This is a genomic window from Puniceibacterium confluentis (assembly GCF_007923445.1).
Lineage (GTDB): Bacteria > Pseudomonadota > Alphaproteobacteria > Rhodobacterales > Rhodobacteraceae > Puniceibacterium > Puniceibacterium confluentis.
On sequence record NZ_VOJI01000009.1, the window covers coordinates 1 to 55,798 of the forward strand.

59 protein-coding genes and 1 tRNA gene (1 of these 60 cut by a window edge) are annotated in these 55,798 nt (G+C 62.8%); 38 read left to right on the forward strand and 22 right to left on the reverse strand.

Features of this window, described 5'->3' with window-relative positions:
* Positions 1-73: 73 nt before the first annotated feature.
* From FOY53_RS11405 to FOY53_RS11415, 3 genes are all read right to left on the reverse strand, one after another.
* The gene (locus FOY53_RS11405) at positions 74-499 is read right to left on the reverse strand and encodes a VOC family protein (protein ID WP_146588886.1); all 426 of its coding nucleotides are present in this window, start codon (positions 497-499) and stop codon (positions 74-76) included.
* Between the two features lie 461 nt (positions 500-960).
* A tRNA-Asn gene (locus tag FOY53_RS11410) sits at positions 961-1,035 on the reverse strand.
* A 75-nt stretch (positions 1,036-1,110) separates the two neighbouring features.
* Entirely contained in the window at positions 1,111-2,031 is a 921-nt protein-coding gene (locus FOY53_RS11415; protein ID WP_146588888.1) for an MBL fold metallo-hydrolase, read from the reverse strand.
* A 290-nt stretch (positions 2,032-2,321) separates the two neighbouring features.
* On the opposite strand from FOY53_RS11415, the gene FOY53_RS11420 reads away from it, so the two are divergent.
* The gene (locus FOY53_RS11420; protein ID WP_146588890.1) at positions 2,322-3,620 is read left to right on the forward strand and encodes an ATP-binding protein; all 1,299 of its coding nucleotides are present in this window, start codon (positions 2,322-2,324) and stop codon (positions 3,618-3,620) included.
* A 72-nt stretch (positions 3,621-3,692) separates the two neighbouring features.
* On the opposite strand, the gene FOY53_RS11425 is transcribed toward FOY53_RS11420, so the two are convergent.
* The gene (locus FOY53_RS11425; protein ID WP_246107363.1) at positions 3,693-4,271 is read right to left on the reverse strand and encodes a response regulator; all 579 of its coding nucleotides are present in this window, start codon (positions 4,269-4,271) and stop codon (positions 3,693-3,695) included.
* 61 nt (positions 4,272-4,332) lie between these two features.
* On the opposite strand from FOY53_RS11425, the gene FOY53_RS11430 reads away from it, so the two are divergent.
* The gene (locus FOY53_RS11430; RefSeq protein ID WP_146588894.1) at positions 4,333-4,620 is read left to right on the forward strand and encodes a hypothetical protein; all 288 of its coding nucleotides are present in this window, start codon (positions 4,333-4,335) and stop codon (positions 4,618-4,620) included.
* Positions 4,621-4,682: 62 nt separating this feature from the next.
* On the opposite strand, the gene FOY53_RS11435 is transcribed toward FOY53_RS11430, so the two are convergent.
* From FOY53_RS11435 to FOY53_RS11480, 10 genes are all read right to left on the reverse strand, one after another.
* Positions 4,683-6,890: a hybrid sensor histidine kinase/response regulator gene (locus FOY53_RS11435; protein ID WP_146588896.1), complete on the reverse strand. Its 2,208-nt coding sequence runs from the start codon at positions 6,888-6,890 to the stop codon at positions 4,683-4,685.
* A gap of 4 nt (positions 6,891-6,894) precedes the next feature.
* Complete coding sequence (locus FOY53_RS11440) at positions 6,895-8,079, reverse strand: FIST N-terminal domain-containing protein (protein ID WP_246107364.1); 1,185 nt, start codon at positions 8,077-8,079, stop codon at positions 6,895-6,897.
* A 52-nt stretch (positions 8,080-8,131) separates the two neighbouring features.
* The gene (locus tag FOY53_RS11445; RefSeq protein ID WP_146588898.1) at positions 8,132-8,827 is read right to left on the reverse strand and encodes a response regulator; all 696 of its coding nucleotides are present in this window, start codon (positions 8,825-8,827) and stop codon (positions 8,132-8,134) included.
* Positions 8,828-8,942: 115 nt separating this feature from the next.
* Complete coding sequence (locus FOY53_RS11450; protein WP_186766584.1) at positions 8,943-10,244, reverse strand: branched-chain amino acid ABC transporter permease; 1,302 nt, start codon at positions 10,242-10,244, stop codon at positions 8,943-8,945.
* The gene (locus tag FOY53_RS11455; RefSeq protein WP_146588900.1) at positions 10,241-11,251 is read right to left on the reverse strand and encodes a branched-chain amino acid ABC transporter permease; all 1,011 of its coding nucleotides are present in this window, start codon (positions 11,249-11,251) and stop codon (positions 10,241-10,243) included. The genes FOY53_RS11450 and FOY53_RS11455 overlap by 4 nt, the downstream gene beginning before the upstream one ends.
* A 124-nt stretch (positions 11,252-11,375) precedes the next feature.
* The gene (locus tag FOY53_RS11460; protein WP_186766585.1) at positions 11,376-11,735 is read right to left on the reverse strand and encodes a hypothetical protein; all 360 of its coding nucleotides are present in this window, start codon (positions 11,733-11,735) and stop codon (positions 11,376-11,378) included.
* Positions 11,735-12,448 carry an ABC transporter ATP-binding protein gene (locus FOY53_RS11465; RefSeq protein ID WP_146588904.1) on the reverse strand — a complete coding sequence of 238 codons (714 nt, stop codon included), beginning with the start codon at positions 12,446-12,448 and terminating at the stop codon, positions 11,735-11,737. Before FOY53_RS11465 ends, FOY53_RS11460 begins: the two co-directional genes overlap by 1 nt.
* A 138-nt stretch (positions 12,449-12,586) precedes the next feature.
* Positions 12,587-13,366 (reverse strand): ABC transporter ATP-binding protein, encoded by a 780-nt coding sequence (locus tag FOY53_RS11470; RefSeq protein WP_146588906.1) that lies wholly within the window; start codon positions 13,364-13,366, stop codon positions 12,587-12,589.
* Between the two features lie 95 nt (positions 13,367-13,461).
* On the reverse strand, positions 13,462-14,658 hold the full coding sequence (locus FOY53_RS11475; RefSeq protein ID WP_146588908.1) for an ABC transporter substrate-binding protein: 1,197 nt from the start codon (positions 14,656-14,658) through the stop codon (positions 13,462-13,464).
* 111 nt (positions 14,659-14,769) lie between these two features.
* Positions 14,770-15,771 carry a GlxA family transcriptional regulator gene (locus FOY53_RS11480; protein WP_146588910.1) on the reverse strand — a complete coding sequence of 334 codons (1,002 nt, stop codon included), beginning with the start codon at positions 15,769-15,771 and terminating at the stop codon, positions 14,770-14,772.
* Between the two features lie 215 nt (positions 15,772-15,986).
* Between FOY53_RS11480 and FOY53_RS11485 the strand changes: the two genes are divergently transcribed.
* The gene (locus FOY53_RS11485; protein ID WP_146588912.1) at positions 15,987-17,354 is read left to right on the forward strand and encodes a class II 3-deoxy-7-phosphoheptulonate synthase; all 1,368 of its coding nucleotides are present in this window, start codon (positions 15,987-15,989) and stop codon (positions 17,352-17,354) included.
* A gap of 72 nt (positions 17,355-17,426) precedes the next feature.
* Here FOY53_RS11485 and ggpS read toward each other — a convergent pair whose 3' ends face one another.
* From ggpS to FOY53_RS11500, 3 genes are read right to left on the reverse strand one after another with little or no spacing between them, the layout of a single operon-like run.
* Positions 17,427-18,935: a glucosylglycerol-phosphate synthase gene (gene ggpS / locus FOY53_RS11490; RefSeq protein WP_146588914.1), complete on the reverse strand. Its 1,509-nt coding sequence runs from the start codon at positions 18,933-18,935 to the stop codon at positions 17,427-17,429.
* Between the two features lies 1 nt (position 18,936).
* Positions 18,937-19,716 (reverse strand): HAD-IIB family hydrolase, encoded by a 780-nt coding sequence (locus tag FOY53_RS11495; protein ID WP_146588916.1) that lies wholly within the window; start codon positions 19,714-19,716, stop codon positions 18,937-18,939.
* Positions 19,716-20,759: an NAD(P)H-dependent glycerol-3-phosphate dehydrogenase gene (locus FOY53_RS11500; RefSeq protein WP_246107365.1), complete on the reverse strand. Its 1,044-nt coding sequence runs from the start codon at positions 20,757-20,759 to the stop codon at positions 19,716-19,718. The genes FOY53_RS11495 and FOY53_RS11500 overlap by 1 nt, the downstream gene beginning before the upstream one ends.
* A 562-nt stretch (positions 20,760-21,321) precedes the next feature.
* On the opposite strand from FOY53_RS11500, the gene FOY53_RS11505 reads away from it, so the two are divergent.
* Entirely contained in the window at positions 21,322-22,230 is a 909-nt protein-coding gene (locus tag FOY53_RS11505; protein WP_146588921.1) for a UTP--glucose-1-phosphate uridylyltransferase, read from the forward strand.
* A 70-nt stretch (positions 22,231-22,300) separates the two neighbouring features.
* On the opposite strand, the gene FOY53_RS11510 is transcribed toward FOY53_RS11505, so the two are convergent.
* Positions 22,301-22,939 (reverse strand): PAS domain-containing protein, encoded by a 639-nt coding sequence (locus tag FOY53_RS11510; protein WP_246107366.1) that lies wholly within the window; start codon positions 22,937-22,939, stop codon positions 22,301-22,303.
* A gap of 291 nt (positions 22,940-23,230) precedes the next feature.
* Between FOY53_RS11510 and FOY53_RS11515 the strand changes: the two genes are divergently transcribed.
* From FOY53_RS11515 to FOY53_RS11525, 3 genes are read left to right on the forward strand one after another with little or no spacing between them, the layout of a single operon-like run.
* Entirely contained in the window at positions 23,231-24,109 is an 879-nt protein-coding gene (locus FOY53_RS11515) for a YicC/YloC family endoribonuclease (RefSeq protein ID WP_246107367.1), read from the forward strand.
* 3 nt (positions 24,110-24,112) lie between these two features.
* Positions 24,113-24,757: a guanylate kinase gene (gene gmk / locus FOY53_RS11520; protein WP_146588927.1), complete on the forward strand. Its 645-nt coding sequence runs from the start codon at positions 24,113-24,115 to the stop codon at positions 24,755-24,757.
* A complete protein-coding gene (locus tag FOY53_RS11525) occupies positions 24,754-25,275 on the forward strand; it encodes a gamma carbonic anhydrase family protein (RefSeq protein WP_146588929.1) in 522 nt (173 codons plus the stop codon). The genes gmk and FOY53_RS11525 overlap by 4 nt, the downstream gene beginning before the upstream one ends.
* Before the next feature lie 71 nt (positions 25,276-25,346).
* Here the strand turns inward: FOY53_RS11525 and rocF are convergent, their stop codons facing one another.
* The 3 genes from rocF to FOY53_RS11540 form a co-directional block, all read right to left on the reverse strand.
* Positions 25,347-26,270 carry an arginase gene (rocF, locus tag FOY53_RS11530; protein WP_146588931.1) on the reverse strand — a complete coding sequence of 308 codons (924 nt, stop codon included), beginning with the start codon at positions 26,268-26,270 and terminating at the stop codon, positions 25,347-25,349.
* Positions 26,271-26,488: 218 nt separating this feature from the next.
* Positions 26,489-26,956: a CreA family protein gene (locus FOY53_RS11535; protein WP_146588933.1), complete on the reverse strand. Its 468-nt coding sequence runs from the start codon at positions 26,954-26,956 to the stop codon at positions 26,489-26,491.
* Positions 26,957-27,029: 73 nt separating this feature from the next.
* Entirely contained in the window at positions 27,030-27,509 is a 480-nt protein-coding gene (locus FOY53_RS11540) for a pyridoxamine 5'-phosphate oxidase family protein (protein ID WP_146588935.1), read from the reverse strand.
* Between the two features lie 151 nt (positions 27,510-27,660).
* On the opposite strand from FOY53_RS11540, the gene FOY53_RS11545 reads away from it, so the two are divergent.
* The 31 genes from FOY53_RS11545 (at position 27,661) to FOY53_RS11695 (ending at position 54,251) form a co-directional block, all read left to right on the forward strand.
* Positions 27,661-28,824, forward strand: a complete 1,164-nt coding sequence (locus FOY53_RS11545) for an isovaleryl-CoA dehydrogenase (RefSeq protein WP_146588937.1) — start codon at positions 27,661-27,663, stop codon at positions 28,822-28,824.
* A 29-nt stretch (positions 28,825-28,853) separates the two neighbouring features.
* Positions 28,854-29,186 carry a hypothetical protein gene (locus tag FOY53_RS11550; RefSeq protein WP_146588939.1) on the forward strand — a complete coding sequence of 111 codons (333 nt, stop codon included), beginning with the start codon at positions 28,854-28,856 and terminating at the stop codon, positions 29,184-29,186.
* Positions 29,187-29,189: 3 nt separating this feature from the next.
* Positions 29,190-30,740 carry an AMP-binding protein gene (locus FOY53_RS11555; RefSeq protein WP_146588941.1) on the forward strand — a complete coding sequence of 517 codons (1,551 nt, stop codon included), beginning with the start codon at positions 29,190-29,192 and terminating at the stop codon, positions 30,738-30,740.
* Between the two features lie 72 nt (positions 30,741-30,812).
* Positions 30,813-31,475, forward strand: a complete 663-nt coding sequence (locus FOY53_RS11560; RefSeq protein ID WP_146588942.1) for a glutathione S-transferase family protein — start codon at positions 30,813-30,815, stop codon at positions 31,473-31,475.
* 300 nt (positions 31,476-31,775) lie between these two features.
* Positions 31,776-32,141, forward strand: coding sequence for an NADH-quinone oxidoreductase subunit A (locus tag FOY53_RS11565; RefSeq protein ID WP_146588944.1), 366 nt, complete (start codon positions 31,776-31,778; stop codon positions 32,139-32,141).
* A complete protein-coding gene (locus FOY53_RS11570; RefSeq protein ID WP_146588946.1) occupies positions 32,132-32,680 on the forward strand; it encodes a NuoB/complex I 20 kDa subunit family protein in 549 nt (182 codons plus the stop codon). Before FOY53_RS11565 ends, FOY53_RS11570 begins: the two co-directional genes overlap by 10 nt.
* Positions 32,681-32,710: 30 nt before the next feature.
* Entirely contained in the window at positions 32,711-33,319 is a 609-nt protein-coding gene (locus FOY53_RS11575; RefSeq protein ID WP_146588948.1) for an NADH-quinone oxidoreductase subunit C, read from the forward strand.
* Positions 33,316-33,552: a hypothetical protein gene (locus tag FOY53_RS11580; RefSeq protein WP_146588950.1), complete on the forward strand. Its 237-nt coding sequence runs from the start codon at positions 33,316-33,318 to the stop codon at positions 33,550-33,552. The genes FOY53_RS11575 and FOY53_RS11580 overlap by 4 nt, the downstream gene beginning before the upstream one ends.
* On the forward strand, positions 33,552-34,772 hold the full coding sequence (locus tag FOY53_RS11585) for an NADH-quinone oxidoreductase subunit D (protein ID WP_146589258.1): 1,221 nt from the start codon (positions 33,552-33,554) through the stop codon (positions 34,770-34,772). Before FOY53_RS11580 ends, FOY53_RS11585 begins: the two co-directional genes overlap by 1 nt.
* Positions 34,769-35,056, forward strand: coding sequence for a hypothetical protein (locus tag FOY53_RS11590; protein WP_146588952.1), 288 nt, complete (start codon positions 34,769-34,771; stop codon positions 35,054-35,056). The genes FOY53_RS11585 and FOY53_RS11590 overlap by 4 nt, the downstream gene beginning before the upstream one ends.
* The gene (locus tag FOY53_RS11595) at positions 35,046-36,209 is read left to right on the forward strand and encodes an NADH-quinone oxidoreductase subunit E (protein ID WP_146588954.1); all 1,164 of its coding nucleotides are present in this window, start codon (positions 35,046-35,048) and stop codon (positions 36,207-36,209) included. The genes FOY53_RS11590 and FOY53_RS11595 overlap by 11 nt, the downstream gene beginning before the upstream one ends.
* Positions 36,210-36,238: 29 nt before the next feature.
* Positions 36,239-37,015: a helix-hairpin-helix domain-containing protein gene (locus FOY53_RS23080; RefSeq protein WP_186766587.1), complete on the forward strand. Its 777-nt coding sequence runs from the start codon at positions 36,239-36,241 to the stop codon at positions 37,013-37,015.
* Between the two features lie 14 nt (positions 37,016-37,029).
* Positions 37,030-37,248 carry a DUF5337 domain-containing protein gene (locus FOY53_RS11605; protein ID WP_146588956.1) on the forward strand — a complete coding sequence of 73 codons (219 nt, stop codon included), beginning with the start codon at positions 37,030-37,032 and terminating at the stop codon, positions 37,246-37,248.
* Positions 37,249-37,251: 3 nt separating this feature from the next.
* A complete protein-coding gene (nuoF, locus tag FOY53_RS11610) occupies positions 37,252-38,550 on the forward strand; it encodes an NADH-quinone oxidoreductase subunit NuoF (protein WP_146588957.1) in 1,299 nt (432 codons plus the stop codon).
* 4 nt (positions 38,551-38,554) lie between these two features.
* Positions 38,555-38,962 (forward strand): MAPEG family protein, encoded by a 408-nt coding sequence (locus FOY53_RS11615; RefSeq protein WP_146588959.1) that lies wholly within the window; start codon positions 38,555-38,557, stop codon positions 38,960-38,962.
* A complete protein-coding gene (locus FOY53_RS11620; protein WP_146588961.1) occupies positions 38,962-39,459 on the forward strand; it encodes a DUF3291 domain-containing protein in 498 nt (165 codons plus the stop codon). Before FOY53_RS11615 ends, FOY53_RS11620 begins: the two co-directional genes overlap by 1 nt.
* A gap of 4 nt (positions 39,460-39,463) precedes the next feature.
* Positions 39,464-39,805: a hypothetical protein gene (locus tag FOY53_RS11625; protein WP_246107368.1), complete on the forward strand. Its 342-nt coding sequence runs from the start codon at positions 39,464-39,466 to the stop codon at positions 39,803-39,805.
* 124 nt (positions 39,806-39,929) lie between these two features.
* Positions 39,930-40,331, forward strand: a complete 402-nt coding sequence (locus FOY53_RS11630; RefSeq protein WP_146588963.1) for a DUF5333 domain-containing protein — start codon at positions 39,930-39,932, stop codon at positions 40,329-40,331.
* 4 nt (positions 40,332-40,335) lie between these two features.
* Positions 40,336-42,354 carry an NADH-quinone oxidoreductase subunit NuoG gene (gene nuoG / locus FOY53_RS11635; protein WP_146588965.1) on the forward strand — a complete coding sequence of 673 codons (2,019 nt, stop codon included), beginning with the start codon at positions 40,336-40,338 and terminating at the stop codon, positions 42,352-42,354.
* A 4-nt stretch (positions 42,355-42,358) separates the two neighbouring features.
* A complete protein-coding gene (locus FOY53_RS11640; RefSeq protein WP_500690372.1) occupies positions 42,359-42,751 on the forward strand; it encodes a YNQ4 family lipoprotein in 393 nt (130 codons plus the stop codon).
* A gap of 7 nt (positions 42,752-42,758) precedes the next feature.
* Positions 42,759-43,796 (forward strand): NADH-quinone oxidoreductase subunit NuoH, encoded by a 1,038-nt coding sequence (nuoH, locus tag FOY53_RS11645; RefSeq protein ID WP_146588967.1) that lies wholly within the window; start codon positions 42,759-42,761, stop codon positions 43,794-43,796.
* Position 43,797: 1 nt separating this feature from the next.
* A complete protein-coding gene (nuoI, locus tag FOY53_RS11650) occupies positions 43,798-44,292 on the forward strand; it encodes an NADH-quinone oxidoreductase subunit NuoI (RefSeq protein WP_146588969.1) in 495 nt (164 codons plus the stop codon).
* 70 nt (positions 44,293-44,362) lie between these two features.
* Positions 44,363-44,767 (forward strand): carboxymuconolactone decarboxylase family protein, encoded by a 405-nt coding sequence (locus FOY53_RS11655; RefSeq protein WP_146588971.1) that lies wholly within the window; start codon positions 44,363-44,365, stop codon positions 44,765-44,767.
* Positions 44,764-45,366: an NADH-quinone oxidoreductase subunit J gene (locus FOY53_RS11660; protein WP_146588973.1), complete on the forward strand. Its 603-nt coding sequence runs from the start codon at positions 44,764-44,766 to the stop codon at positions 45,364-45,366. Before FOY53_RS11655 ends, FOY53_RS11660 begins: the two co-directional genes overlap by 4 nt.
* A 76-nt stretch (positions 45,367-45,442) precedes the next feature.
* On the forward strand, positions 45,443-45,748 hold the full coding sequence (nuoK, locus tag FOY53_RS11665) for an NADH-quinone oxidoreductase subunit NuoK (RefSeq protein WP_047997009.1): 306 nt from the start codon (positions 45,443-45,445) through the stop codon (positions 45,746-45,748).
* 4 nt (positions 45,749-45,752) lie between these two features.
* Positions 45,753-47,903, forward strand: a complete 2,151-nt coding sequence (nuoL, locus tag FOY53_RS11670) for an NADH-quinone oxidoreductase subunit L (RefSeq protein ID WP_146588975.1) — start codon at positions 45,753-45,755, stop codon at positions 47,901-47,903.
* The gene (locus FOY53_RS11675; protein ID WP_146588977.1) at positions 47,903-49,468 is read left to right on the forward strand and encodes an NADH-quinone oxidoreductase subunit M; all 1,566 of its coding nucleotides are present in this window, start codon (positions 47,903-47,905) and stop codon (positions 49,466-49,468) included. The genes nuoL and FOY53_RS11675 overlap by 1 nt, the downstream gene beginning before the upstream one ends.
* 12 nt (positions 49,469-49,480) lie before the next feature.
* A complete protein-coding gene (gene nuoN, locus FOY53_RS11680; protein ID WP_146588979.1) occupies positions 49,481-50,926 on the forward strand; it encodes an NADH-quinone oxidoreductase subunit NuoN in 1,446 nt (481 codons plus the stop codon).
* 122 nt (positions 50,927-51,048) lie between these two features.
* Positions 51,049-51,795: a biotin--[acetyl-CoA-carboxylase] ligase gene (locus FOY53_RS11685; protein ID WP_146588981.1), complete on the forward strand. Its 747-nt coding sequence runs from the start codon at positions 51,049-51,051 to the stop codon at positions 51,793-51,795.
* A gap of 11 nt (positions 51,796-51,806) precedes the next feature.
* Entirely contained in the window at positions 51,807-52,580 is a 774-nt protein-coding gene (locus FOY53_RS11690) for a type III pantothenate kinase (RefSeq protein WP_146588983.1), read from the forward strand.
* Positions 52,581-52,583: 3 nt separating this feature from the next.
* Complete coding sequence (locus FOY53_RS11695; protein WP_146588985.1) at positions 52,584-54,251, forward strand: ribonuclease J; 1,668 nt, start codon at positions 52,584-52,586, stop codon at positions 54,249-54,251.
* 154 nt (positions 54,252-54,405) lie between these two features.
* On the opposite strand, the gene FOY53_RS11700 is transcribed toward FOY53_RS11695, so the two are convergent.
* Positions 54,406-55,798: the 3' portion of a DEAD/DEAH box helicase gene (locus FOY53_RS11700; RefSeq protein ID WP_146588987.1), read on the reverse strand. 122 nt of this gene lie beyond the right edge of the window; only the last 1,393 of its 1,515 coding nucleotides appear in the window; its start codon lies off the right edge, out of view; the stop codon is at positions 54,406-54,408.

Here is a 55,798-nt window from a genome sequence, read left to right on the forward strand (position 1 = left end):
TGATCGCTTCATCGTCTGTCTCCTTTGCAAAGAACAGACGAACCCCGAATCGCGGACGTTTCAGGGGAGCAGGTCACTTGGGTTCCTCGTCGCATCTGGGTTCACTCGGATCGCTGGAGAACAGCGCAATCTTGTTGCCGTATGGGTCACGAAGATAGCCGACATAGAAATGGGGACCATACGAAGCCCTGAAGCCGGGCAGCCCTTCATTGGTGCCACCTGCGGCCAGCGCAGCACTGTGAAGATCACGGACCTGTTTCTGCGAATGAGCCTGAAACGCGACCATGACCCCATTTCCAGCGGATGCAGATTGCCCGTTGAATGGGGACTTGACGTAGAAATCTGGCTGAATGGAGGCCTGACCTGGCTCGGCAGGTAGGATGTAGCTCAAGTCTCCGTGATATCCTTCGAGCCTATAGCCAAGAAATGGCAGGAACGCCGAGTAGAAGTGCTCTGCCTTCGCTATGTCGTCCGCTCCGACGGTGAAGTAGGCGATCATGTTCGCGGGTTCCTTCAAAACTGTGGGCAATGGCGAAAGCGTATCACAGCTCTGAGCTGCGATTGGAACTTCCATAGGGAAAGCTCACTTTGTCCGCAAAGCATACCCAGCCAAGCGTCTAAACTAAACGTTTCTGGCAGTCTGCTCTGGCCGCATAGGCAAGTCTTCCGGTACCTGAACCCAATGACAATGCAACCATTCCTGCATAACGCCCCACGTGTCGGCGTTGCTTTTGGAGTAACGCTGAGTCGCCAGATCATTCAAGGCTTTGTCCAGATCGTGCGGGATCGTGGTTGGCCACGACGGCGGGCTGGTGGTCATGTGCGGCCTTTCATTTCAACAGATGTGCGACCCTGCGCTTGCCATCGCTAAAGCAGTGACAAATCCGGTGACAACGCCGAAACAAACGACGAAAACCCCCTAAGGGGTTTGCCGTAAGTCTCTGATGTTTTTGAGATTTATGGCTCCGGCGGTAGGGATCGAACCTACGACCAATTGATTAACAGTCAACTGCTCTACCGCTGAGCTACGCCGGATCACTCCGGGGCGTATAGCAATCCGGTTTTGCGGCGTCCAGAGGCTTTTTGCACAAAAATTCCGAATTTCTCGTATTAGTTCTTCAGGTGGGCAAACCGGGCGCTTGCGGCCAGGGGGCCGATGGGGGCGACGGCAGATTTGAACGTCAAATCAACGAGATGCGCCAGCACGTTGCGTGTGGCCGCCGGCATGAGGTGGGCCGGAGTGGTGGTGTATATCCTGTGGGCCAGGGCCTGCGAGCAGGCCGGACCCTCGTTCAGGGCGGCCAGGATAGCGGTCTCGCGCGACAGGCGGTGATCGATCAACCAGTCCAGACGTGCCAGCGGCGCGTCTATCGCGGCGCCGTGGCCGGGGTGGAAGCGCCGCCAGGGCATGGCCCTCAGGCGGCGGCAGGACGCCATGAAGTCACTGAGATCGCCGTCTGGCGGTGAAACCAGGGAAGACGCCCATCCCATGACCAGATCGCCACAAAACAGGGTGTCGTTCCAGCCGAGTGAAATGTGGTTGCCGAAATGGCCCGGGGTGTGGATCACCTCGAGGCGCCATCCATCTCCGACGATCTCCGCGCCGTCCTGCGTGATCACGTCAGGTGCAAAGGCCGCGTCCACGCCTTCGCCTCCGCCCACCAGTCCGGATGCCGCGAGCTGCTGCATGATCGCGCTGCGGCCTGCCAGCGCATCGCCGAACGCCAGAACCGGAGCGCCGGTGATCCGGGCCAGTCGGCGCGACAGAGGCGAATGGTCCAGATGCGCGTGTGTCACGATGATGTGGCTTATGTGCTGGCCCGGCAGCAGGGTCGCGAGTAGTGCGGCGAGATGCGCAGGGTCGTCGGGACCGGGGTCGATCACTGCGATCCCGCGCGTGCCCAGCAGGTAGGTGTTGGTGCCCCGGAATGTCATCGGCGAAGGATTGGGCGCCAGAACACGCCGCAGACCTTGATCAATTTCATCGGCGACACCCACCAAAGGCTTGAAGTCCGGGTCGGGGTCGATCATGCGGCAACCTTTCGTTGCGTGGTTTTTACCCACACAAGTGTCCCGGAAACCCAGACCAGCGCAAGGGCTGTGCCGCTCACAGGTCGGCAGCATCGTGTATCGGGTCCGGGGCGTCGATTCGGCTCTGCCGGTGACAGAATCCGATTGCGGGCCGGGAATCGCCTGGCCAGGCCTGGGGATCGACAGGGGTGTCTGATGACCCGATCTGGCGCAGGTGCGGCCGAATGGTTTGGCAGGCTGCCTGCGGATTATCCGATGGTTCTCGGCCCGGGCTTTGGTTAGCCTGAGACATGATGTTTCACTGGCTCAAACACTATATGCCGCGCGGGATCTATGCCCGTGGCCTGCTCATCCTGGCGCTGCCGGTGGTGACCTTGTTGCTGGTGGTCTCGGTGGTCTTTATCCAGCGTCATTTTGAAGATGTGAGCGCGCAGATGAGCCGCGACATCGCGCGCGGAATCAACGTCGCTCTGTCCGTGCAGGGTGATCCCGCCGCCGAGGGTGTCACCGAAGGTCTGTCACTGCGCCTCGCGCGGGTCGAGGACTCCGACCTGCCGCTCAGCGATCAGCGCCGGTTCTACGATTTCTCGGGCATCGTGGTGATGCGCACGCTGTATCGCTCCATTCCGGGCCTGAAGTCGGTGCAGCTGCCCAATGACAACGATGTGGTGCTGTACGTGCAGCGCGCGGGGCAATTGTTCGCAGTGGCCTTTGACCGGCGGCGCGCGTCACCGTCGAACCCGCATCAATTGCTGGTCAACATGGCGTTCTTCGGCGGGCTGATGACGTTTATTTCCTACGTCTACTTGCGCAATCAACTTCGCCCCATCACCCGGCTTGCCGAAGTGGCCGAGGCGTTCGGCAAGGGGCGGCATGAACCCTACCGCCCGTCCGGCGCGGTCGAGGTGCGCGCAGCGGGCAATGCCTTTCTGGACATGCGGGCACGGATCGAACGGCAGATCGAGCAGCGTACCATGATGCTTTCGGGGGTCAGCCATGACCTGCGCACGCCGCTGACGCGGATGAAACTGAGCCTTGCGATGCTGGATGACGCCGAGCGCGAGCCGATGGAGCGCGATGTCGAGGACATGCAGCGGCTTCTGGATGCCTTTCTGGACTTTGCCCGCGGCAACGCCGAGTCGGGTGCGGCCGAGCCGACGGATGCGCAGGCGCTGGTGGCGCAGATCGTGCAGGATGCGCAGCGGGGGGGGACGGATGTCACTCTGGCACAGTCGCAGGGCGAGGGTGTTGTGACGCTGCGCCCAACGGCGATGCGGCGTGCGGTCGAAAACCTGATCGGCAATGCGGTGCGGTACGGCACGCGATGTGAAATCAGCGTGGTGTTGACCGAGACCTCTCTGCGCATCCGGGTGGAAGATGACGGCCCCGGCATTGACCCCGAACGGCGCGAAGAAGCGATGCGCCCCTTTGTGCGGCTGGATTCGTCGCGCAATCAGGATGCCGGATCGGGTGTCGGTCTGGGGCTGGCGATCGCGGCGGATATCGCCCGGGTCCATGGCGGCGTGCTGCGGTTGGGTCAAAGCGACAGACTGGGTGGACTGAGCGCCGATATTGTGATCGCACGCTAAGCGGTGGCGCCGGCGGTCTTACCGGACCGCGCCCGGTGCGGCAAACGGCGGCCCCGGCTCTGTGACCCGCTATCAGGGCGCCTGTTCGCGCAAGACTCTGGAGACCGCGTCAGGGGTGAAATCCTGCTTGCGCCAGATCGCACATACATCTTGCGCCCGGGCCTTGGCGTACACGAAAGGCGAAGGCCAGTCACTGACGATGATCACAGACAGCCTGTTCCGCCGCCGGTAGCTGGAAAGCTCTGGCAGGAAGTCCGCGCCAAGCCCGTCGGGCAGGGTATTGTCCAGGAACATCAGCGAGAAGTCTTCATTGCCAATCCGGCGGCGGGCTTCGCCCAGGGTGCGCGCCACACGCAGCAGGATCGGCACGGGCTGCTTTTCCAGTACGCGTTCCATCATCATCCGGTCGGTTTCGGAATCCTCGACCATGAGGCAGCGCAGGACGGGCATTTCCACGAGGCATCCGTACAAAAAGTGAACAGAAGTGGCGGTCTTATCGCACAGAGGTGTTTGCGAAACTCTAACCCGGGCCGGCACCTCATGAGCGTCAGTATCGTCGCTGAAGCGTAAAACTGTCAGGAAAGCCCACAATTGCGCCGCATTCTCTTCGCGGTTTCTTACCCAAAGGAGGGGCACAACAGGGCTGTTCACACCGTCAGGTCAACCACTGACATACCGGACGGGAAATGCACCCTTGGTTCAGGAGACTACCATGAAAACCATCGTCATATCGCTTGCTCTCGCACTGACCTCCTCCGCTGCCGTTGCCGATCTGCAGGGATTCACCACCGGCCTGTCCGACGGCGCCGCAGAAGCCCGGGTCTGGACGGTTGCGGGTGGCCCCGGCGCCGGGTTTCAGGGTGATTATTACACGACCGCCGACAACTGCACCTACCGCCGCACGCAGGCGCCGGGCTATCCCGCAGGGTGGATTCTGGTGCTGAACCCGTTCCATGTCGGCAAACCGTCCGCGCACCGCGGCTGCCGTGGCATGTTGTAAGGCAGGCGGCCCGACCGTCCGGGCGGTTCAGAACCGGCGTGCCGCCGGGCCCACGCGCGACGTCAGAAGCCGCGGGCCGTCTGGCGCAGGAACTGGCCCAGCTTGTGCCGGTCCAGCGGCTTCAGCAGCAGATCGAGCCCCAGCGCATCGCAGGCGTCGCGCAAACCCGGGGATCGGTCCGCAGAGATGATCGAGCAGGGCAGGGCGCCCATGCGCTGGCTGATCTCCTCGTAGAGCCCCGTGCCGGACAGGCCCTGACCCAGTTGCTGGTCAAGAAGCAGGGCATCCGGGCGGATTTCAAGATCTTCGAGCAACTGAAGCGCCGAGTCCGCGTCCTCTGCCTCGATCACGTTCACCCCCCAGCTTTCCACCAGAATCGAGATGGCGCGCCGCAGCTGTGGTTCATTCTCGACCAGGAGCATGATCAGGCCGGACTGCGCCAGTCCATGCGGGCGCACGGGCCGTTTGTGGGCGGTCGACAGTGGCTCCGCGCGCCCGGCCACGGGGACGTTGACCATGAAACAGCTGCCGCGCCCGGGTACGGACCACAGCCCCAGCGGGTGCCCCAGCCGGGCGCAGGCGCGTTCGACGATGGCCAGACCCAGACCCAGACCGTCATTGCGGCTGGCCTTGGTGTCCAGTCGCTTGAATTCCTCAAAGATCGTGCCCTGATCCTCTTCGGCGATGCCGGGGCCGGTGTCCCAGACCTCGATCCGGGCGGAACCGCCGCGCCGACGCACCCCCATCAGCACGCGCCCGGTGTCGGTATACCGCACCGCGTTGGCCAGCAGATTCTGCACCACGCGGCGCAGATAGGCCGGATCGGTTTCCACCGTCAGGCCCGACTCGACGATGCGCAGGTCGAGCCCCTTGGCAGCAGCCAGCATTTCCATCTCGTCGTGCAGGGGGCCCAGGATCTCGGACAGCGCCACCGGCCGGATATCGAAACTCAGGCCGTCGGATTCCAGTTTCGAGATGTTGAGCAGCGCATCTATGATCTGCTCGGCGCTGCTCAGAGCAGATTCTGCCTTGCTCAGCACCGCGGCATCGGCGGGCCGGTCAGCGCTGCGGTCAGCCAGGGACGAGATGAACAGTTTGGCCGCGGACAGCGGCTGCAACAGGTCGTGGCTCGCCGCGGCGACAAAGCGGGATTTCGAGGCGTTCGCACGTTCGGCGGCGCTGAGCGCATCCTCGAGCTCGAGGGTGCGCTCCATCACCCGCTGTTCCAGAATCTCGTTCATTTCATGCAGCTTCTGCGCCGCCTCGCGTTCCGCGGTCACGTCGGTACACGAGATGACAAAGCCGCGATCCGGCATGGCGCGGCCAAAAATGTGCAGCGTCATCGCGTCGCCGCTGCGCACCTCGAACGAGATCGGCTGTCGCGGGCTGGTGCTGTGCGCCCAGCGGCGAAATCCATCACGGTCCATACCGCGGGTAAAAACGATGCTGGCGTCCAGTTTGTCCAGCATGCCGGCGAAAGAGGCACCGATGTGCAACCGGCGGGCGGGCAGGGACAACAGGGCCCCAAGTTTCTGATTCCAGCCGACGAGCTGCGCATTCTCGTCAAAGATGCACACTCCCTGGTTGAGATGGTCCAGCGTCGCGCGGATCATCCGGGCCTGTTTGTCCCGCAACCGCCGGTGCTCGAGCCGCTCCAGCCGGATGATGTCGGTGACATCGGTCTGAAGCACCACGGTGCCGCCGTTTCCGGTGCGGTGTTCGCTGACCTGCAACCAGCGGTCGTGCGTCAGCTGGACGTTGAACATCACATGCCGGTCAATGTGCCGCCGGATGCGTTTGGCGGCCCAGCCTTCGGGGTCGTCGCCTTCGGGCAGCACCAGACTGATGCTCTGGCTGATCTGGTGGATGTACTCTTCGAATGGCAGACCGGGACGCAGTGCCTCTGCCATGTCGCGGAAATCGCGGCAGAACCGCGAATTGAACATCACCAGATTGTCCATCGGATCAAACAGGGCAAAGCCCTCGGACACCGTCTCGATTGCATCGGCAAGGTTGCGCCGGGCCGCTTCTGTTTCCTCGTTCGCGCGGCCCAGCTGCGCGTTGGATTCGTGCAACAGATCCAGCGTGCGCTCCAGTTCGAGCGTCCGTTCCCGCACCCGTTTTTCCAGCAAGGCGGCACGTTCAAACTGTGCATAGGCAGCCCCGGATTGTGCGGTGCCGTATTCCACCCGCCGCATCAGGGATTCGGTGATCTTGACCAGTTTTTCGTTCTGCCGCTCGAGACTGTCGGCCGGGTTGATGATCGACACGGGACTACTCCTCGGCTGCGACGGGAGGATAGATCGCGACCCCGGTCAGGGTCTGGTTGACATGCAGCGCCCCGACCTGTTCGCCATAGGTCGAAAAGCCGATCACGTTGCGGGCGCGCAATATCTGCGAGATGTCGCGGGTCTTCTGGCTTTGTCCGGCCTCGATGCGGCGCAGGATGCAATCACAACCAAGGATCTGCGGCGCGGCCCCGTTCGGCCGTGCCATGGCGGACAGTTCGCGTTCCAGATGCTCGGCGATGTCCTCGTGTTTCGCCAGCGTCAGGACCATGCCTTCGTTGATGGCGGAAAAGAACACCAGCTCGCCCGCGTCGTTGACCTGACGGATCGCCCGCACATGATGGGTGTCGCCCAGCCGCACGACAACCGGATGGGCGGCAAAGATGAACGGATCCAGCTGGTTGGGATCCTTGCCCAGCAGCCGGGCGTATTCGGCGGCGGCCGGCTCGGCGTTGATTTCCTGGACCACACGGCGCTCGGGGTCTGCCGCGGTCACCACCATGCGGGTGTCGGTCGGCATCAGGTGATCCAGGCTGAAGACATGCACCGGGCAGCGCGAACGCACCAGCGCCACCAGTGCCGAATTGCGCATCACGACGCCGTTGCGCGACAGCCAGGTCTGACGGAACGCGGTGCCATCGCCGGACGAGCCGCCAAACAACGACATCGGCCCCAGACCCGCAGCCAGCATGGTGGTCAGGTGTTCTTCGCGCAGGCTGAGGCCATCGACCATCAGAAAGGCAAATTCCCAGGTCAGTTCAGAGGCGCGGCGGGTGAGGGCGGTGCGGTGCTGAATCGCGGTGTCGATCACCTGCTGTTCTTCCAGCGTATCCAGCGCTTCGACGGCGTAGGTCCGGGTCGCGAACAGCGCCGAGGGAAAGGCGACCGCGATGATCTGGTCTTCTTCATACCCGTCGCGGCCGATCTCGCCCGCCGTCGTACAGGCCAGCACGTCGGCCCCGCCAAAGCGGCCTTCGGTCTGGCGGGCCAGGGCCTGAAAATCGGCATTCGGCGAGACGAACAGCAGGACCAGTTCCAGCGGCTCGGTCGACAGTTGCGCCGAAATCGCATCCAGCGGCGCCGGATGGTCACCGGGCACCTGCGCAGTTCTCAGCGCTCCGGAATGCTGCGCACCGGATGTCAGTGTGTCCTCCCTCCCTGAGACGGTCACGTCTCCGCTCTGTGCCTGCCCGTGCCGGGTGGCTGGCGCGACGATAGGGGTGTCAATCCCCGCTTGGCAAGACCTTGGCAAAGCGGGCTTCCTGCGCGATCAGCACTGCCTGTGTCCGGCTGTGAACCCCAAGCTTGCGCATGATCGCCGTCACATGCGCCTTGACCGTGGTTTCGGCGATGGTGAGGTCAAAGGCAATCTGCTTGTTCAGTTTGCCTTCGCAGATCAGGTTCAGGATACGGGCCTGCTGGTTGGTCAGGCTGCCCAGCCGGTCCAGAACATCGCCCTGCAGGCCCTGACCGCCGGCACCATGCGGATCGATATAGCCGTCCGGAACAAACTTCTGGCCCTGTCCCACTGCCTCGAAGGCACGCCGGAACACGGAACGCTGCGAATGTTTCGGCACAAAGCCATTGGCCCCGGCTTTCAGGGCGTGACTGATCATCCGGTTGTCCGCCATCGACGAGGCGATCAGGATTGCGGCGCGCGGCGCGGCATTGCGCAACCGCACCAATCCGTCCAGCCCGTTCACGTCCGGCAGGTTCAAATCCAGGATGATGAAGTCGATCAATGAATCCTGCGCCACCACCTCGAGCGCCTTTTCCAGGGTTCCGGCGGTGCGGATCTCTTCGAAGTCGGCGATGGATTGCAGCGTCAGTGTCAGCGCGTCGCAGAACAATGGATGGTCATCGACCACCAGCGCCGATGTTGGCAATGCGGGATCCGGGGCCTGGGCGCGTTCGGTCATATACTGGGTCTTTCCTGCGGCAAGAAGGTCAGGATAGACAAGCCTGCCGTCCGGGTCACTAGCCGAAAAGTATCATATGCCGGCGGCACAGGGGGCCGGCTGCCGCGCGGCGGCTTCAGCGTTCCGGCAGCAGGCCCCGCGGACTGAAGCGCAGCACCAGCAACAGGATCACCCCCATGGTCAGCAGGCGCATGTGCTGAACCGAGTCGCGCAGGTGATCCTTGAGCCAGCTGCCGTCCGCCATGCCTGCGGTCACAAAGGTCATCACGGCCTGGCCGATCGGTTCGACCTGCACCCAGAGAAACCAGATCAGAAACCCGCCCAGCACCGCGCCGAAGTTGTTGCCGGAACCGCCGACAATCACCATCACCCAGATCAGGAAGGTATAGCGCAGCGGCTGGTATGTGCCGGGCGTGAGCTGGCCGTCCAGTGTCGTCATCATCGCCCCGGCAATGCCGCAGATCGCCGATCCGAGCACGAAGATCTGCAAATGCCGACCGGTCACGTCCTTGCCCATGGCCCGCGCCGCGGTTTCGTTGTCGCGGATGGCGCGCATCATCCGCCCCCAGGGCGACTTCAGCGCCAGTTGCGCGAGGACCAGCAGGATCAGCAACACCGCGGCGAACATCAGCCCGTAGCCCAGTTTCACATACAGCGTCGACGCCGTTGTCGCATCGACCCCCAGGTTGGCAGCGGACTGCACAAATCCCGGATCGTTCTGCAGGTCGATCTCGTAGGGCACGGGACGGGGCAGGCCGATCACGTTCTTCACGCCGCGCGCCAGCCAGTCCTCGTTCTTGATCACGGCGATGATGATCTCGGCGATGCCCAGGGTGGCAATCGCCAGATAGTCCGAGCGCAAACCCAGTGCCGTCTTGCCGATCAGCCAGGCCACGCCAGCCGCCAGCACGCCGCCCACCGGCCAGGCCAGAACCACCGGCAGTCCCAGCCCGCCAAGATAGCCGGTCGCGGCCGGGTCCACGGCCTCGATCAAAGCCACCGCCGGGTCAAAAACCTCACGGAAGGCAAAGAAGCCTGCCACCAGAACCAAAGCCACGATCCAGCCGCGCACCCCGCGCCGCAGGCGTTTCCAGACCAGTATCGCCAGTCCCACGCAGGCCGCGCCCAGGGCCAGTGCCAGAAACAGCCGCGCCGCTCCGGCGCTCCAGGCCGCCGATACCGGCGGCATCGACACCAGTACCGTGGCGAGCCCGCCCAGGGCGACAAAGCCCATCACCCCGACGTTGAACAGCCCGGCAAAGCCCCATTGCAGGTTCACCCCCAGTGCCATCACCGCGCTCACCAGTCCCATGTTCAGGATCAGCAGCGCCGAGTTCCAGCTTTGCACGATCCCTGTGCCAAGGATCAGCAGCGCCACGACGCCGAACAGCAGCGCGCCTCGCAGACGATCGCTCATACCGATTTCCCCCTGAATAGCCCGGTGGGGCGGAACAGCAGCACAATCAGCAGGATCACGAAGCTGACCGCGAATTTGTAGTCAGTCGACATCAGCTGCACCAGACTGTCCGGAGCGAGGCTCTCTGGCATCCAGTAGCCCAGCACCTTTTTCCAGGCATAGGTGATCGCGACCTCGGAAAAGGCGATCACGAACCCGCCTGCGATCGCCCCCAGCGGCGAGCCGAGACCGCCAACGATGGCAGCGGCAAAGATTGGCAGGAGCAGCTGAAAATAAGTGAAGGGTTTGAACGACTTGTCCAGGCCGTAAAGCACACCGGCAATGGTTGCCAGCGCCGCCACGATCAGCCAGGTGACCATCACCACCCGTTCGGGGTTGATCCCAGAGAGCAGCGCCAGATCCTCGTTGTCGGAATAGGCGCGCATGCTCTTGCCGGTGCGGGTGCGGTTCAGGAACCAGAACAGTACCGCCACCACGATCACCGCTGTCACCACGGTAAGGCCCTGCGTCGTGCGGATCGCCAGGCCTTCGTCCAGACCGGTCAGCGTGCGGAATTCACGCGCCCCGATGAGAAAGCGTTCGCCATCCGCAAAATTCTGATCCTCGGTGCCGATGATGAACCGCGTCACGCCATTGTAGATGAACATCACCCCCATCGAGACGATGACCATGATCACCGGCTTGACCCGCTGCGCGCGGTAGAACCGATAGACCACCCGGTCGGTGAACAGGATCAGCGCCGCACAGCCCAGGATCCCGAAGGGGATCGCCAGCAGCGCGGTCGGGAGCGGCCCCAGCGAGACCCCCATGCCCTGCAAACCCCAGGTGACCAGAATGGTGCACATGGTGCCAAAGGCCATCGTGTCGCCGTGGGCAAAGTTCGAAAACCGCAGGATGCCATATATCAGCGTCACCCCCAGCGCCCCCAGGGCCAGTTGACTGCCGTAGGCCACACCCGGGATCAGCACAAAATTGGCAAGCGCGACAAAACCGTTCAGAAACTCCACGCTGCTCTCCTTTTGGTAACCCAGCGCAATTCCCCGCCGCAATCCGTCCACCCGGCGGCTGGCCGGGGCGCCACGATTCCGGGGCGCGACAGGGGCGTGCAACCCCGCCACTGGTTTGCTGCGGTCATTGCAGATCCTCGCAATCGCCGGTGAACACCGCCCCGTCTTGCGTGCTCAGGGTGGCGCGGCTGTCCGGTGCGATCATCATCAGCAAGGCCCCGTCCTGTCGGTCCCCGGTCCAGAACCCGCGTCGCCCGTCGTCAAACAGCAACGGTTCGGCGGCAAAGGTCTCGTCCCCCATCGCCACGCGGCTTTCCTGGCGGCGCGGCGGCTCGTCCGGATTCAACGGCGGCGCGAACTGCGTGCGGTCGATGCCAAAGGCGACCAGAAGTTCTGCGCCGCCACCTTCGGGAAACAGCCGACATTCCAGCACATCCGCAGGTGCGGCCATGGGCAGAAGTGACAGTATGAGCGCGGCCCGCATCATCCGCCCAGAAAACTCTTGCGCACATCCGGGTCGGCCAACAGTTCCTTTCCGGTCCCCGTGAAGGCATTTCTGCCCTGCACAAGAACATACCCCTTGTCCGCAATTTCAAGTGCTTGCCGGGCGTTCTGTTCGACCATGAGGATCGAAATTCCGCTGCGTGCAACTTCGATGATCCGGTCGAACAACTCGTCCATCACGATGGGCGACACGCCGGCTGTCGGTTCGTCCAGCATCAGCACCCTTGGCTGGGTCATCAGCGCGCGACCAACCGCCACCTGCTGCCGCTGTCCGCCAGACAGCTCGCCGGCCGCCTGATGCCGCTTGTCCTTCAGGATCGGGAAAAGGTCGTAAACCTGCGCCAGCGTACCGCGAAAATCGTCGCGCCGGATAAAGGCGCCCATCTCAAGGTTCTCCTCGACACTCATCGAGGCGAAAATGTTGTGCGTCTGCGGCACAAAGCCCATGCCTTTGCCGACCCGGTCCTGCGGGCTGAGCGCGGTGATGTCCTCGCCGTCCAGCCGCACCGACCCCGACCGCAGATCCAGCATCCCGAAGACCGCCTTCATCGCTGTCGACTTGCCCGCACCGTTGGGTCCGACAATCACCGCGATCTCGCCGCGCTCGACCGCGATGGTGCAGCCGTGCAGAATGTCCGCGCCGCGGCCATAGCCTCCGGTCATGTCCGCGCCGATCAGATAGGGTTCACCCATGGACCCCTCCCGCCGTGACCCGCGCAGACCAGCCCCGCACCGTGTCACAGGTTGCACCACTGGTGCCGGGGCGGACCCGTCCGGTGCCCGCGTCGCGCGCCGACGCTCGGGCGCAGATCGCGCGGCTTCCAGCCGCCCTCATGTCACCGCTTCCTTGTTCTTGAGGCCGGTGCCAAGATAGGCCTCGATGACCGCTTCATTGGCCTTGATCTCGCTGATCGAGCCTTCGGCCAGAACGTGCCCCTCGGCCATCACGATGACCGGATCACACAGCCGTCCAATGAAATCCATATCATGTTCGATCATGCAGAAAGTGTAGCCTCGTTCTGTGTTAAGCCGTTGAATTGCATCCCCTATCGTGTTCAGAAGCGTCCGGTTCACTCCGGCGCCCACCTCGTCGAGAAACACGATCTTGGCGTCGACCATCATCGTCCGGCCAAGCTCCAGTAGCTTTTTCTGCCCGCCGGACAGATTGCCGGCCTTTTCGTCTTTCAGATGGGAAATCGTCAGAAAATCAAGAACTTCGTCGGCCTTCTTCAGCAGAGCCGACTCTTCCTGCGCGATGCGCGCGCGGTGCATCCAGGCATTCCACAGCGTTTCGCCCGATTGTCCGCCCGGAACCATCATCAGGTTTTCCCGACAGGACATCGACGAAAACTCATGCGCGATCTGAAAGGTGCGCAGCAGTCCCTTGTGAAACAACACATGCGGCGGCAGCCCGGTGATGTCCTCGCCGTCCATGAGCACACGGCCGGAAGTAGGTTCAAGAACGCCAGCTATCACATTGAAAAGAGTTGTCTTTCCCGCACCATTCGGCCCGACGAGACCAGTTATGGAACCGGTGGCAATCTCGAGGCTGGCGCCATCGACGGCACGGAAGCCACCGAAATGACGGTGAAGGTTCTCGACCCGGATCACGTGTTTCCCTCTCTGTCCGAGGCACCTTTGCCGGCACCTTCATCTTGTGCGGACAGCCCGGATTTCTCCGGGCTGTCCCGTTTCATCCGCGGTGTTTAACGGAAATCGACAGTTTCGTAAGCCCCACCCTTGATGGTGTAGTAGCGATAGCTGCCGGCGGCTTCGCCCGGTCCGATCAGTTCGACATTGGTGGCGCCGACATAGTCGACTTCGCCGCCGTCCTTGAGGATCTGCAACGCCTTGCCCAGCTCGCCCGGAAGGATCTCTTCGCCCGGACCGTTGGCCACCGCCAGCAGGTTGTCCTTGACCGCCGCAGAGCTTGCCTCGCCGCCTGCCATCATCGCCAGTGCGATCAGCGCTGCCGCGTCATAGGATTCGCGGGTGAACGAGGATTCGCCGTTGATTCCGGCAGCGTCGGTGATGGTTTTGAAGGCATCCGCGCCGGCGCCTTCACTCCACGGCACAGCGCCGAAGGAATCTTCCATGTCGGCGCCAAGCTCGGCGACAAGGGCGTCGCCATACATGCCGTCGCCCATCATGAATGTGTCGAATGCGCCGGTGTCCAGCGCGGCCTGAATCATGCCCTTGCCGCCGGAATCCGAATAGCCCAGAACCACCAGAAGATCGCCCCCGGCCGACGCCAGCGCACCGATCTCGGCGGAATAGTCGGCCTTGTTGTCCTCGTGCGGTGCGTTCAGGGTGACCGTGCCGCCCGATGCTTCAAAGCTCGAGATGAAGCTGTCCGACAGGCCCTTGCCGTAATCGTTGTTGGTATAGGTCACGGCCACCGAGGTGATACCCTTGTCCGCCAGAATGCCGGACAGAACTTCGCCCTGACGGGCATCCGACGGTGCGGTGCGGAAGAACAGACCGTTATCTTCGGCGGTGCTCAGGCCCGGCGAGGTCGCAGAGGGCGACACCATCGGGATGCCGTTGGGCACTGCCACGTTGGACAGCACGGCACCGGTCACACCCGAACAATCCGCGCCCATGATCGCAACCACACCATCGGTGGTGACCAGACGTTCGGCGGCCGCGGTGGCAGCGGCAGAATCGACGCAGGTCGAGTCGGCGCGGACGGATCCCAGCGTCACGCCGTCCAGGAAATTGCCGGACTCGTTGATCTCTTTCAGCGCCAGTTCGGCGCTGTCGGCCATCATCGGCGTCAGTGATTCAATCGGGCCGGTAAAGCCCAGAATCACGCCGATCTTGGTCTCGGAGGAATGCGCCGCAGCATAGGCGGTGCCTGCTGTCAGCGCGGTGGCCACGGTGGCCAGCAACATTTTTTTCATTGTCATCTCCCAGTTGGAACAGAGTGTCCGACGCAAAGCGTAAGCGGCGGTCGGTAAAAAGAAAAGTCCCATGAAGGCCAAGCGCACGGTTGCCGCAAAGTCACCTATGGGTCAGACCGACAGCCGTGACGCATGGGATCCGCGTTCGCGGTACGGCGTGGTTTCGTAATGTGCGCGGTAACATTTCGAGAAATGCGAGGGGCTGGCAAACCCGCAGGCAAGGGCGACATTGATGACGCTCATGTCGGTCTGCATCAACAGGTTGCGCGCCTTTTGCAGCCGCAGCTCCATGTAATAGCGTTTCGGGCTGCGGTTGAGGTAGCGGCGGAAAAGCCGTTCAAGCTGCCGGGTCGACATTCCGACCTCGGTGGCCAGAATGGCCGGGCTGATCGGCTCTTCGATGTGGCTTTCCATCATGTGGATCACCTGGCTCAACTTGGGATGGCGCACGCCGATGCGGGTCGGCACCGACAGGCGCTGGGTGTCCTGATCGGTGCGGATCGACGAGTAGATCAGCTGATCCGCGACGGCATTGGCAAGCTCTTCGCCGTGGTCGTCGGCAATGACCTTGAGCATGAGGTCGATCGACGAGGTTCCCCCGGCCGTGCTCATGCGGTTGCCGTCCACCACAAAGACCGACTTGGTCAGCGTCACTTCCTCGAACTCTTCGGTAAAGCTGTCCTGGTTTTCCCAGTGGATCGTCGCCTTCTTGCCGTCCAGCAACCCGGCCCGTGCCAGGGAATAGCTTGCCGTGCACAACCCCCCGACCTTGAGACCGCGCCGCGATTCCCGGCGGAGCCAGTTCAGCAGCTTCTTGGTGGTGGCCGACTGCACGTCAATGCCACCGCAGAGCATGACCGTGTCGTCCCGAGCCAGTTCCGGCAGGTCGCATTCAAGTTTGAATTCGGTGCCGGCCGAACAGGTGATGGTTTCGCCGCCTTCACCTGTGACCGTCCAGGTATACAACTGCTGGTCTGCCATCCGGTTGGCGATGCGCAGCGCGTCCAGGGCGGCGGCAAAGCACAGCAGCGTGAACCGCGGCAACAGCACAAAGACAAACCGGCGCGGTTTGCCCCTGGATTCAACCTCGATATGCTGTCGTTGCGCTTCCATGAGGGCTCCCTGTATCGACACTGGTGTCGCTTTACATACTGCTGACAGATGGACAGAAGGCTCTGCAAGCGTCAAGAGATGTCGTTTCTCGCCACTGGCGCGGGTCCGGTCTGCACGCGCCGGGGCGGAATATTTCACGTATGGCCAGCGCCGCGTTGGTTTTGTATAGAACCTCGTGCGAATATGAGCGACCTATTTCTGACCGGAGACAGCTGATGACCGAGTGGCAAAAAACGACCTGGCGCAACAAGCCTCGGGTACAGATGCCCGATTATACCGATGCAGAGGCCCTGCACGCGGTTGAGGCGCAGCTGGCCAAGTATCCGCCCCTGGTGTTTGCGGGCGAGGCGCGCAAGCTGAAAAAATCTCTGGGCGCAGCGTCTCGCGGCGAGGCGTTCCTGCTGCAGGGCGGCGACTGCGCCGAGTCCTTTGAACAGTTCAGCGCCAATGGCATCCGCGACACCTTCAAGGTGATGCTGCAAATGGCGATGGTTCTGACCTTCGGGGCCAAGGTGCCGGTGGTCAAGGTGGGCCGCATGGCCGGGCAGTTCGCCAAACCGCGGTCCGCTCCGACCGAGACCGTGAACGGCGTGGAACTGCCCAGCTACCGTGGCGACATCATCAACGAACTGCCGTTCTCGGCCGAGGCGCGGATTCCCGATCCGAAAAAGATGCTTCAGGGCTATACCCAGGCAGCGGCGACCCTGAACCTGCTGCGCGCGTTTTCCACCGGTGGTTATGCCGACATCCACGAAGTGCATTCCTGGACCCTGGGCTTTACCGAAGGTGAAAAGGCCGCGAAGTACCGCGACATGGCGAACCGGATTTCCGACACGCTCGACTTCATGAAGGCGGCGGGGCTTGAAAGCGAGACGAACCACAACCTCAAGACCGTGGATTTCTACACCAGTCATGAATCCCTGCTGCTGGAGTATGAAGAGGCGCTATGCCGCCTGGATTCGACTTCGGGCAAGTGGATCGCGGGTTCGGGTCACATGATCTGGATCGGGGACCGCACGCGTCAGCCCGACGGCGCACATGTGGAGTTCGCCCGCGGGGTGATCAACCCCGTGGGTCTGAAATGCGGCCCGACCACAACCGCCGAAGATCTCAAGCTGCTGATGAGCAAGCTGAACCCGGAAAACGAGGCCGGCAAGCTGACGCTGATCGCACGCTTTGGTGCAGGCAAGGTGGCCGAGAACCTGCCGCGCCTGCTCAAGGCGGTGCGCGAAGAGGGGGCAAACGTCACCTGGGTCTGCGATCCGATGCACGGCAACACCATCAAGAGCTCGACCGGCTACAAGACACGGCCCTTTGACCTGGTGCTGCGCGAAGTGCGCGACTTCTTTGCAGTGCACAATTCCGAGGGCACGATCCCCGGCGGTGTGCATTTCGAGATGACCGGAGACGATGTGACCGAATGCACCGGCGGCGTGCGCGCGGTGACCGACGAGGATCTGAGCGACCGCTACCACACGGCGTGCGATCCGCGTCTCAACGCATCCCAGTCGCTGGAACTTGCTTTCCTGGTGGCCGAAGAACTGACCGCACGCCGCACCGATGCGGCAGTCGCCAACGGCTGAACCAGCTTTTGTGACCTGAAAAAGCCGACCCCGTATCAGGGTCGGCTTTTTTGCGCCTGAAGTTGGCCCGCGTCAGGCTGCCGTATCGTTGTGACCAAAATCCCTGGGCGAGAGCAGGGCGAGCTGCGCGCGGGCCCAGGCCTTGGTGTCATAGATGTCAACCATGCGCCGCAGTTCCGACATGCGGGTGCGACGCTCTTCCTCGGGCATGCTCAGCGCCAGTTCGATGGCATGGTCCATCGACCGGTTGGAGTAGGGGTTGGTCAGCACCGCCGAACTGAGTTCGATCGCGGCGCCCGCAAATTCCGACAGGATGAGCACCCCGTCACCGTCGGTGCGCGAGGCCGCAAATTCCTTGGCAACAAGGTTCATCCCGTCCGCCAGGGGCGTGATCCATGCAACATCCGCAGCACGGTAATAGGCCACCAGCGTCTCGAAGGGAATCGCCCGCGAGATCAGCGTCACCGGCGTCGAGGTGAAGGTGCCGAACCGCCCGTTGATCCGCCCGGCGATCTGTTCGATCTCTTCCTGAATGTCCCGGTAGGCAACCATGTTGCGGTTGGCGCTGACCGACACGTGCAGCAGGCGCAGATTGCCGATCAGCTCCGGTTTGCGGTCCAGCAGCCGCTCGAACGCCAGCAGCTGATCGGCGCCGCCCTTGGTATAGTCGGTCCGACCCACCGACAGGATGAGCTGGGCGCCCCCCAGTTCGGTCTTGATGCCTCTGGCCCGTTCAGCAGTCTTGTCGTTCCCGGCCACCTCGTTGATGTAACGCGTATTCACGCCGACCGGCGTTGTACCCAGACGCACGACGTGGTTGCTGCCATCGTCCATGTGGATTTCGGTGGGCACGGTCCGGTCACTCAGCGCCGACCCCTCCGAGATGAAATCGGGATCGACCTTGATCCGTGGCACATGACCGACATCGCGCAGCGAGCGGACGACCGACACGAAGTTGGCCGCATAACGCGGGATGTGAAAGCCGACGACGTCACAGGCCAGCAGGCTGTCGATGATCTCTCCGCGCCAGGGCAGGACGTTGAACATGTCCGCCGAGGGGAAGGGCGTGTGGTGAAAGAACGAGATCCGCACATCCGGGCGCAGCTGACGCAGATAGCCCGGCACCAGCCACAGGTTGTAATCGTGCACCCAGACCGACGCGCCCTTGGCGGCTTCGGCGGCAGCGGCTTCGGCAAAGGCCCAGTTCACTTCGCGAAAGGTCGGCCAGTCCACGGGGTCGTAGTTATACTTTTCCTTGAAGCCGTGCAAAATTGGCCAGAATGCCTCTTTCGACGTGACATGGTAAAAGCTCTTGACCTGCGCCTCGGTCAGCGGCAGCCGCGACACTGTATAGCTGCCAAAGCTGTCCTCGATCTCGACGACACGCTCGAACCCCGGGTTGGCGGTGTCCTCGGCGAGTTTCCAGGCCACCCATGCCGCATTGTCCACCGCACCGAAAAAGCTTTTGAGCGTCGGAACGATTCCGTTGGGGCTCTTGTTTTCCCTGAAGACGATTTTGCCGTTTTCCTCCACCTCTTCGTAGGGTTGGCGGTGGTAGACGATCACAAGATCGCTGGCCATGTCAGTCTCCTTTCGGGGTTGGATGCATGTTGCGGAGGGCCACGGCTTCGAGAATGCCGGCCGCCCCGACAGAGGTCGCCTTGTGGACCTCGCTCAGATCCTGAACGCGTGCGATCAGCTCGGGTTCCGATCCGCCCACCGCCACCGCCGGAAGGCCGCATTGCAACATCGACAGATCATTGAGCGTATCACCCGCCGCGAGGACGGTTTCGGGCGCAATTTCCAGATGCGCCACCAGGCGCTTCAGTGACGGGCCCTTGCTGACGCCGCGCGGCAGCACGTCAAAGTAGCGGTTGTCCGACACCAGCGAGTCATGCCCAAGCTGTTGCACGATGTCATGCGCTGACGGGTCAAAGCTGTCGGCATGCAGATCGTAACTGACCCGGTAGCGGAAGTCGGTGGGCTGCAGGGTCAGGCCAGGGTGCCGGTGCAGCGCGGTACGCACCGAATTTCCGGCATCGCCCCAACGGGTTGCGATGTCTTCCTCCAGCGGCACGATCGGCTCGATCACCCGGTTGGCGACCCTGGCGATTGTGGTTCCGACGTCGCCGATCACATACTCCGGCCAGGGCACGCCGCTGTCGCATAACTCTCCGATGAACTTGGGGTCGCGCCCGGTGACGAAGATCAGGCCGATGGTGTCGCGGTTGGCTTCGATCCAGGAATACAGCGTCCTGCGGTCGCGGTCCGATCCGCCAAGAAACGTGCCGTCCAGATCGGTGGCCAGTATGAATTTGCGGGCATTGATCGGCACAGAGGTCGGGCTGGTTTTCTGGGTCATCAGGTCTCTCGCAATGTTGTCGGGTGCGCCAGTTCGATGTCCAGCGCCCGGGGTTCGGATTCGATGGGCCGCGCCCAGAGGTCGGAAAAGGCGGTGGTGAGGTCGGCGCCTTCGTAAAGAATGGCATGGACAGCTTCGCAGATCGGCATGCGCACGCGGATATGATGTGCCAGATCGACAACCGACACGGCGTTCACTTCGCCTTCGACCACCACGTTGCGGCCGTCAAAGCATCTGGCGCGCGGAATGCCCTTGCCCAGCTGCACGCCCAGCGACATGTTGCGCGACGTCATGCTGGAACAGGTGAGCGTCAGGTCGCCTGCGCCCGAGAGGCCGGTGACAGTTTCCCGTCTCCCTCCCAGCGCTTCAGCCAGAAACTTCATCTCGTCGATCCCGCGCGTGATCAGCGCGGCGCGGGTGTTTTCGGCAAAGCCGGCACCCGTCATCATGCCACAGGCGATGGCGATCACGTTCTTGACCGCGCCGCCGATTTCGACGCCGACCGGATCGTCCGACACATAGGGCCGGAACGCCGCCGAGGACACCGACACGGCCAGACGCGCCGCCGGGCTTTCCGCTGGATTCAGCCTGTCGGCGTAGCTGAACGGAAAGGCGATCGTCGCGGCGGTCGGATGACCCAGCGCGGTTTCCTTGGCAAAGGTTGGCCCGGACAGGGCGCCGACGGGATGACCCGGCAGTTCTTCGGACACCACATGTGACAACAGAAAGCCGGTGCCGCGTTCGATGCCCTTGCAGCACAGCGCCAGCGGAACGCCCTTGGCCAGAAACGGCCGGATCGCGGTGCAAAGCGCGCGCAGGGTGCGGGACGGTGTGACGATCAGGACAGCCTCGGCGTCCTCCAGTGCAGCGGACAGGTCACTGGTGACCGAAATCCGGTCGTGCAGCGGGACATCAGGCAGGTATTCCGCGTTGATCCGGGTTGCCTGCACCGCGTCGCTCAACTGCTTGCGCCGTCCCCAAAGCCGTACATCGCGCCCGGCCGTCGCCGCAACCATCGCCAGAGCCGTGCCCCAGCTGCCCATCCCCAGGACCGCGATCCGCCCATAAGGCCTGGCATGCACACGCACGGAAACAGCGTCGGATTTTCGGGACAATGACGTGTCCAAATCGTTCTGATTCATATTTTCCCTTTTTCGGCGCGGGCCGAAGCACCGCCTATCTGATACCACCGACACCCTTGTAGCTAGGGGGCCGCTGCATTCTGACCAGCATGGCATGGAGGTGTTTGCCGCGTCACCCGGCGCCAGACGCCCGATGACTAAATGTTAAGCATATTTCGCTGTTTTTCGCCCTGACAACAGGCGCAACCGCCGCAATCCGGCAGGTTTCATGCAGAAAATCGCCCGGATGAAAGGGGTTTTGGCAATCCGTGACGACGCGGGCCATTTCGTCCGAAAATGGCGAGTTTTCCTTTAAGGCTCTGTAAGTATTCGAAAATTAAATGGGTAAGGAACTCTGAGCTACCGGGCGCGTTCCGGCTGCGGAACGCCCGCTTTGACAGACGCGTTGGTTCACATACATTGACCTTAATGCTGCGCTGCGGCGATGGCGCGGAGTGAAACTCTCGATAGGAGACCTGACCACATGGAACTGAAAGAAGCCGAAACACCTTTGCCTGTGCGTACCGCGATCTTTCCCGTTGCCGGGCTGGGAACACGTTTCCTGCCGGCGACGAAGGCGACCCCGAAAGAGCTTTTGCCGGTCCTCGACCGACCGCTGATCCAATTTGCCATCGACGAGGCCCGCATGGCCGGAATCGAGCGGATGATCTTTGTCAGTCACCCCGCGAAATCGGCAATCGAGCGGTATGTGACGCACGACGCGGACCTGGACGCACAGCTCTGCGCCAAGGGCAAGACCGAGCTGGCCCGTGGTCTGGCTGCCGATGCCCTGGATCCCGGGGAAATTGATGTTCGGTTTGTGATGCAGGATCAGCCGCTTGGGCTGGGTCACGCGGTTCTCTGCGCCGCTGACGATGTGCTTCCGGGCCCGGTGGCGGTGATCCTGCCGGATGATCTGATCCTGGGCGAAACCGGCTGTCTGTCCGAGATGATCGCCGCCTACGGTCGTGGCGGGGCAGGGCACATGGTCGCCACGATGCAGGTCGATGCCGAGGCGGTGAAAAGCTATGGCATTCTCTCGGTGACCGGACGCGACGAAAGGGTTCTCTGGGCGGACGGCATGGTGGAAAAGCCGGAGCCGAGCGATGCACCGTCCCGGCAGGCAGTTGTTGGCCGTTATATTCTGGACGGCTCGATTTTCGAGGATCTGCGCGATCAGAAACCGGGGACCGGCGGGGAAATCCAGCTGACCGATGCCATCTCGCGTGCCACGCCCCGCGTCGGCCTCAGTGGCTTTCGGTTCAGCGGTCAGCGGTACGACTGCGGGTCAAAGGAAGGCATGCTGCGGGCGATCCTGGCCTACGCCAATTCCATGTCGGATTTTCGCGATGTGATCGACGATCACAACCGCAGTCTTCTGGCGGCCGAGTAATCCGGGGCTTGAAACGACAAGGGCCCGCCGCGACGGCGTGCGGCGGCCCTAAACCTGCGGTTGCGGCGTCTCAATCGTCGTTTGACACAACTATCCGCAATTCCGGGCGCGACCTCCTGGGCGGTGCGGCGACAAAGGGCGTTGCCGGTTCATTGAACTGACGGGCGGCGCCAGTGTCCGATGAACGCGGCTCCTGGATGGCATCGCGTTGTTGGCTTACACTTCGCCGGACGAATTTTGCCTTGCCGGCAAACACCGGTTCGATGTTCATGCCATCAAGCAGGAACCGTCGCGGTGCCCGCCCGATGCGCCCGCGCGTGACCAGACATCCCAGCGCGCGGCTGACATCCCCCATGTCCGAGCGCAGCGGCATCAGCAGCAACTGGCCGTCCAGCGACGGCTTGCCGAACCCGTCCTCGCCCAGCAGCCCGGTTCTGAGAATGGCCGGCTCCGCAAACACCCGGGTGAGGGCGTCGGACAGCATGTCCCGCGCAGCCGGGGCAAACAGGCTGCTGAGCGGCATGCCGGAAGTTTCCATGCCCATCACATCGGACAGGTGCGACCCGGCAACCCGGATCTTGGCCATGCCCGGCGCGATCCGCTCGGCCAGAAAGGCAAATTCCAGCGCGCCTTCGATGCCGCGCGGGTCCACCTGACTGCGCGACGGGATGACTCCGTTGCCACAGAGCGCATGCCAGTAGGAGTCCACCTCGCGGAGGGGTAAATTGCGACGATCCTGTTCATGGCCCATCATAGACACCACATTTATCTGATCACGAGTGACGCCAAACATCTGCACGCTCCTGAAACGAGTCAGGCATCGTTGCGGTTAACGGTTGTTAACCAAATGCCTGCACAAACCTTACTGAAGTATTAATACCGGAAGCTGTTTCATATTTCTTCTCAATTTGAACCAACTGGTTAATGGCTCCGGTCCGGTGCTTGCTTTGTGGCGGGGGGTCCAATAGGGGAAAGCCCGGAGGTGATCATGCGGCAATCAATGACAGGATTTGCGGGCTCGGCGGGCGGGCTGGACGGCCTGAGATGGACCTGGGACATTCGTGGCGTCAACGGCAAGGGGCTGGATCTGCGGTTCCGCGTGCCGGACTGGATCGAGGGGCTCGAGGCTGGGTTGCGCGCTGCCGCGACCAAGGCGGTGGTACGCGGCAACATCACGGTGTCATTGCGGGTACAAGGCGCGGGCGACGACAGTGCGCTCGAGCTCAGCGACGATCACCTTGCCACGGTGCTGGACGCGATGGCGCGGATCGAAGCCCAGGCGATGTCGCTGGGATTGTCGCTTGCACCGTCGACGGCGGCGCAGATCGTCGGGTTGCGCGGCATTCTGGACGGACCGGCGGCCGAGACCGATACCAAGGCGCTCTGCGCGATGCTGTTGCAGGAATTCACCGGCGTGCTGGACGATTTCATCGCGATGCGCGGGGCCGAGGGGGCCGCGTTGCAGACAATCATGACCTCGCAGCTCGACGAGATCGCGGCACTGGTCAGCCAGGCAGCGGACCAATCTGCGGCGCGGCGCGACGAGCAGGCAGAGAAACTGCGCCTTGCTCTGGCCCGGGTGCTCGGGAACACCGATGGTGTCGATCCGCAGCGCGTGGCGCAGGAACTGGCGATCATCGCCGTCAAGGCGGATGTCACCGAAGAACTTGACCGCTTGCGCGCGCATGTCCAGGCGGCGCGGGATCTGCTGGCGCAGACCGGGCCGGTGGGACGCAAGCTTGATTTCCTGATGCAGGAGTTCAACCGTGAGGCCAACACCCTGTGTTCCAAGGCGCAGTCCGTTGCCCTGACACAGGTGGGGCTGGCGTTGAAGACGGTGATTGATCAGATGCGCGAACAGGTACAGAATGTGGAGTAGACCATGAGCAACCGTCGCGGCCTTCTGATCATCTTGTCCTCGCCGTCGGGTGCGGGGAAATCCACTCTGGCACGTCGGTTGCGGGCCTGGGACGACAGGATCGTCTTTTCGGTTTCGGCCACCACCCGCGCGCCCCGCACCGGCGAAGTCGATGGATCGGATTACCACTTCATGTCCGATGCCAGCTTCAAGAAGCAGGTTTCGGGCGGCGGGATGCTGGAACATGCGCATGTGTTCGGCAATTTCTACGGTTCGCCCAAGGCGCCGGTGCGCGACGCCATCAGCGCCGGTCAGGATGTGCTGTTCGACATCGACTGGCAGGGTGCGCAACAGATCCGCAATTCGGATTTGGGGTTGCACACGCTGTCGATCTTTCTGCTGCCGCCCTCGATCCTCGAACTGCGCCGCCGCCTCATTGCCCGCGGTCAGGACACCGAAGAGACGATTGCCCGGCGGATGCAGAAAAGCTGGGACGAGATCAGCCATTGGGACGGGTATGACTTTGTGCTGGTGAACGACGATCTGGACGTGACCGAGGCGCACCTGAAAAGCATTGTGACCGCCGCGCGTCTGCGGCGCAGCCAGCAACCGGACCTGAATGCCCATGTGCGCAGGCTCCAGGACGAATTCGAGGAGGGACAGTCATGACCTGTTACAGTCTGGACGGGCATGCGCCCGAGGTTGCCGTCGACAGCTGGATCGCTCCGGGGGCGCATGTCATCGGCAAGGTGGTGATCGCGTCGGGGGCATCGGTCTGGTTCGGCTGCACCCTGCGCGGCGACAACGAGGTGATCCATGTCGGCGCCGGCAGCAATGTGCAGGAAAATACGGTCTGTCACACCGATATGGGGTTTCCGCTGGTGATCGGCGCGGGGTGCACGATCGGCCACAAGGCGATGTTGCACGGCTGCGTGATCGGCGACAACTCTCTCATCGGGATGGGCGCCACGATCCTCAATGGTGCGAAGATCGGCCGCAACTGCCTCATTGGCGCCGGCGCGCTGATCACCGAGGGCAAGGAGATTCCCGACGGATCGCTGGTGATGGGGGTGCCGGGCAAGGTGGTACGCCCTCTGGACGAAGCGGCCATCGAGGGGCTGCGCAAATCCGCACTTGGCTACCAGCGCAACATGCGCCGGTTTCGCGACGGACTGGCCGCACTGTAACCCGGTGGCTGCCACGCGACCGGTCGCAGAGGCTGGTTGGCCGCGCGGTGTCCGGCGCGGCCACCGTCGGGCTAGAGCGAGCGGGGGGTCGGCCGGTCAAACACCCGGCGACCAAGCGCCGAAGCCGCAAGATCCACCATCAGCTGTGCCGTGCGGCCGCGTTCGTCGAGCATCGGATTGAGCTCGACCAGATCGAGCGAGGTCATCAGTCCGCTGTCATGCAGCATTTCCATCACCAGATGCGCTTCGCGTACGGTGGCGCCGCCCGGTACCGTGGTGCCGACGGCCGGAGCAACCGACGGGTCAAGAAAATCCACGTCCAGCGAGACGTGCAGCGCGCCGTTGGCGGCGGCCACCGTGTCCAGAAACGCCCCCAGAAGTTTGGCGATGCCGTTTTCATCGATGTCACGCATGTCATGGCGGCGGATCTGCGTCGCCTCCAGCATCGCGCGTTCGGCGGCATCGACCGAGCGCAATCCGATGATGCAGACATTCTGCTCGGGAATCGGGTGGGGCACCGCCGGAAAGCCGTCGAAGCCCGGCCGTCCGGTCAGATAGCCCAGCGGCGTGCCGTGCAGGTTTCCCGAATCCGTGGTCTGAAGTGTGTGAAAATCGCTGTGCGCGTCGAGCCAGAGCACAAATTGCGGCTGGCCGCTGGCGGCGGCATGGGCGGCGACACCGTGCACCGTGCCCAGCGACAGCGCGTGGTCCCCGCCCAGAAAGATCGGCATGCCCCGGCGGATCGCCTCTTGGGCCGCCCGGCTGAGCGCAGAGGTCCAGCCGATCGTTTCGGGCAGGGAATGCAGCCCCGGGCGTGGCGCAACGTCCGGGCAATCCGGTGCCACATTGCCCAGATCACTGACCTCATGGCCAAGGTCGCGCAGGGCGCCCGCCAGCCGCGCGGTGCGGAAGGCGTCCGGCCCCATGAGACAGCCGAGCCGGGTCTTGCCACTGTCGACGGGGGCGCCAACCAGAAGGATGCGTTTGTTTTCCATGGGGGCTCCTGCACGTTTGCCTGTGTGTGTCGCGGTCTGTTGCTGCACCGGTCCTAGCAGACATTTTCAGCCAGGGGGAGGCGTGGCGTCCGGAGCGTGGCGGCAACGCGCAATCCTCTCAGGGTATCCCGGGCCTCTCAGGGTATCCCGGGCCGTCAGGCTGCTTGCGCGAACCCGGACCCTGGGGGCGCGGGCACGCGGATGGGGGCGGCCGCTGATCAGTTTGACACATTCGCACCGTATAGCGGCACCGTCGAGATCGAGACTTTGGCAGAACCGTTGGTCAGTTCGGCGGCATGGGCAACGTAGATCAATGTCTGATTTTTCTCGTCGAACAACCGTTTGACCCGCAACGTCTTGAGAATGATCGAGCGCGAGGTGCGGAACACGTCTTCGCCGTCTTCGTCCCGTTCGATATCGCCGATCGTGATCGGACCGGTCTGACGGCAGGCGATCGAGGCGTTGGACGGATCCTCGAACCAGTTGCCGTTCGACAGCCGGTCGATCACCGAACGGTCGAAATAGGCGATATGGCAGGTCACGCCCTGTACCTCCGGATCGGAGATTGCCTCGACGACGATATCGTTGCCGATCCAGTCGACGCCGATTTCACCGACTTCCTCCGCCACACCCAGCGACGGGGCAACAAGGCAAAGGGCGAGGGCGGCGCAGCGGATGGCATTCATGGCAATCTCCGGAGTTTTCTGGTGCGGGGCATCATCGGGGGTATCGCTGCGCCGGTGATGACGCGCGACTGGATCAGGCAAAAGTTACCACACCATGTTCGCCCATGTCGGGCTTTTCGTCGGTCATCCGCGATTTGACCAGCTCATAGACGAATCCGGCGGCGCCAGTCGTTGCCCAGACCTCGGCTTTGACGGGGGTCAGTCGGATCAGCCGGATGTCATCGTCCTGCTTGCCATCCTCGAACTCGAACCAGGCGGCCGCGACGGCGTTCCACAACTCGTCCAGTTTGGCGGGATCGTTCACTTCGCTGACCTGACCGTCAATGGTGGCGTAAAGGTTCGCTTTGGGATCCGCGACAAAGAACGATGCCTCGGCGCTGGATCTGGCGGCGGCGGCCAGCTCGGTGCCCTGCGCCGCGATGAACCAGATCGCGTTGTCGTCGCGGCGCGCATAGGGCGACATCGGCACGGCGCGGGTGCTGCCGGCGCTCAGCAGGCCGGCCTGAACGTCTTCGATGCGGTCCCAGAAGGCGGTTTTCAAAGCTTCGGACAAGATCTCTATCCTTTTGATATTCGAGTTCATCCATGCAACGCTGTGCTCCGGGAAGTGGTTCCGGCGGCTGTCGTCATGTTTGTGTGCGTCCGGAATGGGGCGCCTCGGGGATGAACGGCCTGCATCCGGAACGCAGGAGAGGAGACACTGTGTGTTCAGCGCAGTAATGCAGTTCGATCTGGGCGAGGATGTGAATGCCTTGCGTGACATGGTCCACCGCTGGGCGCAGGAGCGGCTGCGCCCCCTGGCGGCCGAAATTGATGCAACCAACAGTTTTCCACCGGCGCTGTGGCGCGAGCTTGGGGAATTGGGTCTGCTGGGAATCACCGTGCCCGAGGAATACGGGGGCGCGGGAATGGGATATCTTGCGCATGTCATCGCAGTCGAGGAAATCGCGCGCGCCTCGGCTTCGGTCTCGCTGTCGTATGGCGCACATTCCAATCTCTGCGTGAACCAGATCCGCCTGAACGGCACCGACGCGCAGCGCCAGAAATATCTGCCCGGGCTGGTGAGCGGCGAACATGTCGGCGCGTTGGCAATGTCCGAGGCGGGCGCCGGGTCGGACGTGGTGTCGATGTCGTTGCGGGCGCAAAAGCGCAACGACCGCTTTGTCCTGAACGGCAGCAAATACTGGATCACCAACGGACCGGACGCCGACACACTGGTGGTCTATGCCAAGACGGACCCCGATGCCGGTTCCAAGGGCATCACCGCCTTTCTGATCGAAAAATCCATGTCCGGCTTTTCGACCAGTCCGCATTTTGACAAGCTGGGAATGCGGGGCAGCAACACGGCCGAGCTGATCTTTGACGACGTCGAGGTGCCGTTTGAAAATGTGCTCGGCGAAGAGGGCCGCGGCGTGCGCGTGCTGATGTCGGGACTGGATTACGAACGCGTGGTGCTTGCCGGCATTGGCACCGGCATCATGGCCGCCTGTCTGGACGAGGTGATGCCCTATATCTCGACACGCAAGCAGTTCGGCCAGCCGATCGGGTCCTTCCAGCTGATGCAGGGCAAGATCGCGGATATGTATACCGCGATGAATTCGGCCCGCGCCTATGTTTACGAGGTCGCCAAGGCCTGTGACCGTGGCGACGTGACCCGGCAGGATGCCGCTGCCTGCTGCCTGTATGCCAGTGAACAGGCGATGGTGCAGGCGCATCAGGCGGTACAGGCCATGGGCGGCGCCGGGTTTCTGAACGATGCCCCGGTCGCACGGTTGTTTCGTGACGCCAAGTTGATGGAAATCGGTGCCGGCACTTCCGAAATTCGCCGGATGCTCGTCGGGCGCGAACTTATGGCGGCGATGGGATGAGCGTGACCCTGGATGGGACCGGCTGAGGCGTGCCGCGCTGGACCTGGTGGCTGCCGGTGGCGCTGATCGTGGCGCTGTCTGCACTGTTTGGCTGGCGGCACGGCTGGGTGGCGGCGAATGTGACGGAAACCCAGGTGATCGACGCCTATGCGACGCGGTATCTGCAGGACCGCGCGCGTGACGGATCCGGCGCCGGGGCCCGTCGCAGCGACTGTCGGGCGCGCCCGTCCGCGCGCGCCTGGCTGGTGGTGATCTGCGGGCCCGAGCCGCAGAACAAGGCGCTGAGTTATACCTATTACGTGGCCCGCGACGGACGATTGCGCATGGTCGTGGGGCCGGACGATGCCGCGGAAGGAGCCTGAGCGATGCTGACGCCTGCGCCATACGACACTCTGCGCGACGCGTTCCGCTGGGATCTGCCGACGCACCTGAATATGGCCGAGCAGGTCTGCGACCGCTGGGCTGCCGCTGATCCGGACCGGGTGGCGGTGCTCGAACTTTCAGAGGCGCGGCGCGCGGTGACTTACCGCGACCTCCAGATCCTGTCGCACCGGGTTGCGTCGGCACTGCTCGGGCAGGGCGTGCGGCGCGGCGACCGTGTCGGTGTGTTGCTGTCGCAGTCTGCGTTCTGCGCGGCGGCTCATATTGCGATCTGGCGTATCGGCGCTATTTCGGTGCCGCTGTTCAAACTGTTCCAGACCGCCGCGCTAAGGACACGGCTGGTGGATTCGGGCAGCCGCGTGGTCGTCACCGACGCCGAAGGGCAGGGCCTGCTGGCCGGGCTGGCGCCAGGCCTTGTGCTGGAAAGGGATCTGCCGACGGCAGACATGTCGGCGCAGGCACCTGTGGCGACGGGCCCCGAGGATCCGGCAGTGCTGATCTACACCAGCGGCACCACCGGTGCCCCCAAGGGGGCGCTGCATGGGCACCGGGTGCTGACGGGGCATTTGCCTGGGGTCGAGATGAGCCACGATTTCCTCGGGGCGCCGGGGGATGTGCTGTGGACCCCGGCCGACTGGGCCTGGATCGGCGGGCTGTTCGATGTTCTGATGCCGGGGCTGGCACTGGGCGTGCCGGTTGTGGCGGCGCGCATGCCCAAGTTCTCGACGGATGAGTGTGTTCGGATTTGTGCGCAGGGCGCTGTAAGGAACGTGTTCTTTCCGCCGACGGCCCTGCGGATGCTGCGGGCGGCAGATCAGGGGATCACCGGGCTGCGCACGGTGGCCAGTGGTGGCGAGCCGTTGGGCGCGGAAATGCTGGCATGGGGGCAGCGCGCCTTTGGTCTGACGATCAACGAATTTTATGGCCAGACCGAATGCAACATGGTGGTCAGCGGCTGCGCCCGGATTTTCCCGCCCGTCCCCGGGGCCATGGGCCGTGCCGTGCCGGGACACGAGGTCGCGGTTATCGGCCCGGACGGCGTGCCTTGCCGGGGTGAGGGAGATCTGGCCGTCGCACGGGGATCGGCCTCGATGATGCTGGGATACTGGAACAACCCGTCCGCGACCCGGGCAAAATTCCGCGGCGACTGGATGCTGACCGGCGACCGTGGCACCTGCGAAGGTGGCACGCTGCACTTTGTCGGGCGCGACGACGATGTGATCACTTCGGCCGGATACCGGATCGGTCCGTCCGAGATCGAGGACTGCCTGCTGACGCACCCGGATGTGGCCACAGTCGGGGTTGTCGGCAAGCCTGACAGGCTGCGCACGGAAATCGTCAAGGCCTATGTGGTGCTGAAGCCGGGGGCGAAAGAGGATGGCGCCGCACTGGGCCGGTGGGTCAAGGAACGGCTGTCAGCCTACGCCTACCCAAGGGAAATTGCCTTTCTGAAGCAACTGCCGATGACGGTCACCGGCAAGGTGATCCGCAAGGAATTGCGGGCGCGGGCGGCGGCGGAATGTGATCCCGAGTGACGGAAAACGCGCGCGACAGGCAGACTCATCGGGCCCGGACCGGGGCCGTTCAAAGCAGAGAAAGGCGAAGCCATGATCCGATTGCACCATGTTCCATTTTCCCGGTCGTTCCGCGTCCTCTGGCTGCTCGAGGAACTGGGACTGGATTTTGAAATCCAGCAGTATGACATCCGCGACGGTTCCCTGCGCGGCCGGTTTCAGGAACTGTCGCCCGCAGGCCGGGTGCCGGCGCTGGAAATCGACGGCATGACACTGTTTGAAAGTGGCGCGATCCACGAATACCTCTGCGAACGCCATGCCGGTGCGGGACTGGGACGCGCGCCGGGCGTGCCCAGTCGGCCCCGGTTTCTCGAATTGCTGCATTTTGCCGAGACCATGGCAAGCTGCATCGAGCAGTTGAACCTTCAGCGCATCTTCTTGCGGGATCCGGCGCAGGCGTCTGCGGTGGTGATAAAGCTGGTGACGGCGCGGCTGGCGGGAACCCTGGCCGGGATGGAGCGCATGCTCGACGGGCGGGACTACCTGCTGGAGGACGGATTCAGCGCGGCGGACACGATGATGGGCTTCAACCTGTTCGCCGCGCCATATTACGTGCGTCTGGACCCGTTTCCGGAACTTGCCGCCTATCGCGACCGGATTGCCGGGCGCCCCGGCTATCAGCGCGCCCGCGCCCGGGACGGCGCGCAGTCGTTCTACACCCGCGATTTCTACCCGCTGCCCGGGACGGAGGGCTGACAGCGCGGTGGTGCGGAGGGGCCCGGTGGGCGGTGTCCGGCACGCCGCCGGACCGGCTCCCGGAATTTCGCGGCCCCCGCCACGCCCGCAAAAGTGGCACCGATTCCGTGTTTTGGCGCCATCCTTCTGGCGGACTTGGACAATTTTAAATCAGCTGGTTGAATCGACAGCTTTTTTCGTCAGTCTGAATGGCGCGGGCTTGGTTGACCCGGGCAACAGGCGGCGATAAGTCATCTGCAAGTCAATCTAGCCACTTGACGGATGCGCCCGGCAGCGGCGCCGTTGGAAAGGAGCCACCTCGTGGAAGAGATGCTGAGGGAATACCTCCCCATCCTTGTTTTTCTGGCCATCGCCATCGGATTGGGCCTCGTGCTGATCCTGGCCGCCTTGGTCATCGCCGTGCGCAACCCCGACCCCGAGAAGGTGAGCGCGTATGAGTGCGGCTTCAACGCCTTTGACGATGCGCGGATGAAGTTCGACGTGCGGTTCTATCTGGTGTCCATCCTGTTCATCATTTTCGACCTCGAGATTGCGTTCCTGTTTCCCTGGGCGGTTGCGTTCCAGGATGTCAGCATGGCGGGATTCTGGTCGATGATGGTGTTCCTCGCGGTTCTGACCATCGGCTTTGCCTATGAATGGAAGAAGGGGGCGCTGGAATGGCAGTAGTGGCAGAGGGCATCCAGACCGGAGCCAACACGGCCGGTGCCGACAAAGAGGTGACGACCCGCGCCCTGAACGCCGAACTGGCGGACAAGGGGTTTCTGCTGACGTCGACTGAGGACATCATCAACTGGGCGCGCACCGGATCGTTGCACTGGATGACATTTGGTCTGGCGTGCTGCGCGGTCGAGATGATGCACACGGCGATGCCGCGGTATGACGTCGAACGCTTCGGCTTTGCGCCGCGCGCCAGCCCGCGCCAGTCGGATGTGATGATCGTGGCGGGGACGCTGACCAACAAGATGGCTCCGGCGCTGCGCAAGGTCTATGACCAGATGCCCGAACCGCGGTATGTGATCTCGATGGGATCCTGCGCCAATGGCGGCGGCTATTATCACTACAGCTACTCCGTGGTGCGTGGCTGCGACCGGATCGTGCCGGTGGACATCTATGTTCCGGGCTGCCCGCCGACGGCAGAGGCGCTGCTTTACGGTATTCTCGCGCTGCAGAAAAAGATCAGACGGACCGGGACCATTGTGCGCTAAGGCGTCGGTCCGGTGGAAGGAGACAACAGCATGACGGCAGCACTGCAGGAACTGGGCGGGCATATCGAGCTCAAGCGTCGGGACTGTGTCCTGGGCTGGGACGTGAACCACGGAGAACTGACGATCAATGTCGCGCCGTCCAATGTGCGCGGGCTGGTCGAGTTTCTGAAGACCGACAACACCTGCCGGTTCACCTCGCTGGTCGACATCACGGCGGTGGACTATCCCGAGCGGGCGAAACGGTTCGACGTGGTCTATCATTTCCTGTCGATGTACCAGAACCACCGTGTCCGTTTGCGGGTCAGTATCCGCGAAGAAGAGATGGTGCCGTCGGTGACCTCGGTCCACCAGAGCGCCAACTGGTTCGAGCGCGAGATATTCGACATGTTCGGCATCCTGTTTGCCGGCCATCCCGATCTGCGCCGGATCCTCACCGACTATGGCTTTCGCGGCTTTCCGTTGCGCAAGGATTTCCCGACCACGGGATACACCGAAGTGCGCTATGACGAAGAACAGAAGCGCGTTGTCTACGAGCCGGTCAGTCTGGTGCAGGAATACCGTCAGTTTGATTTCATGAGCCCCTGGGAAGGTGCACAATACGTGCTGCCCGGAGACGAAAAGAAAGAGGCCGCAAAGTGACAGCCCTTGGAATGCCCGTTTACGGCGTGATGTCCGGCTTCTGGACATTTGCGCTGGTCTACCTTGTCTGCGCCTTTGTCTGGGGCTACCCGCTGTGGAAGATCCTGCCGAAGTTCGGTTATGACCGCAGATGGGCGTTTTCCACGTTGTTTGCCGGCGGCATGGCGGTGCTTGTCGCGCTGTGGCTGATTGCCTTTCCCGACAAATGGACGCCACCGGAGGAAAAAGAATGATGGACGGCTCCAACGGTTTTGACGACGCCCTGACGGGCGAGCAGAAGATCCGCAACTTCAACATCAACTTCGGCCCGCAGCACCCTGCGGCGCACGGAGTTCTGCGTCTGGTGCTCGAGCTGGACGGCGAGATCGTGGAACGCTGCGACCCGCATATCGGCCTGCTGCACCGCGGCACCGAAAAACTGATGGAAAGCCGGACGTACCTGCAGAACCTGCCGTATTTCGACCGGCTGGATTACGTGGCGCCGATGAATCAGGAACACGCCTGGTGTCTGGCGATCGAAAAGCTGACCGGCGTGGTCGTTCCGCGCCGTGCCTCGCTGATCCGGGTGCTGTATTCCGAGATCGGCCGCATCCTCAACCACCTGCTGAACGTCACCACGCAGGCGATGGACGTCGGCGCGCTGACTCCGCCGCTCTGGGGCTTCGAGGAACGCGAAAAGCTGATGGTGTTCTACGAGCGGGCCTGCGGCGCGCGGCTGCACGCCGCCTATTTCCGCCCCGGCGGCGTACATCAGGATCTGCCCGAGGATCTGATCGACGATATCGACACCTGGGCGGATGAATTTCCGACGGTACTGGCGGATATTGACGGGTTGCTGACCGAAAACCGGATTTTCAAGCAGCGCAACGCCGACATCGGCGTGATCACCGAAGAGGATATCCAGGAATGGGGGTTCTCGGGGGTCATGGTGCGCGGCTCGGGGCTCGCCTGGGATCTGCGGCGGGCGCAGCCCTATGAATGTTATGACGAGTTCGACTTCCTGATCCCGGTGGGCAAGAACGGCGATTGCTATGATCGCTACCTTGTCCGCATGGAAGAGATGCGGCAGTCGCTGCGCATCATCAAGCAGGCGGTGACCAAGCTGAGGGCACCGGATGGGAAGGGCGATATTCTGGCCCGGGGCAAGATCACTCCGCCCTCGCGCGGCGAGATGAAGACCTCGATGGAGGCGCTCATCCATCACTTCAAACTTTATACCGAAGGGTTCCACGTGCCCGCGGGCGAAGTCTATGCCTGCGTCGAGGCACCGAAGGGCGAATTCGGGGTCTATCTTGTGGCCGATGGCAGCAACAAACCCTATCGCGCCAAGATCCGCGCGCCGGGGTTCCTGCACCTTCAGGCCATGGACTATGTTGCAACCGGCCACCAGCTGGCCGATGTGGCGGCGATCATCGGGACGATGGACGTCGTGTTTGGGGAGATTGACAGATGAATCGTTTTCTTGGCGCAGGCACTGTCCTTGCGCTGCTGTCGGCCTGCGCGCTGCCGCCCGAAGGCGTGGACGAAGAGCGTCTGGCGATGTTCGATTCCGCCGTTGCCTCGATCGGCTGTGACCTGATCAGCGAAGCGGATTACCTCCCGGTCGAGCTGCAAACCGGCCTGACCCGGTCGCAGGTGATCGAAGTCGCCTCTTACAAGACCCTGCGCGAAGAGGGTGTAAAGCTGTCCAACGGTGGTTTCCGCCTCAAGACCGGAGCCTGTGCAGATGTTGCGTAGATTGCACCGGGAGCAGCCCGAGAGCTTTGCCTTTACCGACGCCAATCTGGCCTGGGCCGAAGCCCAGATCACCAAGTATCCCAAAGGCCGTCAGGCCAGCGCGATCATTCCGCTGCTGTGGCGCGCCCAGGAACAGGAAGGCTGGCTGACCCGCCCGGCGATCGAATCCGTCGCCGACATGCTGGGCATGGCATATATGCGGGCACTGGAAGTGGCGTCGTTCTACTTTATGTTTCAGCTGCAACCTGTTGGTTCAGTTGCAAACATTCAGATTTGCGGCACCACCTCCTGCATGATCTGCGGAGCCGAGGATCTGGTCGCTGTCTGCAAGGAAAAGATCGCCGCAAAGCCGCACACGCTGTCGGCGGACGGCAAGTTCAGCTGGGAAGAGGTTGAGTGCCTGGGCGCTTGCGCCAATGCGCCGATGGCCCAGATCGGCAAGGATTATTACGAGGATCTCACCACCGAGCGTCTGGCGGAGATTCTGGACGAATTGGCAGCCGGAACTGTGCCGGTGCCCGGTCCCCAGAACGGGCGTTACGCCGCCGAGCCGAAGTCCGGCCTGACCAGCCTTGCCGACTACGCCAAGGACCGTGCGCAGTACAACGCAAGTGTCGAACTTGCGGTCGACATCGGCGACACCGTGAAACGCATCGACGGCACCGAGGTGCCGCTGACGGCGCCGTGGCAGGACCGTTCCGACAAGCGGGGCGATGCGGTTCCGGACACTTCGGGGCCGATTCTGGCCAGCGGCACGCCGGTGGATGAAACCGGTATCGACAAGCGTGCGGCGCCGGTGGAAGGCACCGGCCATCCGCGCTCGGATGAACCCGCCGATGCTGCCGAGGCCGGTGAGGGCGGCAGCAAGCCTGCGACCCTGACCCAGGCCCGCGATGGCGGTGCGGATGATCTCAAGCTGATCAGGGGTGTCGGTCCCAAGCTCGAAGAGATGCTGAACGGCATGGGATTTTATCATTTCGACCAGATTGCCGGCTGGTCGGCGGCGGAAATCGCCTGGGTTGATGCCAATCTGGAAGGGTTCAAGGGGCGGGTGACGCGCGATGATTGGGTCGCGCAGGCCACAACGCTTGCATCCGGAGACGAGACGGAGTTCGCTTCCCGTGTTAAAAAGGGTGATGCTTACGATACGTAAGCCCAAAACACGGACCAGGGAGAGCGAAGATGAATGAACCGATCAAGGGCATGAGTTGCGCAAAAGGCTGCTGGGTAATTTCCGGAGGCATAGGTTTTGCCGGGCTTTTGCTGCTATTGGTGGTGTTCGGCACATCCTGGCCTTGGTCGATCTTTCTGTCGCTCCTGTTGACCGGAGTTGCGGGGCTGGTTCTGCCGTATCTGCTGTGCCGCGAGACGGCGGCCGCTGCGGACACCACTCCGGCGTCGGCATCCGCCGCGCCCGAGCCCGCCGCGCCCAAGCCTGCTGCACCGTCAGCATCTGCGGCGCCCAAACCCGCCGAAGCGCCTGCACCGCAACCGGCGGCCGGGACCACGGCCCCCGAGGTTCGGGCTGAGGCCGCTGCTGCACCGCCCGCGGCGTCTGCGAGCGCGGTGACGGTCAAACCCTCCAGGGAACTGCCTGGTCAGACCGACCTTGCCGGACGCAAGGGAGAATGGAAATACACTGCCGCCGCGACACCGGGTGCGGCGGCGTCAGAGGGTGGCGGCAAACCCGCAACCCTCGCAGCGGCACGGCCCGGCGGTGCGGACGACCTCACAAGGATCCGTGGCATCGGCCCCAAGCTCGAAGCTCTGTGCAATGCTCTGGGAATCTACCACTTTGACCAGATCGCGGCGTGGAGCCCGGCAGAGATTGACTGGGTCGACCAGAACCTCGAAGGGTTCAAGGGGCGCGTGACACGGGACAACTGGGTGGCGCAGGCGCAGACACTCGCGGCTGGCGGGACCAGCACAGCACCGGCGCAGACCGGCAACACGGACTGAACGGGCAGGGCGGAATGAACCAGGACGAGGCATTTCAGCGGCAAGGGCGCATCACTGCGCTGGTGATTGCCGGTGTGGGCCTGGCCTGGGTCATCGTCACCGGCCTTGGGGCGGCGCTGGACTGGACCCAGCGCACCCGCGCCTTTTTCGATCTGGCCGCACTGGCCGGGTTCGGAACGGGCATCTGGATGATTTATGGACTCTGGCGGATGCGCCAGAAGAACAAGGACTAAGCGATGCTGCAGGATCAGGACCGGATCTTTACCAATATTTACGGCATGCATGACCGCACGCTTAGAGGCGCGCAGGCGCGCGGCCATTGGGATGGCACCAAGGGCATTCTGGATCACGGACGCGACTGGATCGTCGACCAGATGAAGAAGTCCGGTCTGCGCGGCCGCGGCGGAGCCGGCTTTCCCACCGGGCTGAAATGGTCCTTCATGCCCAAGGAGTCCGACGGTCGGCCCAGCTATCTTGTGGTCAATGCCGACGAATCCGAGCCCGGCACCTGCAAGGACCGCGAGATCATGCGCCATGATCCGCACACGCTGATCGAGGGCTGCCTGATCGCCTCTTTCGCGATGCAGGCCAATGCCTGCTACATCTATATCCGGGGCGAGTACATCCGCGAGAAAGAGGCGCTTCAGATGGCCATCGACGAGGCCTATGAGGCCGGTCTGATCGGCAAGAACGCCTGCGGGTCGGGATATGACTTTGACCTGTACCTGCACCACGGTGCCGGGGCCTATATCTGTGGCGAGGAAACCGCCCTGCTCGAAAGCCTCGAGGGCAAGAAGGGCATGCCGCGCATGAAGCCGCCGTTCCCGGCCGGCTCGGGGCTTTATGGCTGCCCGACCACGGTGAACAACGTTGAATCCATCGCCGTGGTGCCGACCATCCTGCGCCGCGGCCCCGAGTGGTTCTCGGGCTTTGGCCGTCCGAACAACGCCGGCACCAAGCTGTTTGCGATCTCGGGGCATGTGAACAACCCCTGCGTGGTCGAAGAGGCGATGTCGATCACCTTTGAAGAGCTGATTGAAAAGCACTGCGGCGGCATCCGCGGCGGCTGGGGCAACCTCAAGGCGGTGATTCCCGGTGGCTCTTCGGTGCCCTGCATCCGTGGCGAGCACATGAAAGAGGCGATCATGGACTTTGACTATCTGCGCGAGCAGCGGTCGGGTCTGGGCACGGCAGCGATCATCGTGATGGACAACTCGACCGACATCATCAAGGCGATCTGGCGTCTGTCGAAGTTCTACAAGCACGAGTCCTGTGGCCAGTGCACGCCCTGCCGCGAAGGCACCGGCTGGATGATGCGGGTGATGGACCGTCTGGTGACCGGCGAAGCCGATGTCGAGGAAATCGACATGTTGCTCGACGTGACCAAACAGGTCGAGGGGCATACCATCTGCGCGCTTGGCGATGCGGCTGCCTGGCCGATCCAGGGCCTGATCCGCAATTTCCGTGACGAAATCGAAGATCGTATCAAACACAAGCGCACCGGCCGGGTTTCGGCCGCAGTTGCGGCGGAGTGACATCATGGAACAATTCGTACAATACAGTCATGCCACCGCCTCACTGGCGCTCTGGGCACTGATCATTCTGGCCCTTTCGGGCCTGTCGCTGCGCGGACGAACGCCGGAAAACCGCTGCGGTTGCGGCAAGCCGATACGCGATTACGCCAACCCGGTGTACCGGTCCGAACGGGCGTTCCAGAATGCCATCGAAACCTCGGGTCCGTTCATTGCCGCGACACTGGCGGGCATTCTGGCCGGGGCGGCACCGTTCTGGGTGAACCTGCTCGCGTCGGTGTTTGTCCTGGCGCGCATTGCCATGGCCGTTGTCCACATCCGCACCGAAAACCAGCCGATGCGGTCGGCCTGCTACGGCGTGAGCTGGCTTTGTGTTGTCCTGCTGGCGCTGTTTGCACTGGTCGCGGCGTTCTGATGCAGCCAGAGGGCCATCATCTTGCCGAGCTGAATATCGGGCGGCTGGTGGCACCGACGGACGATCCGCGTGTGGCCGACTTCATGGGCGCGCTGGACCGGATCAACGGTCTGGGCAAGCGGATGCCGGGGTTTGTCTGGATGATGGAAGGGTCGGGTGCGCCGGGAACGGGCAACACCGATGCCAAGCTGGAGGGCGACCCTCGGTTTGTGAGCAACCTCACCGTCTGGGAGACGGTCGAGACCCTGGAAGCCTTTGTCTGGGACACCGTGCACCGGCAGTTCTACAACCGTCGGGCCGAGTGGTTCGAAGTGTTGGACAAGATGCACTTTGTCATGTGGTGGGTGCCTGTGGGGCATCGCCCGACGCTGGCCGAGGCACTGGAAAAGCTTGCGCTGCGGGACGCACAGGGCGATACGGACGCAGCCTTTGGCTGGGGCCATCTGAAACAGGCGTCGCGATGGAAATCCCATCAGTGCGCTACAGCGGCGGAGTAAAGTGATGCGCGGATTTGCCATTCTCGGCGTTGTGGCCATAGCGCTGACGACAGCCGCCTGCTCGCGCACCAAGGGTGCCAACGTCGTGGCCTTTGACGGTGTGTTCTACAAGGGCAAGGTGCAGGCCGAGCGCAGCAACCGCAAGGATTTCACCGCCACCGTCCGCCCGGTAAGCGTCCAGGCACTGACCGGCGCACGGGCGGCCGGGCGCCATGAGGGCATCAAGCATTGCATCTTTTATTACGGCACCAGTGACATCGCATGGGTCGTTGGCCCCGATACGCCGCCGGAACAGTTGCAGCTGGTCGGCGACACGCTGACCTTTCGCGGATCCTGCATGGAATGACGCGGACAGCCGACATAACAAAGGCTTGTAGCTGCCGCTATTGCATAGCAAAGCAGCGCAGCCACATCTTTGCGGGAACGCGGGGTTGCAAAGCAACCCCGGAAGCCTTGCAAGGAGAGACGGGATGCGTATGACACTGAGCCTGATACTGGCGGCGACTCTGGCGGCTGGAGCGGTGGCTGCAAAGCCGGCCCTGCGCGATGTCGCGGCCGTGGATGACGGCCTGCTGGCGGTGGGCATTGCGGATGAGATCCGCAACAAATGTGACAAGATCGAAGCGCGGATGATCACCGCGCTGCTGCGGCTGAACGAACTGAAAGCGACGGCACGGTCGCAGGGCTACAGCGACGACGAAATTGAGGATTACGTGACCTCCAAGGCGGAAAAGGCCCGGATGCGCCAGCGTGGCGAGGCCTATCTTCTGGCCAACGGAGTGACACTTGGGGACAAGTCCAGTTACTGCAAGCTGGGCAAACAGGAAATTGCGAAGGGCTCGGCGATCGGGTCCCTTCTGAAAGCAAGGTGAGACAATGTCAGACCTCCGCAAGATCAACATTGACGGCAAGGAAGTGGAAGTAGACGGCGCGATGACGCTGATCCAGGCCTGTGAAGAGGCCGGGGTCGAAATCCCGCGATTCTGCTACCACGAACGGCTGAGCATCGCCGGGAACTGCCGCATGTGTCTTGTCGAGGTTGTGGGCGGCCCCCCCAAGCCCGCCGCATCCTGCGCCATGCAGGTGCGCGACCTGCGGCCGGGCAAGGATGGCGAGCCGCCGCTGGTGCGCACCAATTCCCCGATGGTCAAGAAGGCCCGCGAAGGCGTGATGGAGTTCCTGCTCATCAACCACCCGCTGGATTGCCCGATCTGCGATCAGGGGGGCGAGTGTGATCTTCAGGATCAGGCCATGGCCTACGGCGTGGATTTCTCGCGGTTCCGCGAACCCAAGCGGGCGGCGACGGATCTGGACCTTGGACCGCTGGTCGAGACCCACATGACGCGCTGCATCTCCTGCACCCGCTGCGTGCGGTTCACCACCGAAGTGGCCGGGATTTCGCAGATGGGCCAGACCGGCCGTGGCGAGGATTCCGAGATCACCTCGTATCTGGGCGAGACGCTGGATTCGAATTTGCAGGGCAATATCATCGACCTGTGCCCGGTGGGGGCGCTGGTGTCCAAACCCTATGCCTTTACCGCCCGTCCCTGGGAGTTGAGCAAGACCGAAAGCATCGACGTGATGGATGCCCTCGGCAGCAACATCCGGGTCGACACCAAGGGGCGCGAAGTGATGCGCTTTCTGCCGCGCAACCATGACGGCGTGAACGAGGAATGGATTTCGGACAAGACGCGGTTTGTCTGGGACGGCCTGCGCCGCCAGCGGCTGGACGTTCCCTATGTGCGCGAGGGCGGCAAGCTGCGGCCCGCCACATGGCCCGAGGCGCTGACCAGGGCGGCCGAGGCCATGAAGGCTGGCAAGGTCGCAGGCCTGATCGGCGATCTGGTTCCGGTCGAGGCAGCCTATGCGCTGAAAACGCTCGTCGAGTCGCTGGGTGGTTCGGTCGAATGCCGCACCGATGGTGCCAAGCTGCCCACCGGCAACCGGTCGGGCTATGTTGGCACTGCGACCATCGAAGAGCTCGACAGCGCCAGGGCGATCATGCTGATCGGCACGAACCCGGCGGTCGAGGCGCCGGTCCTGAATGCCCGTATCCGCAAGGCCTGGCTGCATGGCGCCAATATCGGCGTCATCGGTGAAGCCGCGGATCTGACCTATGAGTATGACCATCTCGGCACCGGCCCTGCGGTTCTGACCGAGCTGCTTGCGCGCGACCACAGTGCTGTCGCCGAAACGGGTTCGGTGATCATTGTCGGGCAGGGGGCTCTGGCGCGCGCTGACGGCGCGGCGGTTCTGGCGTCTGCGATGCAACTGGCCGAGGCGACGGGATCGAAATTCCTGGTGCTGCACACGGCGGCGGGCCGGGTCGGCGCGATGGACATCGGTGCCGTGACCGAGGGCGGCCTGACCGCGGCGCTGGACGGAGCCGACGTGGTCTATAACCTCGGCGCTGACGAGGGCGACATCCCCGCCGGTCCCTTTGTGATCTATCAGGGCAGCCACGGCGACCGCGGCGCGCACCGTGCCGATGTGATTCTTCCGGGCGCGGCCTATACCGAGGAACAGGGTCTGTTCGTGAACACGGAAGGCCGCCCGCAATTGGCGTTGCGGGCCAGCTTTGCCCCCGGCGAGGCAAAAGAGAACTGGGCGATTCTGCGCGCCCTCAGTGCCGAGGTGGGGCAGCAGCTTGCCTTTGATTCGCTGGCGCAATTGCGCCGTGCCCTGGTCACCGCCGTTCCGCATCTGGCCGACATCGACGCGGTGCCGCAGAATGCCTGGCAGGTGCCGCCGGGCGGTGCCCTGGACGGCGCCGCCTTTGTGCCCGCGATCCGCGACTTCTACCTCAGCAACCCCATTGCGCGGGCGAGCCAGCTGATGGCCGAATTGAGCGCCAACGCCAAGGCCCGGAAAGAAGCCCCGCTCGCGGCGGAGTGAGGGGGTGCGCAGGGCGCTGGCCTTGACGGCGATGGCACTGGGTGCCCTTGCGGGCTGCGAGGCGCCGCAGGGTGTGCCCGCGCCGTTCACCCCGGAGTACGGCAAGATCGAAACCCGGCTGCTGGACGGCGATCTGGTGAACTTTGTGGTGAATATGCGCGGCGCACGGGGCCCGGATGACGTTGCGGCCTATGCAGAGTGCGCTGCGGCGCAGTATGCTCTGATACGAGGATACGGTTTCGCGCGGCATTTGCGCACAAATGTCGACGAAGAGGGTGGTCTCTGGCGCGCAGATGCGGTTTACACCATCTCGCCAGCGCTGCCTCGTGGGTTAAAGACGATCGACGCGGAAGTTGTCGTTTTTGACTGCGCGGAAAACGGAATACCGATGGTGTGAGGACCTGATGGCTGATTTCTTTACCACTCCCGGCGGGATCGCCCTGATCATCGTGGCACAGTGCCTTGCGGTTCTGGCCTTCGTGATGATCTCGCTGCTGTTTCTGGTCTATGGCGACCGCAAGATCTGGGCAGCTGTGCAGATGCGTCGGGGCCCCAACGTTGTCGGCACCTTCGGGCTGCTGCAATCGGTGGCGGATGCCCTGAAATACGTCGTGAAAGAGGTCGTCATACCGGCCGGCGCGGACAAGCCGGTGTTCATGCTGGCGCCGATGACCTCGTTTGTTCTGGCGATGGTGGCCTGGGCGGTGATCCCGTTCAACGACACCTGGGTGCTGGCCGACATCAATGTCGCCATTCTTTTTGTCCTCGCGATTTCGTCGCTCGAAGTCTACGGCGTGATCATGGGCGGCTGGGCGTCAAACTCGAAATACCCGTTTCTCGGCAGCCTGCGCTCTGCCGCGCAGATGATTTCCTACGAGGTGTCGCTGGGGCTGATCATCATCGGCATCATCATCTCGACCGGCTCGCTGAACTTCGGCGATATCGTGCGGGCCCAGGATGGCAGCTTCGGGTTTTTCAACTGGTACTGGCTGCCGCATTTCCCGATGGTCTTCCTGTTCTTCATCTCCTGTCTGGCCGAAACCAATCGCCCGCCGTTTGATCTGCCCGAAGCGGAATCCGAACTGGTGGCCGGGTACCAGGTGGAATATTCCTCGACGCCCTTCCTGCTGTTCATGGCCGGCGAATACATCGCGATCTTCCTGATGTGCGCGCTGACCTCGCTGCTGTTCTTCGGCGGCTGGCTGTCGCCGATCCCCGGGCTGCCGGACGGCGCCCTGTGGATGGTGGCGAAGATGGCGTTCTTCTTCTTCCTGTTCGCAATGGTCAAGGCAATCACGCCGCGCTATCGCTATGATCAGCTGATGCGGCTGGGGTGGAAAGTGTTTCTGCCGTTCAGCCTGTTCTGGGTCGTCTTCGTGAGCTTTGCGGCTAAATTCGGTTGGTTCTGGGGCCTCTACGCCCGCTGGACCGTGGGAGGCTGACATGGCTCAGATGGATTACACGCGCGCCGCCAAATACTTCCTGCTTCAGGATTTCTGGGTGGGCATGAAACTGGGGCTGAAATACTTTTTTGCTCCCAAGGCAACGCTGAACTACCCGCACGAGAAGGGTCCGCTGTCGCCGCGTTTCCGCGGGGAACACGCGCTGCGCCGCTATCCCAACGGCGAGGAACGCTGCATCGCCTGCAAACTGTGCGAAGCGATCTGCCCGGCACAGGCCATCACCATCGACGCCGAGCCGCGTGACGACGGATCGCGTCGCACGACGCGGTATGACATCGACATGACGAAATGCATCTATTGCGGTTTCTGTCAGGAAGCCTGCCCGGTGGATGCCATCGTCGAAGGCCCGAATTTCGAATTCGCCGCCGAGACACGAGAAGAGCTGTTCTACGACAAGGCCAAGCTGCTGGAAAACGGCGATCGCTGGGAATCTGAAATCGCCCGCAACCTGGAAATGGATGCACCCTACAGATGACACGTGCGCCAAAAAGTTTTCAGAAAACTTTTGACAAGACTTTTTTCAAAAGTCTTGCGGGGACCCTCACATGACAAGCAAGACCCCTTTCGAACTGATGATGGAGCAGGCGCAGGAACTGGCCAAGGCCTTCAATCCCGCGATGACCTCGTTTGACCCCAAGGGGTTCGAAAAGCTCTGGCCGACCATGCCCAAGGAGTTCATGGAGATGAGCTTTGGCCGGGGCATCAGCAAGGAAGGTCTCGACGCCAAGACCCGGCTTCTGCTGACGCTTGCCGGACTGACGATGCAGGGTGCGCAGGCTGACACGCAGGTGCGCATGACGGTGCGCCATGCCATGGAAGCCGGCGCCACCAAGGACGAAATCGCCGAGACCATCGCCCAGATGTCGATGTTTGCAGGCATTCCGGCCATGACCCGCGCGATGGAACTCGCCCGCGACGTCATGGAAGACAACAAGGATGATGAGACATGAGCGTCTTTGCCTTTTACCTGTTCGCCATCAGCACGATTGCCGGCGGCCTGTTTACCGTAGTGAGCCGTAATCCGGTGCATTCGGTGCTCTGGCTCATTCTGGCGTTTCTGAGTTCGGCAGGATTGTTTGTGCTGCTGGGCGCGGAATTTGTCGCGATGCTGCTGGTCATCGTCTACGTCGGTGCGGTGGCGGTGCTGTTCCTGTTCGTGGTGATGATGCTGGACATCGATTTTGCCGAGTTGAAGGCAGAGATGGCGCGGTACATGCCGCTGGCGCTGCTGTTTGGCGTGGTGATCCTGATGCAGTTCGCCATCGCCTTCGGCGCCTGGCAGAGTTCCGGCGCGGCCGACGGCCTGCGGGCGCAGGAGATCATGGCCGAGGCCGAGAACACCCGGGCATTGGGGTTGGTGCTGTATGACCATTACTTCCTGTTGTTCCAGCTTGCAGGACTGATCCTGCTGGTGGCGATGATCGGCGCGATCGTTCTGACCCTGCGCCATCGGACCGACGTCAAGCGGCAGGATGTGGTCGCCCAGATGATGCGCGATCCGGCCAAGGCCATGGAGCTGCGCGATGTGAAGCCCGGGCAGGGACTCTGACCCGGCAAGACGGACAAGCCGCGGATGAATCCGCGGTGGCACAAGACTAACGACGGGGACAACCCGGAGGGACATGATGATCGGACTTGAACACTATCTGACGGTGGCGGCGACGCTGTTCGTCATCGGCATCTTCGGGCTATTCCTGAACCGGAAGAACGTGATCATTCTGCTGATGAGCATCGAGCTGATGCTGCTGGCGGTGAACATCAATTTCGTCGCCTTCTCCTCTTTCCTCAACGACCTCGTCGGGCAGGTTTTCACACTGTTCGTGCTGACCGTTGCGGCGGCAGAGGCTGCCATCGGTCTGGCCATCCTGGTCTGTTTCTTCCGCAACCGCGGCACCATCGCCGTGGAAGACGTCAACGTGATGAAAGGCTGAAGCCATGGAATCGCTCATCCTCTTTGGCCCGCTGTTCGGGTCCATCATTGCCGGATTCGGCTGGCGTCTGATCGGTGAACGCGGCGCCATGTGGATCACCACGGGTCTGCTGTTCATGGCCTGCGCCTTTTCCTGGATCCTGTTCCTGACCTTCGACGGGCTGACCTACAAGGTCGAGATCTTCCGCTGGATCGAATCCGGTACCCTGTCCACCGACTGGGCCATCCGCATGGACAGGCTGACCGCGATCATGCTGATCGTGATCACCACGGTTTCGGCGCTGGTGCATCTCTACAGCTTTGGCTACATGGATCACGATCCGCAGTGGAGAGAGGGCGAAGTCTACAAGCCGCGCTTCTTTGCCTACCTGTCGTTCTTCACCTTCGCGATGCTGATGCTGGTGACCTCGGACAATCTTGTGCAGATGTTCTTTGGCTGGGAAGGCGTGGGCGTCGCTTCGTACCTGCTGATCGGCTTTTACTACCGCAAGCCCTCGGCCAATGCCGCCGCGATCAAGGCCTTCGTGGTCAACCGGGTCGGCGACTTCGGCTTTGCCCTGGGGATCTTCGGGCTGTTCTATCTGGTGGACAGCATCAATTTCGACGACGTCTTCGCGGCTTCGCCGGATCTGGCACAGACACAACTGGCCTTTCTGTGGACCGAATGGAATGCCGCGAACCTGATTGCCTTCCTGCTGTTCGTCGGCGCGATGGGCAAGTCGGCGCAGCTGTTCCTGCACACCTGGCTGCCGGACGCGATGGAAGGTCCGACCCCGGTGTCGGCACTGATCCACGCCGCGACGATGGTCACCGCCGGCGTCTTTCTGGTCTGCCGCATGTCGCCGCTGATGGAATATGCGCCCGAGGCCACGGCGTTCATCACCTTCATGGGGGCCTCTACGGCCTTTGTCGCCGCGACCATCGGTCTGGTCCAGAACGACATCAAGCGAGTGATCGCCTATTCGACCATGTCGCAGTTGGGATACATGTTCGTGGCCGCCGGTGTCGGTGTCTACAGCGTGGCGATGTTCCACCTGCTGACACATGCCTTTTTCAAGGCGATGCTGTTCCTGGGCGCCGGTTCGGTGATCCATGCGATGCACCACGAGCAGGACATGCGCAACTATGGCGCCCTGCGCAAACGCATCCCCTATACCTTCTGGGCGATGATGATCGGCACGCTGGCAATCACCGGTGTCGGCATTCCGCTGACGCACATCGGCTTTGCCGGATATCTGTCGAAAGACGCCGTGATCGAGAGCGCCTGGGCCGGAACCCAGGGGGGCTATGCCTTCTGGATGCTGGTCGTCGCGGCGCTGTTCACCTCGTTCTATTCCTGGCGGCTGATGTTCCTGACCTTTTACGGCGAGGCACGCGGCGACAGGCATACGCATGAACACGCCCATGAATCGCCGAAAGTCATGCTGATCCCGTTGGGGGTGCTGGCTCTGGGTGCGATCTTCTCGGGGATGATCTGGTACAACAGCTTCTTTGGCGATCATGCCTCGGTGAACCGCTTCTTCGGGATTCCGGCACATGCGGCCGAAGCCGCCGAGGGCCACGCCGAGGTGGCGGATGCGGGGCACGCCGAAGATGCCGTCAGTACAACCGAAGGGGCCGCCGCACATGGCGAAGAGGCGGTTGCGGACAGCCATGCGCAGGCAGCCGTCGCCGACGACAGCCACGCGGTGATCGGCGGGCAGGCGCCGCAGGGCGCCATCTACATGGGCGCCGAGAACACCGTGATGGACGACGCGCATCACGCTCCGGTCTGGGTCAAGGTCAGCCCGTTTGTGGCGATGATCATCGGCTTTGCCGTCGCCTATCTGTTCTACATCGTGAACCCGATGCTGCCGCGTCGCCTGGCCGAAAGCCAGCAGCCGCTGTACCAGTTCCTGCTGAACAAGTGGTATTTTGACGAGATCTACGATTTTGTCTTTATCCGCTCGGCCAAGGCCATCGGCCGCATTTTCTGGAAGCGCGGCGACGGGGACGTCATCGACGGATCGCTCAACGGAGTCGCCATGGGGCTGGTGCCCTACATCACCCGCCTCGCGGGCCGGGCCCAGAACGGATACATCTTCACATACGCCTTTGCCATGGTTGTCGGGATCGCGGTCCTTGTCACCTGGATGACCTTCGTGGGAGTCGAGTAATGGACAACCTTCTTTCCATTGTCACCTTCCTGCCGGCGCTGGCGGCGCTGATCCTCGCGCTGTTCCTGCGAGGCGGCGACAAGGCGGCGGATCGCAACGCCAAGTGGCTGTCCCTGATTGCGACCTCGGCCACATTTGTGATCTCGCTGTTCATTCTGGCGCAATTCGACCGGACCAACACCGGCTTCCAGATGGTTGAAAGCGCCGACTGGCTGCTCGGCCTGCAATACAAGCTGGGTGTGGACGGCATCTCGGTCCTGTTCGTGATGCTGACGACCTTCATCATGCCGCTGGTCATCGCCGCAAGCTGGCACATCGACACCCGCGTCAAGGAATACATGATTGCCTTCCTGCTGCTGGAAACGCTGATGCTGGGCGTGTTCATGGCGCTGGACCTCGTGCTGTTCTACCTGTTCTTCGAGGCCGGGCTGATCCCGATGTTCCTGATCATCGGCATCTGGGGCGGGGCCAACCGGATCTACGCCAGCTTCAAGTTCTTCCTCTACACCTTCCTTGGCTCGGTGCTGATGCTGGTGGCGATGGTGGCGATGGCCACCAATGCCGGCACCACGGACATCCCGACGCTGATGCTGCACGACTTCTCGTCGGAAACGATCTCGGTTCTGGGCCTCCCGGTGGTCGGCGGGCTGCAGACGATGATGTTCCTCGCCTTCTTTGCCAGTTTCGCGGTCAAGATGCCGATGTGGCCGGTGCACACCTGGCTGCCGGATGCGCATGTTCAGGCGCCGACTGCCGGATCGGTAGTGCTGGCATCCATCCTGCTCAAGATGGGCGGCTACGGCTTCCTGCGGTTTTCGCTGCCGATGTTCCCAGTGGGCGCGGATGTGCTGACGCCGCTGGTGCTGTGGATGTCGGCCATCGCCATTGTCTACACCTCGCTGGTGGCGCTGGTGCAGGAAGACATGAAGAAGCTCATCGCCTATTCGTCGGTTGCGCATATGGGCTATGTCACCATGGGCATCTTTGCGGGCAACCAGCAGGGCATCGACGGCGCAATCTTCCAGATGCTCAGCCACGGCTTTATCTCGGGCGCACTGTTTCTCTGTGTCGGGGTGATCTACGATCGGATGCATACCCGTGACATCGACGCCTATGGCGGTCTGGTGAACCGGATGCCGGCCTATGCGCTGATCTTCATGTTCTTCACCATGGCCAATGTCGGCCTGCCGGGCACCTCGGGCTTTGTCGGGGAATTCCTGACGCTGATGGGGATATTCCAGGCCAACACCTGGGTTGCGGCCTTTGCCACCTCGGGGGTGATCCTGTCGGCGGCCTATGCCCTCTGGCTGTACCGCCGCGTGGTGATGGGGGATCTGATCAAGGAAAGCCTGCGCAGCATCACCGACATGACACGCCGCGAAAAGGCGATCTTTGCGCCGCTGGTGGTGATGACGATCTGGATGGGCGTCTATCCCGCGCCGATCCTCGACCGCATCGGCCCGTCGGTCGCGGCGCTGGTGAGTGAATACGACACGGCCCTCGCGGCGGCGCACAGCGCCACCCAGGTTGCCGGAAATGCCGCCCCTGCGGCGGCAGAACACTAAGGAACGCTGATCATGATCCAGGCTGATCTGAACGTCATTCTCCCCGAGATCCTGCTGGCGGTCTTTGCCATGCTGGCACTGGTCGGGGCGGCCTACACCGACAAGGACAAGCTGGGGCCGATGCTGGTCTGGGCCACGTCGGGCCTGCTCATCGCGCTGGCGATCTGGATCGGGGCCAGCGGCGATGGCAGCACCCGGGTGGCCTTTAACGGGCTGTTTGTCGATGACGGCTTTTCCCGCTTTGCCAAGGTGGTGATCCTGCTGTCCGCCGCGGCGGTCCTGATGATGGGGCAGGACTATATGGCGCGGCGCGGTTTGCTGCGCTTCGAATATCCGCTGCTGGTCGCACTCAGCGCCGTGGGCATGATGATGATGGTGTCCGCCGGCGATCTGATGTCGCTCTACATGGGGCTGGAACTGCAGTCGCTGGCGCTGTACGTCGTCGCGTCGCTGCGCCGGGACAGCGTGAAATCGACCGAGGCGGGTCTCAAGTATTTCGTGCTTGGCTCGCTCAGCTCGGGTCTGCTGCTGTACGGCGCTTCGCTGACCTATGGCTATGCCGGAACAACCCTGTTCTCGGGCATCATTCAGACAGTGTCGGCGGGTGAATTGTCGGTCGGGCTGTTGTTCGGCCTGGTGTTCCTGATCTCGGGCCTGGCGTTCAAGGTCTCGGCAGTGCCGTTCCACATGTGGACCCCGGACGTCTACGAAGGCGCGCCGACGCCGGTCACCGCCTTTTTTGCGACCGCACCCAAGGTGGCGGCGATGGCGCTGTTCGCACGCCTGCTGCACGACGCCTTTGGCGGTGCGGCGGCAGAGTGGGGCCAGGTGGTCGCGCTGATCTCGGTTCTGTCGATGTTTCTCGGCGCCTTTGCGGCGATCGGACAGCGCAACATCAAGCGGCTGATGGCCTATTCTTCGATTGCCCACATGGGTTTCGCGCTGATGGGGCTGGCGGCTGGCAGCGAGCTGGGCGTGCAGGCGATGCTGATCTACATGACGATCTACGTCACCATGAACATCGGCACCTTTGCCTTTATCCTGTCGATGGAGCGGGACGGCGCGCCGGTAACGGATATCACTGCCCTCAACATGTATTCGAAAAAAGAACCCGGTCGCGCGCTGGCGATGCTCGTGCTGCTGTTCTCGCTGGCCGGCGTGCCGCCGCTGGTGGGCTTTTTCGGCAAGCTTTACGTGCTGCGGGCTGCCTATGACGCCGGTCTGGCCTGGCTGGCGGTTGCCGGGGTGGTCGCCTCGGTGATCGGGTCGTTCTACTATCTGCGCATCGTTTACCTGATGTATTTCGGTGACGACGCCGATGAAGGTCTGGATGCCGGCGGATCGCCCGTACTCTGGGGGTTCCTGATGGCGTCGGCCTTCGTGATGGTGGCAGGGGTGGTCAATCTGTTCGGCATCGAAGGCGCGGCAGCGGCGGCGGCGGCGACGCTTGTCCGCTAGGGCGCGACGCGCAGAGTTCGGGAACGGGGGCGCGCCCAAGGGCGCGTCGCTTTTCTGTTCTGCACACCGGCAGCGACCAAGGGGTCGGCTGCTGTGCCCGGGATGGAAACGGAGGGCTGCGCGTGGGATGGCCTGAGGGATACGGTCGGCGGGTGCTGAAAACCGTCGACAGCACCAACGCCGAAGCCGCGCGGCTTGCCGCGGGGCTGATGGGGCCGATGTGGATTCTGGCGCTGAGCCAGACGGCAGCACGTGGTCGGCGCGGTCGGCCCTGGGTGATGCCTGAGGGAAGTTTTGCCGCGACGCTGGTGCTGCGACCGACCGAGCCACCCAACGTTGTGGCGCTCCGGTCGTTCGTGGCGGCGCTCGCACTGCACGAGGCGTTTGTGGTGGCGACGGGCCGGACCGAGGGGCTGGCCCTCAAATGGCCAAACGATGTTCTGCTGAATGGCGGAAAGGTGGCCGGTATCCTGCTGGAAACACTGGGGGTTCGGCAAGGTGTGCAGCAGCTCGCCATCGGAGTCGGCGTGAACTTGCAGAACGCGCCGGCCGCGCAGGATATCGAGCCGGGAGCGATTGCGCCTGTCTCGCTGCTGTCGGCAACAGGCGTGGCGGTCACGCCGGAAGCTTTTCTGGATATCCTCGCCGAATGCTACGCCAAGATCGAGGCGATGTTCACCACCTACGGCTTTGCCCCGGTGCGCGAGGCATGGCTGCTGCGGGCCGCCCGTCTCGGGGAAACCGTGATCGCCCGGACCGGCACCGCCGAAATCACCGGGCGCTTTGAAACGGTGGACGAGGCGGGGCATCTGGTGCTGACCACCCCGAAGGGCCGCGAGCGGATCGCCGCGGCGGATGTTTTTTTCTGAAAGGCTTGGGCATGCTACTGGCCATCGACTGCGGCAACACCAATACGGTTTTTTCGATCTGGGACGGTGCGCGGTTTCTGGCGACCTGGCGCACCGCGACGGATCATCAGCGCACGGCAGACCAATACTATGTCTGGCTGAGTACGCTGATGGAGTTTCAGAAGATCGAGGCGGTGATCACCGACGTCATCGTGTCGTCCACCGTGCCGCGGGTGGTGTATAACCTGCGGGTTCTGTCTGACCGATACTTTCACACGCGCCCCATCGTCGTGGGCAAACCGGAATGCGCGCTGCCGGTGGCTGTGCGCGTCGATGCGGGCACGCAGGTCGGGCCCGACCGCCTGGTGAACACCGTTGCCGGCTTTGACCTCTATGGCGGCGACCTCATCGTGGTGGATTTCGGCACCGCGACGACCTTTGATGTCGTCGGCAGCGATGGTGCCTATGAGGGCGGCGTGATCGCGCCCGGCGTGAACCTGTCATTGCAGGCGCTGCACCAGGCGGCGGCGGCGTTGCCGCATGTCGACATCACCAAACCGCAAACCGTGATCGGTACAAACACCGTGGCCTGCATGCAGTCGGGCATTTTCTGGGGCTATGTCGGGCTGGTGAAAGAGATCTGCGCCCGGATCAAGGCCGAACGCGGCGTTGCGATGCAGATTATTTCCACCGGGGGCCTTGCGCCTTTGTTCCAACAGACCGAAGACCTGTTTGACGACTTCCGAGATGACCTGACGATGCACGGCCTGACCGTGATCCACAATTACAACAAGACCGAAGGATAATTCATGAGCAGTGAGCGTATCATCTACCTCCCACTCGGCGGAGCCGGGGAGATCGGCATGAACGCCTATGTCTACGGCTACGGCAAACCGGATCAGGAACGCCTGATCCTGGTCGACCTTGGCGTGACCTTTCCGGATATGGCTGGCACCCCCGGGGTCGATCTGATCCTGCCCGATATCACCTGGCTGAAAGAACGTCGTGACCGGCTTGAGGCGATCTTCATCACCCATGCCCACGAGGACCATGTCGGCGCCATCGGGCACTTCTGGGAACAACTGGGCGCGCCGATCTATTGCCGCGCCTTCACCGCCAACATCGCGCGGCACAAGATGGCCGAGCATGGCCATTCCGACCAGACGATCAAGGTGGTCTCAGCCTGGCCCGAGACCACGGCCGCTGGGCCGTTCAAGGTGGGGTTCCTTCCGATTGCGCATTCCATCCCGGAATCCTCGGGCCTGTTGATCGACACACCACAGGGGCGGCTGGTCCACACCGGCGATTTCAAGCTGGATGAAACCCCGATCGTCGGCGAACCCTATGACGCGGCGCTGTGGGCCAAAGTGGCCAAGGACGGAGTCCGGGCGCTGATCTGCGATTCCACCAATGTCTTCAGCCCGCATGCCGGTCGGTCCGAAGTGACCGTGGGCCCCGAGATCGAGAAGCTGGTGGCCGGTGCCAAGGGCATGGTTGTGGCCACGACCTTTGCCAGCAACGTCGCCCGGGTCAAGACGCTGGCCGAGGCTGGCGAGCGGGCCGGACGCTCGATCGTGCTGCTGGGCCGCGCCATGCGCCGGATGATCGAAGCGGCGACCGAAACCGGTGTGCTCAAGGGCTTTCCCCGGGTGACGTCACCCGAAGATGCCGTCGGGGTGCCGCGCGAAAACCTGATGTTGCTGGTCACCGGTTCCCAAGGCGAAAGACGGGCGGCAAGCGCGCAACTGGCACGGGGCAAATATCAGGGCATCACCCTGAAAGAGGGCGACCTGTTCCTGTTCAGCTCGAAAACCATCCCCGGCAATGAAAAGGGTGTGATCCGCATCATGAACCAGTTCTCGGAACTGGGTGTGGATGTGGTGGATGATTCCAACGGGCATTATCACGTGTCGGGCCATGCCAACCGGCCGGATCTCGAGGCGATGCACGACGTGGTCAATCCGCAGATGGTGATCCCGATGCATGGCGAACACCGCCACCTGCGCGAACATGTCAAACTCGCGCAAGGCAAGGGGCGCACCGGTGTGCTGGCCGTCAACGGCATGATGGTGGATCTGTCGGGCAACGAACCCACCGTGGTCGATTATGTCGAGACCGGGCGCACCTATGTCGATGGCTCGGTCAAGATCGGCGCGATGGACGGGGTGGTGCGGGACCGGATCCGCATGGCGCTGAACGGCCACGTCACGGTGACGGTGATCATTGACGAGGACAGCAAGCCACTGGGCGATTCTTGGTGCGATACCATGGGCCTGCCGGAACAGGGCAAGAGCCATATCCCGCTGGTCGACGTGCTGGAAGAGGACCTGAGCCAGTTCCTGGGCCGGGCGGGTGCCAAGACGATCCGCGACGACGACAAGCTGGAGGACGGCATCAAACGCGTGGTGCGGCAGTCTGCCATGTCCGAGATCGGCAAAAAGCCCGAAGTGACGATTGTCGTCAGCCGCCTGAGCTGACGCCGTCTCCCTGAAATGAAAAGCGCCGCGTCCCATCCCGGGGCGCGGCGCTTTTGTGTCTGATCGGCCAGTGCTTCTGATCGGCCAGTGCATCTGATCGGTCAGTGCAATGGACGCCCCGAAAAACCTGTCGGAGCGTCAGGTAGCCGCATCTCTAGCCGGCGCGGCGCTCGTCAAAGCTGAGCGCGATAAAGCTGGGCATGTGATCGCCCATTCCCACAACCTTGTTGTCCGCGCCGCCACGTCCGCGCTGGTAGCCACCAGAGTTGCGGTCGCGCGAAGGTTGCTCGCGTTGGGTTTGCTCGCGCGGTGCCCGGTCACGCGGAAACTCCTTGCGGACCTCTTGCACCGGTTCGGCCTCACGTTTTTCGACAGGCGCCGGTGCCGCAGCCACGGCTTCGACCCGGGGCGATTCCTTTGCCGTCTCGGGTTTGTTGCGCGATCTGCTGCGCGTGCGGCGCGGCTTGGCTTCAGCCTCGGTTTCCATCGCCGCGTCCACTTCGTCGCCGGCGGGGGGCGCCTTCAATGGCGATTCAAGGCGCGGGATGTCTTTTTGCAGAAGCTTTTCGATGGCATCGAGGTTCTTTTCATCGCGCGGAACGCAGATCATCATCGCCTTGCCATCGCGCCCGGCGCGACCGGTGCGCCCGATGCGGTGCACATAATCTTCGGCATGGCTGGGGACGTCGAAGTTGAACACATGGCTCACGCTCGGCACATCCAGGCCGCGCGCGGCAACATCCGAGGCGACAAGGAAGCGCAGATCGCCATTACGGAACCCATCCAGCGTGCGGGTGCGCTGCGACTGATCGAGATCGCCATGGATCGGCGCGGCGTCATAGCCGTACTTCTTCAAGGACTTGGCAACCACATCGACATCCATCTTGCGGTTGCAGAAGATGATGGCGTTGGTGCATTTTTCGCCTTCGGCGTCGATCATCCCGCGCAGAACCTGCCGCTTTTCGCTGGCTTCACGATCCTTGCGCGAGGCTTTGAAAATGACCACACCCTGTTCGATGGTCTCCGAGGCCGACGACTGGCGGGCCACTTCGACCCGTGCCGGGTTTGACAGGAACGTGTTGGTGATCCGCTCGATCTCCGGGGCCATGGTGGCCGAAAAGAACAGCGTCTGGCGAGTGAACGGTGTGAGTCCGAAGATCTTTTCGATGTCGGGGATAAAGCCCATGTCCAGCATCCGGTCGGCTTCGTCCACCACCATCACCTTGACGTCTGACAGGATCAGTTTGCCACGTTCGAAATGGTCCAGCAGGCGGCCCGGTGTGGCGATCAGAACGTCCACGCCCTTGTCGATCAGCTGATCCTGCTCCTTGAAGCTCACGCCGCCGATCAACAGCGCCTTGGTGAGTTTCACGTATTTCGAATAGGTGTCGAAGTTCTCCGCCACCTGCGCGGCAAGTTCGCGCGTCGGACAAAGCACGAGGCTGCGCGGCATGCGGGCGCGGGCCCGGCCCCGGGCCAGAAGGGTGATCATCGGCAAAACGAAACCAGCGGTCTTGCCCGTGCCCGTCTGGGCGATTCCCAAAACA

Bases quoted from the DNA above. Each gene is read 5' to 3' on its own strand.
- FOY53_RS11405 (WP_146588886.1), bottom strand. From the start codon at position 499: ATGATCGCCTACTTCACCGTCGGAGCGGACGACATAGCGAAGGCAGAG.
- FOY53_RS11415 (WP_146588888.1), bottom strand. From the start codon at position 2,031: ATGATCGACCCCGACCCGGACTTCAAGCCTTTGGTGGGTGTCGCCGAT.
- FOY53_RS11420 (WP_146588890.1), top strand. From the start codon at position 2,322: ATGATGTTTCACTGGCTCAAACACTATATGCCGCGCGGGATCTATGCC.
- FOY53_RS11430 (WP_146588894.1), top strand. From the start codon at position 4,333: ATGAAAACCATCGTCATATCGCTTGCTCTCGCACTGACCTCCTCCGCT.
- FOY53_RS11445 (WP_146588898.1), bottom strand. From the start codon at position 8,827: ATGACCGAACGCGCCCAGGCCCCGGATCCCGCATTGCCAACATCGGCG.
- FOY53_RS11450 (WP_186766584.1), bottom strand. From the start codon at position 10,244: ATGAGCGATCGTCTGCGAGGCGCGCTGCTGTTCGGCGTCGTGGCGCTG.
- FOY53_RS11460 (WP_186766585.1), bottom strand. From the start codon at position 11,735: ATGCGGGCCGCGCTCATACTGTCACTTCTGCCCATGGCCGCACCTGCG.
- FOY53_RS11465 (WP_146588904.1), bottom strand. From the start codon at position 12,448: ATGGGTGAACCCTATCTGATCGGCGCGGACATGACCGGAGGCTATGGC.
- FOY53_RS11475 (WP_146588908.1), bottom strand. From the start codon at position 14,658: ATGAAAAAAATGTTGCTGGCCACCGTGGCCACCGCGCTGACAGCAGGC.
- FOY53_RS11480 (WP_146588910.1), bottom strand. From the start codon at position 15,771: ATGGAAGCGCAACGACAGCATATCGAGGTTGAATCCAGGGGCAAACCG.
- FOY53_RS11485 (WP_146588912.1), top strand. From the start codon at position 15,987: ATGACCGAGTGGCAAAAAACGACCTGGCGCAACAAGCCTCGGGTACAG.
- ggpS (WP_146588914.1), bottom strand. From the start codon at position 18,935: ATGGCCAGCGATCTTGTGATCGTCTACCACCGCCAACCCTACGAAGAG.
- FOY53_RS11495 (WP_146588916.1), bottom strand. From the start codon at position 19,716: ATGACCCAGAAAACCAGCCCGACCTCTGTGCCGATCAATGCCCGCAAA.
- FOY53_RS11500 (WP_246107365.1), bottom strand. From the start codon at position 20,759: ATGGGCAGCTGGGGCACGGCTCTGGCGATGGTTGCGGCGACGGCCGGG.
- FOY53_RS11505 (WP_146588921.1), top strand. From the start codon at position 21,322: ATGGAACTGAAAGAAGCCGAAACACCTTTGCCTGTGCGTACCGCGATC.
- FOY53_RS11515 (WP_246107367.1), top strand. From the start codon at position 23,231: ATGACAGGATTTGCGGGCTCGGCGGGCGGGCTGGACGGCCTGAGATGG.
- gmk (WP_146588927.1), top strand. From the start codon at position 24,113: ATGAGCAACCGTCGCGGCCTTCTGATCATCTTGTCCTCGCCGTCGGGT.
- FOY53_RS11525 (WP_146588929.1), top strand. From the start codon at position 24,754: ATGACCTGTTACAGTCTGGACGGGCATGCGCCCGAGGTTGCCGTCGAC.
- rocF (WP_146588931.1), bottom strand. From the start codon at position 26,270: ATGGAAAACAAACGCATCCTTCTGGTTGGCGCCCCCGTCGACAGTGGC.
- FOY53_RS11535 (WP_146588933.1), bottom strand. From the start codon at position 26,956: ATGAATGCCATCCGCTGCGCCGCCCTCGCCCTTTGCCTTGTTGCCCCG.
- FOY53_RS11555 (WP_146588941.1), top strand. From the start codon at position 29,190: ATGCTGACGCCTGCGCCATACGACACTCTGCGCGACGCGTTCCGCTGG.
- FOY53_RS11560 (WP_146588942.1), top strand. From the start codon at position 30,813: ATGATCCGATTGCACCATGTTCCATTTTCCCGGTCGTTCCGCGTCCTC.
- FOY53_RS11570 (WP_146588946.1), top strand. From the start codon at position 32,132: ATGGCAGTAGTGGCAGAGGGCATCCAGACCGGAGCCAACACGGCCGGT.
- FOY53_RS11575 (WP_146588948.1), top strand. From the start codon at position 32,711: ATGACGGCAGCACTGCAGGAACTGGGCGGGCATATCGAGCTCAAGCGT.
- FOY53_RS11585 (WP_146589258.1), top strand. From the start codon at position 33,552: ATGGACGGCTCCAACGGTTTTGACGACGCCCTGACGGGCGAGCAGAAG.
- FOY53_RS11590 (WP_146588952.1), top strand. From the start codon at position 34,769: ATGAATCGTTTTCTTGGCGCAGGCACTGTCCTTGCGCTGCTGTCGGCC.
- FOY53_RS11595 (WP_146588954.1), top strand. From the start codon at position 35,046: ATGTTGCGTAGATTGCACCGGGAGCAGCCCGAGAGCTTTGCCTTTACC.
- FOY53_RS23080 (WP_186766587.1), top strand. From the start codon at position 36,239: ATGAATGAACCGATCAAGGGCATGAGTTGCGCAAAAGGCTGCTGGGTA.
- FOY53_RS11605 (WP_146588956.1), top strand. From the start codon at position 37,030: ATGAACCAGGACGAGGCATTTCAGCGGCAAGGGCGCATCACTGCGCTG.
- nuoF (WP_146588957.1), top strand. From the start codon at position 37,252: ATGCTGCAGGATCAGGACCGGATCTTTACCAATATTTACGGCATGCAT.
- FOY53_RS11615 (WP_146588959.1), top strand. From the start codon at position 38,555: ATGGAACAATTCGTACAATACAGTCATGCCACCGCCTCACTGGCGCTC.
- FOY53_RS11620 (WP_146588961.1), top strand. From the start codon at position 38,962: ATGCAGCCAGAGGGCCATCATCTTGCCGAGCTGAATATCGGGCGGCTG.
- FOY53_RS11625 (WP_246107368.1), top strand. From the start codon at position 39,464: ATGCGCGGATTTGCCATTCTCGGCGTTGTGGCCATAGCGCTGACGACA.
- FOY53_RS11630 (WP_146588963.1), top strand. From the start codon at position 39,930: ATGCGTATGACACTGAGCCTGATACTGGCGGCGACTCTGGCGGCTGGA.
- nuoG (WP_146588965.1), top strand. From the start codon at position 40,336: ATGTCAGACCTCCGCAAGATCAACATTGACGGCAAGGAAGTGGAAGTA.
- nuoH (WP_146588967.1), top strand. From the start codon at position 42,759: ATGGCTGATTTCTTTACCACTCCCGGCGGGATCGCCCTGATCATCGTG.
- nuoI (WP_146588969.1), top strand. From the start codon at position 43,798: ATGGCTCAGATGGATTACACGCGCGCCGCCAAATACTTCCTGCTTCAG.
- FOY53_RS11655 (WP_146588971.1), top strand. From the start codon at position 44,363: ATGACAAGCAAGACCCCTTTCGAACTGATGATGGAGCAGGCGCAGGAA.
- FOY53_RS11660 (WP_146588973.1), top strand. From the start codon at position 44,764: ATGAGCGTCTTTGCCTTTTACCTGTTCGCCATCAGCACGATTGCCGGC.
- nuoK (WP_047997009.1), top strand. From the start codon at position 45,443: ATGATCGGACTTGAACACTATCTGACGGTGGCGGCGACGCTGTTCGTC.
- nuoL (WP_146588975.1), top strand. From the start codon at position 45,753: ATGGAATCGCTCATCCTCTTTGGCCCGCTGTTCGGGTCCATCATTGCC.
- FOY53_RS11675 (WP_146588977.1), top strand. From the start codon at position 47,903: ATGGACAACCTTCTTTCCATTGTCACCTTCCTGCCGGCGCTGGCGGCG.
- nuoN (WP_146588979.1), top strand. From the start codon at position 49,481: ATGATCCAGGCTGATCTGAACGTCATTCTCCCCGAGATCCTGCTGGCG.
- FOY53_RS11690 (WP_146588983.1), top strand. From the start codon at position 51,807: ATGCTACTGGCCATCGACTGCGGCAACACCAATACGGTTTTTTCGATC.
- FOY53_RS11695 (WP_146588985.1), top strand. From the start codon at position 52,584: ATGAGCAGTGAGCGTATCATCTACCTCCCACTCGGCGGAGCCGGGGAG.